This window comes from Rhizobacter sp. (assembly GCF_032229685.1).
Lineage (GTDB): Bacteria > Pseudomonadota > Gammaproteobacteria > Burkholderiales > Burkholderiaceae_C > LMDS01.
The window spans coordinates 453,172-508,422 of sequence record NZ_JAVTWP010000031.1 but is presented as its reverse complement, the minus strand read 5'-3'; the positions used below and the strand labels follow the sequence as shown (position 1 = coordinate 508,422).

At 68.5% G+C, this 55,251-nt stretch carries 52 protein-coding genes (2 of these 52 cut by a window edge); 22 read left to right on the top strand and 30 right to left on the bottom strand.

The features are described from left to right. On the bottom strand, positions 1-551 hold the 5' portion of the coding sequence (locus AC30PD_RS14095; RefSeq protein ID WP_489536269.1) for an alcohol dehydrogenase catalytic domain-containing protein. 478 nt of this gene lie to the left of the window's left edge; the window shows 551 of its 1,029 coding nt (coding positions 1-551); its start codon is at positions 549-551; the stop codon falls past the left edge of the window. A 127-nt stretch (positions 552-678) separates the two neighbouring features. Here AC30PD_RS14095 and fabG point away from each other — a divergent pair, with 127 nt between their 5' ends. After that, positions 679-1,437: a 3-oxoacyl-ACP reductase FabG gene (fabG, locus tag AC30PD_RS14090; protein ID WP_489536268.1), complete on the top strand. Its 759-nt coding sequence runs from the start codon at positions 679-681 to the stop codon at positions 1,435-1,437. 8 nt (positions 1,438-1,445) lie between these two features. Next, positions 1,446-3,575 (top strand): acetate--CoA ligase family protein, encoded by a 2,130-nt coding sequence (locus tag AC30PD_RS14085; RefSeq protein ID WP_489536267.1) that lies wholly within the window; start codon positions 1,446-1,448, stop codon positions 3,573-3,575. A gap of 4 nt (positions 3,576-3,579) precedes the next feature. Here AC30PD_RS14085 and AC30PD_RS14080 read toward each other — a convergent pair whose 3' ends face one another. Beyond that, on the bottom strand, positions 3,580-4,038 hold the full coding sequence (locus AC30PD_RS14080) for a MaoC family dehydratase (RefSeq protein WP_448169726.1): 459 nt from the start codon (positions 4,036-4,038) through the stop codon (positions 3,580-3,582). Between the two features lie 113 nt (positions 4,039-4,151). Here AC30PD_RS14080 and AC30PD_RS14075 point away from each other — a divergent pair, with 113 nt between their 5' ends. From AC30PD_RS14075 to AC30PD_RS14060, 4 genes are read left to right on the top strand one after another with little or no spacing between them, the layout of a single operon-like run. After that, positions 4,152-5,312 (top strand): acyl-CoA dehydrogenase family protein, encoded by a 1,161-nt coding sequence (locus AC30PD_RS14075; protein ID WP_489536266.1) that lies wholly within the window; start codon positions 4,152-4,154, stop codon positions 5,310-5,312. Beyond that, positions 5,309-6,376, top strand: coding sequence for an acyl-CoA dehydrogenase family protein (locus AC30PD_RS14070; RefSeq protein ID WP_489536265.1), 1,068 nt, complete (start codon positions 5,309-5,311; stop codon positions 6,374-6,376). Before AC30PD_RS14075 ends, AC30PD_RS14070 begins: the two co-directional genes overlap by 4 nt. 34 nt (positions 6,377-6,410) lie before the next feature. Further along, a complete protein-coding gene (locus tag AC30PD_RS14065; RefSeq protein WP_489536264.1) occupies positions 6,411-7,616 on the top strand; it encodes a CaiB/BaiF CoA transferase family protein in 1,206 nt (401 codons plus the stop codon). Positions 7,617-7,623: 7 nt separating this feature from the next. Beyond that, the gene (locus AC30PD_RS14060; protein ID WP_489536263.1) at positions 7,624-8,394 is read left to right on the top strand and encodes an SDR family NAD(P)-dependent oxidoreductase; all 771 of its coding nucleotides are present in this window, start codon (positions 7,624-7,626) and stop codon (positions 8,392-8,394) included. A 61-nt stretch (positions 8,395-8,455) separates the two neighbouring features. On the opposite strand, the gene AC30PD_RS14055 is transcribed toward AC30PD_RS14060, so the two are convergent. After that, entirely contained in the window at positions 8,456-9,238 is a 783-nt protein-coding gene (locus AC30PD_RS14055) for an enoyl-CoA hydratase/isomerase family protein (RefSeq protein WP_489536262.1), read from the bottom strand. A gap of 134 nt (positions 9,239-9,372) precedes the next feature. Here AC30PD_RS14055 and AC30PD_RS14050 point away from each other — a divergent pair, with 134 nt between their 5' ends. From AC30PD_RS14050 to ilvB, 4 genes are read left to right on the top strand one after another with little or no spacing between them, the layout of a single operon-like run. Further along, positions 9,373-10,341, top strand: a complete 969-nt coding sequence (locus tag AC30PD_RS14050) for a Bug family tripartite tricarboxylate transporter substrate binding protein (protein ID WP_489536261.1) — start codon at positions 9,373-9,375, stop codon at positions 10,339-10,341. A gap of 41 nt (positions 10,342-10,382) precedes the next feature. Continuing rightward, positions 10,383-10,808, top strand: a complete 426-nt coding sequence (locus AC30PD_RS14045; RefSeq protein WP_489536260.1) for an acyl-CoA thioesterase — start codon at positions 10,383-10,385, stop codon at positions 10,806-10,808. Beyond that, the gene (locus tag AC30PD_RS14040) at positions 10,805-11,710 is read left to right on the top strand and encodes an acyl-CoA thioesterase (protein WP_489536259.1); all 906 of its coding nucleotides are present in this window, start codon (positions 10,805-10,807) and stop codon (positions 11,708-11,710) included. The genes AC30PD_RS14045 and AC30PD_RS14040 overlap by 4 nt, the downstream gene beginning before the upstream one ends. A 55-nt stretch (positions 11,711-11,765) precedes the next feature. Beyond that, positions 11,766-13,502, top strand: coding sequence for a biosynthetic-type acetolactate synthase large subunit (ilvB, locus tag AC30PD_RS14035; protein WP_489536258.1), 1,737 nt, complete (start codon positions 11,766-11,768; stop codon positions 13,500-13,502). Positions 13,503-13,560: 58 nt separating this feature from the next. Here ilvB and AC30PD_RS14030 read toward each other — a convergent pair whose 3' ends face one another. Then, complete coding sequence (locus tag AC30PD_RS14030; RefSeq protein WP_489536257.1) at positions 13,561-14,337, bottom strand: IclR family transcriptional regulator; 777 nt, start codon at positions 14,335-14,337, stop codon at positions 13,561-13,563. A 96-nt stretch (positions 14,338-14,433) separates the two neighbouring features. On the opposite strand from AC30PD_RS14030, the gene AC30PD_RS14025 reads away from it, so the two are divergent. From AC30PD_RS14025 to AC30PD_RS14010, 4 genes are all read left to right on the top strand, one after another. Then, complete coding sequence (locus AC30PD_RS14025) at positions 14,434-16,002, top strand: acetate--CoA ligase (protein ID WP_489536256.1); 1,569 nt, start codon at positions 14,434-14,436, stop codon at positions 16,000-16,002. A gap of 26 nt (positions 16,003-16,028) precedes the next feature. After that, the gene (locus AC30PD_RS14020) at positions 16,029-17,168 is read left to right on the top strand and encodes an FAS1-like dehydratase domain-containing protein (RefSeq protein WP_489536255.1); all 1,140 of its coding nucleotides are present in this window, start codon (positions 16,029-16,031) and stop codon (positions 17,166-17,168) included. 80 nt (positions 17,169-17,248) lie between these two features. Beyond that, the gene (locus tag AC30PD_RS14015; protein ID WP_489536254.1) at positions 17,249-18,451 is read left to right on the top strand and encodes a CaiB/BaiF CoA transferase family protein; all 1,203 of its coding nucleotides are present in this window, start codon (positions 17,249-17,251) and stop codon (positions 18,449-18,451) included. Positions 18,452-18,492: 41 nt separating this feature from the next. Next, entirely contained in the window at positions 18,493-19,461 is a 969-nt protein-coding gene (locus AC30PD_RS14010; protein WP_489536253.1) for a Bug family tripartite tricarboxylate transporter substrate binding protein, read from the top strand. A 30-nt stretch (positions 19,462-19,491) separates the two neighbouring features. Here the strand turns inward: AC30PD_RS14010 and AC30PD_RS14005 are convergent, their stop codons facing one another. From AC30PD_RS14005 to AC30PD_RS13920, 18 genes are read right to left on the bottom strand one after another with little or no spacing between them, the layout of a single operon-like run. Further along, a complete protein-coding gene (locus AC30PD_RS14005) occupies positions 19,492-20,520 on the bottom strand; it encodes a TRAP transporter substrate-binding protein (RefSeq protein WP_489536252.1) in 1,029 nt (342 codons plus the stop codon). A gap of 36 nt (positions 20,521-20,556) precedes the next feature. Then, a complete protein-coding gene (locus AC30PD_RS14000) occupies positions 20,557-21,846 on the bottom strand; it encodes a TRAP transporter large permease (protein WP_448169742.1) in 1,290 nt (429 codons plus the stop codon). Continuing rightward, positions 21,843-22,439: a TRAP transporter small permease subunit gene (locus tag AC30PD_RS13995; RefSeq protein WP_489536251.1), complete on the bottom strand. Its 597-nt coding sequence runs from the start codon at positions 22,437-22,439 to the stop codon at positions 21,843-21,845. Before AC30PD_RS13995 ends, AC30PD_RS14000 begins: the two co-directional genes overlap by 4 nt. Before the next feature lie 16 nt (positions 22,440-22,455). Then, positions 22,456-23,628, bottom strand: a complete 1,173-nt coding sequence (locus AC30PD_RS13990; protein WP_489536250.1) for an acyl-CoA dehydrogenase family protein — start codon at positions 23,626-23,628, stop codon at positions 22,456-22,458. A gap of 15 nt (positions 23,629-23,643) precedes the next feature. After that, on the bottom strand, positions 23,644-24,414 hold the full coding sequence (locus tag AC30PD_RS13985) for an enoyl-CoA hydratase/isomerase family protein (RefSeq protein ID WP_489536249.1): 771 nt from the start codon (positions 24,412-24,414) through the stop codon (positions 23,644-23,646). A 45-nt stretch (positions 24,415-24,459) separates the two neighbouring features. Continuing rightward, entirely contained in the window at positions 24,460-25,632 is a 1,173-nt protein-coding gene (aliB, locus tag AC30PD_RS13980; RefSeq protein ID WP_489536248.1) for a cyclohexanecarboxyl-CoA dehydrogenase, read from the bottom strand. 45 nt (positions 25,633-25,677) lie between these two features. Beyond that, positions 25,678-26,832 (bottom strand): acyl-CoA dehydrogenase family protein, encoded by a 1,155-nt coding sequence (locus tag AC30PD_RS13975; protein WP_489536247.1) that lies wholly within the window; start codon positions 26,830-26,832, stop codon positions 25,678-25,680. Positions 26,833-26,839: 7 nt separating this feature from the next. Beyond that, positions 26,840-27,991, bottom strand: coding sequence for an acyl-CoA dehydrogenase family protein (locus AC30PD_RS13970; RefSeq protein ID WP_448169748.1), 1,152 nt, complete (start codon positions 27,989-27,991; stop codon positions 26,840-26,842). Between the two features lie 20 nt (positions 27,992-28,011). After that, entirely contained in the window at positions 28,012-28,800 is a 789-nt protein-coding gene (locus tag AC30PD_RS13965; protein ID WP_489536246.1) for an SDR family NAD(P)-dependent oxidoreductase, read from the bottom strand. A gap of 15 nt (positions 28,801-28,815) precedes the next feature. Continuing rightward, positions 28,816-30,309: an aldehyde dehydrogenase gene (locus AC30PD_RS13960; protein WP_489536245.1), complete on the bottom strand. Its 1,494-nt coding sequence runs from the start codon at positions 30,307-30,309 to the stop codon at positions 28,816-28,818. A gap of 33 nt (positions 30,310-30,342) precedes the next feature. Next, positions 30,343-30,831, bottom strand: coding sequence for a MaoC family dehydratase (locus tag AC30PD_RS13955; protein WP_448169751.1), 489 nt, complete (start codon positions 30,829-30,831; stop codon positions 30,343-30,345). 28 nt (positions 30,832-30,859) lie between these two features. Continuing rightward, positions 30,860-31,747: an SDR family oxidoreductase gene (locus AC30PD_RS13950; RefSeq protein ID WP_489536244.1), complete on the bottom strand. Its 888-nt coding sequence runs from the start codon at positions 31,745-31,747 to the stop codon at positions 30,860-30,862. Then, positions 31,744-32,202, bottom strand: coding sequence for a PaaI family thioesterase (locus AC30PD_RS13945; RefSeq protein WP_489536243.1), 459 nt, complete (start codon positions 32,200-32,202; stop codon positions 31,744-31,746). Before AC30PD_RS13945 ends, AC30PD_RS13950 begins: the two co-directional genes overlap by 4 nt. Continuing rightward, positions 32,199-32,690, bottom strand: coding sequence for a PaaI family thioesterase (locus AC30PD_RS13940; RefSeq protein ID WP_489536242.1), 492 nt, complete (start codon positions 32,688-32,690; stop codon positions 32,199-32,201). Before AC30PD_RS13940 ends, AC30PD_RS13945 begins: the two co-directional genes overlap by 4 nt. Before the next feature lie 35 nt (positions 32,691-32,725). Next, positions 32,726-33,871 carry an acyl-CoA dehydrogenase family protein gene (locus tag AC30PD_RS13935; RefSeq protein WP_489536241.1) on the bottom strand — a complete coding sequence of 382 codons (1,146 nt, stop codon included), beginning with the start codon at positions 33,869-33,871 and terminating at the stop codon, positions 32,726-32,728. Beyond that, on the bottom strand, positions 33,868-35,877 hold the full coding sequence (locus tag AC30PD_RS13930; RefSeq protein WP_489536240.1) for an acetyl/propionyl/methylcrotonyl-CoA carboxylase subunit alpha: 2,010 nt from the start codon (positions 35,875-35,877) through the stop codon (positions 33,868-33,870). The genes AC30PD_RS13935 and AC30PD_RS13930 overlap by 4 nt, the downstream gene beginning before the upstream one ends. 13 nt (positions 35,878-35,890) lie before the next feature. After that, positions 35,891-36,688 carry a crotonase/enoyl-CoA hydratase family protein gene (locus AC30PD_RS13925; protein ID WP_489536239.1) on the bottom strand — a complete coding sequence of 266 codons (798 nt, stop codon included), beginning with the start codon at positions 36,686-36,688 and terminating at the stop codon, positions 35,891-35,893. 10 nt (positions 36,689-36,698) lie between these two features. Then, positions 36,699-38,294: a carboxyl transferase domain-containing protein gene (locus AC30PD_RS13920; RefSeq protein ID WP_489536238.1), complete on the bottom strand. Its 1,596-nt coding sequence runs from the start codon at positions 38,292-38,294 to the stop codon at positions 36,699-36,701. A gap of 191 nt (positions 38,295-38,485) precedes the next feature. Here AC30PD_RS13920 and AC30PD_RS13915 point away from each other — a divergent pair, with 191 nt between their 5' ends. Beyond that, entirely contained in the window at positions 38,486-38,950 is a 465-nt protein-coding gene (locus AC30PD_RS13915; RefSeq protein WP_489536237.1) for a hypothetical protein, read from the top strand. A gap of 106 nt (positions 38,951-39,056) precedes the next feature. Continuing rightward, positions 39,057-39,878 carry a cytochrome P450 gene (locus AC30PD_RS13910; protein ID WP_489536236.1) on the top strand — a complete coding sequence of 274 codons (822 nt, stop codon included), beginning with the start codon at positions 39,057-39,059 and terminating at the stop codon, positions 39,876-39,878. On the opposite strand, the gene AC30PD_RS13905 is transcribed toward AC30PD_RS13910, so the two are convergent. From AC30PD_RS13905 to AC30PD_RS13880, 6 genes are read right to left on the bottom strand one after another with little or no spacing between them, the layout of a single operon-like run. Then, positions 39,762-41,021 (bottom strand): MFS transporter, encoded by a 1,260-nt coding sequence (locus AC30PD_RS13905; RefSeq protein WP_489536235.1) that lies wholly within the window; start codon positions 41,019-41,021, stop codon positions 39,762-39,764. The genes AC30PD_RS13910 and AC30PD_RS13905 overlap by 117 nt on opposite strands. A gap of 31 nt (positions 41,022-41,052) precedes the next feature. After that, positions 41,053-42,006, bottom strand: coding sequence for a hydroxymethylglutaryl-CoA lyase (locus AC30PD_RS13900; protein WP_448169762.1), 954 nt, complete (start codon positions 42,004-42,006; stop codon positions 41,053-41,055). A gap of 24 nt (positions 42,007-42,030) precedes the next feature. Continuing rightward, the gene (locus tag AC30PD_RS13895; protein ID WP_489536234.1) at positions 42,031-44,043 is read right to left on the bottom strand and encodes an acetyl/propionyl/methylcrotonyl-CoA carboxylase subunit alpha; all 2,013 of its coding nucleotides are present in this window, start codon (positions 44,041-44,043) and stop codon (positions 42,031-42,033) included. Between the two features lies 1 nt (position 44,044). Continuing rightward, the gene (locus tag AC30PD_RS13890) at positions 44,045-45,652 is read right to left on the bottom strand and encodes a carboxyl transferase domain-containing protein (protein WP_489536233.1); all 1,608 of its coding nucleotides are present in this window, start codon (positions 45,650-45,652) and stop codon (positions 44,045-44,047) included. Positions 45,653-45,671: 19 nt separating this feature from the next. Further along, entirely contained in the window at positions 45,672-46,457 is a 786-nt protein-coding gene (locus AC30PD_RS13885) for an enoyl-CoA hydratase/isomerase family protein (RefSeq protein WP_489536232.1), read from the bottom strand. After that, positions 46,454-47,620: an acyl-CoA dehydrogenase family protein gene (locus tag AC30PD_RS13880; RefSeq protein WP_489536231.1), complete on the bottom strand. Its 1,167-nt coding sequence runs from the start codon at positions 47,618-47,620 to the stop codon at positions 46,454-46,456. Before AC30PD_RS13880 ends, AC30PD_RS13885 begins: the two co-directional genes overlap by 4 nt. Before the next feature lie 210 nt (positions 47,621-47,830). Between AC30PD_RS13880 and AC30PD_RS13875 the strand changes: the two genes are divergently transcribed. The 6 genes from AC30PD_RS13875 to AC30PD_RS13850 are packed head-to-tail and all read left to right on the top strand — an operon-like array spanning position 47,831 to position 53,665. Further along, positions 47,831-48,460, top strand: a complete 630-nt coding sequence (locus tag AC30PD_RS13875) for a TetR/AcrR family transcriptional regulator (RefSeq protein ID WP_489536230.1) — start codon at positions 47,831-47,833, stop codon at positions 48,458-48,460. Next, positions 48,457-48,963: a MaoC family dehydratase gene (locus AC30PD_RS13870; protein WP_489536229.1), complete on the top strand. Its 507-nt coding sequence runs from the start codon at positions 48,457-48,459 to the stop codon at positions 48,961-48,963. Before AC30PD_RS13875 ends, AC30PD_RS13870 begins: the two co-directional genes overlap by 4 nt. 31 nt (positions 48,964-48,994) lie before the next feature. Further along, positions 48,995-50,668, top strand: coding sequence for an electron transfer flavoprotein-ubiquinone oxidoreductase (locus AC30PD_RS13865; RefSeq protein WP_489536228.1), 1,674 nt, complete (start codon positions 48,995-48,997; stop codon positions 50,666-50,668). Between the two features lie 5 nt (positions 50,669-50,673). Next, entirely contained in the window at positions 50,674-51,540 is an 867-nt protein-coding gene (locus tag AC30PD_RS13860) for an SDR family oxidoreductase (RefSeq protein WP_489536227.1), read from the top strand. Next, complete coding sequence (locus tag AC30PD_RS13855) at positions 51,537-52,421, top strand: SDR family oxidoreductase (protein WP_448169771.1); 885 nt, start codon at positions 51,537-51,539, stop codon at positions 52,419-52,421. Before AC30PD_RS13860 ends, AC30PD_RS13855 begins: the two co-directional genes overlap by 4 nt. Further along, on the top strand, positions 52,418-53,665 hold the full coding sequence (locus tag AC30PD_RS13850; RefSeq protein WP_489536226.1) for a CaiB/BaiF CoA transferase family protein: 1,248 nt from the start codon (positions 52,418-52,420) through the stop codon (positions 53,663-53,665). The genes AC30PD_RS13855 and AC30PD_RS13850 overlap by 4 nt, the downstream gene beginning before the upstream one ends. Before the next feature lie 3 nt (positions 53,666-53,668). Here the strand turns inward: AC30PD_RS13850 and AC30PD_RS13845 are convergent, their stop codons facing one another. Beyond that, positions 53,669-54,835, bottom strand: a complete 1,167-nt coding sequence (locus tag AC30PD_RS13845; protein WP_489536225.1) for a CaiB/BaiF CoA transferase family protein — start codon at positions 54,833-54,835, stop codon at positions 53,669-53,671. A 27-nt stretch (positions 54,836-54,862) separates the two neighbouring features. Next, on the bottom strand, positions 54,863-55,251 hold the 3' portion of the coding sequence (locus tag AC30PD_RS13840) for an NAD(P)H-dependent flavin oxidoreductase (protein ID WP_489536224.1). Its footprint extends 730 nt past the window's final position; only the last 389 of its 1,119 coding nucleotides appear in the window; its start codon lies beyond the right edge, outside the window — the gene reads right to left on this strand; the stop codon is at positions 54,863-54,865.

Genomic DNA, 55,251 nt, shown 5'->3' with positions numbered 1-55,251 from the left:
ACCGCATGGATGCCGACACCGCCGCTGGCGCCGGTGATCAGCACCGCTTCGCCCGGCTGCACCGCCGCCACCTTCTGCAGGCCGTGGTAGGCCGTGCCGAGCGCGCACGGCACGACGGCGGCCTGCTCGTAGCTCACACCCGCCGGGATGCGCACCAGCGCGCTCACCGGCACCGCAACGTACTCGGCGTAACCGCCCGGCACCGCTTCGCCGAACAGGCCGGCACCGTTCTCGCAGAGGTGGTCGCGGGCGCGCACGCATTGACGGCAGTGGCCGCAGTGGTCCTTCATCAGGATCGCCACCCGATCACCGGCGGCGAAGCCCGCGGCACGCGGACCGAGCGCGGCGACCTCCCCGGCCATCTCGTGACCGATGATGCCCGGCAGTGCGGTGCGCGGGAAATGCCCTTGGCGTGCCATCACGTCGTGGTAGCACACGCCGCTGGCGCGCAGGCGCACCAACACCTCGCCGTCTTTCGGCACCGGCACCGGCAGCTCGACCGCGGCGAACTGCTCCGGGCCGCCATAAGCTTGAAGGACGATTGCTTGCATGCTTCACCTCGGGTGGCTTACCGCTGGCGCGTGGCACGCGTCTGTGGCATCGTTTGAGTCTAACAAACGGCCGTTTGATTTACCATCAACGCCAAATTCCCCCAGACCCTCGACAGGAGCCCGCACCATGTTCAACGGCAAAGCACTCGACAACAAGGTCGCCATCGTCACCGGTGCCGGCCAAGGCATCGGCGCGGCGGTGGCGCGCGCCTATGGCGCCCAGGGCGCCAAGGTGGCCGTGGTCGACTGGAACCTGGAGACCGCCGAGCCGGTGGCGCAGGCGATCCGAAGCGCGGGCGGGCAGGCCGTCGCGCTGAAATGCGATGTGTCGGACCGCGCCGGCGTGGACGCGATGGTCGCGGCGACGGTGGCCAAGTTCGGCCCGATCGACGTGCTTGCCAATAACGCCGGCATCACACGCACCGCGATGCTGCACAAGATGACGCCGCACCAGTGGGACCAGGTGCTGGCGGTGCACCTGACCGGCAGCTTCAACTGCCTGCAGGCGGTGGTCGGCGGCATGATGGAGCGCAAGCGCGGCTGGATCATCAACACGATCTCCACCGCCGGCATCCTGGGCACCATCGGGCAGATCAACTACGGCTCGGCCAAGGCCGGCCTGATCGGCTTCACCAAGTCGGCGGCGCGCGAACTGGCCCGCTACAACATCGTCGTCAACTGCGTCGCGCCGGGCGCGGCGACGCCGATGACCGAGACCATCCGCACCGACGAGCGTTTCGCCGCGCGCACGCTCGAGCGCATTCCGCTCGGGCGCTGGGCCGAGCCGGAAGAGATCGCGCCGGTGTGGGTGTTCCTGGCTTCCGAAGGCGCGAGCTACGTCACCGGCCAGCTCATCGGTGCCGACGGCGGCATGTCGATCCACTGATGCCGGCCATGAGCAGCCCCGCCGAGGCCCCCCGCGCATCGCTGCACCCGCTGTTCCACCCGCGCGCGATCGCGGTCTACGGCGCCTCGTCGGACCCGACCAAGATCGGCGGGCGCCCGCTCGACTTCCTGAAGAACAGCGGCTTCGACGGGGCGCTCTACCCGATCAACCCGAAGGCGCCGCAGATCCAGGGGCTGGCGTCTTTCGCCAGCGTGTCGGCGGTGCCGGGGCCGGTCGACCTGGCGATCGTCGCGGTGCCCGCACCCGCCGTGCTGGCCGCGCTAGAAGACTGCGCCGCCAAGGGCGTCGGCGCCGCAGTGGTGCTCAGCTCGGGCTTTGCCGAGGTCGGCGGTCAGGGGGCCGAATGGCAACTCGGCATCAGCGCGCTCACGCGCCGCACCGGCATGCGCGTGGTCGGGCCGAATTGCATGGGCGTGATCAACGTGAAGCGCCGCCTCCTCGGCACCTTCACGCCCAGCGCCGCAGGCTTCGGCCTGGTGCCGGGGCGCATCAGCCTGGTCAGCCAGAGCGGTGCGTTCGGTGGCTACTGCCTGTCACTGATGCGCCAGCGCGCGCTCGGCCTGAACCTGTGGATCACCACCGGCAACCAGAGCGACGTCGACTTCGCCGACTGCGTCAGCCACTTCGCGCAGGACGACGACACGCAGGTCATCGTCGGCTACATCGAGGCCGCCACCGACAAGGCCCGGCTGATCGCCGCGCTCGATCTGGCGCGGCGCAACGGCAAGCGCATCGTCGTGATGAAGGTCGGCAGCTCGGAAGCAGGCGCGCAGGCAGCGGCTTCGCATACCGCGTCGCTGGCCGGGTCGGACCAGGTCTACGACGGCCTGTTCAAGCAGTACGGCGTGTACCGCGCGCGCAGCATCGACGAACTCTTCGATGTCGCCTACGCCTGCTCGTTGTCGACGCCGACGCCGCAGGGTCGCCGGCTCGGGCTGTTGACGGTGTCGGGCGGCGTCGGCGCGCTGATGGCCGACGTGGCCGCCGAATGCGGGCTCGACGTGGCACCGATGCCCGAGGACGCGCAGCGCCGGCTGAAGGAGATCCTGCCGTTCTGCGGCCCGCGCAACCCGGTCGACATGACGGCCCAGCTCGTCAACGACCTGACGCTGTTCGAGAAGAACTTCGTGCTCATGCTCGAGGAAGGGGGCTACGACCTGATCGTCGCCTTCCTGTCCAGCGTCGGCCAGGTGCTCGATCTGAGCCGCGCCCTGCTGGTGCAGCTGCAGAAGGTGCTGGCGCGCTTCCCCGACCGCACCGTGATCATGTCGATGCTCGCGTCGCCCGAAGTGCGCAAGGTCTACGAAGCCGCCGGCGTGATGCTGTTCGACGAGCCGACGCGTGCGGTGCGCGCCGCGAGTGCCTTGGTTTACTTCGCGCAGGAGGCCAAGCGCGCCCGGTCGCGCACCGCCCTGCCGCTGTTGCCGGCTGCGGCCCTGGCGCCGCCGGCCGGCGCCGTCAACGAAGTCCAGGCCAAGGCAGTGCTGGCCAGCGCCGGCATCCCGGTGGTGCGCGAACTCGTTGCCGCGACGGAAGACAGCGCCGCGCGTGCCGCCGAGACGCTGGGCTACCCGGTGGTGCTGAAGATCGCCTCGGCCGACATCGCGCACAAGAGCGAAATCGGCGGCGTGCTGATCGGCCTGCAGGACGAGGCCCAGGTGCGCGAAGGCTTCCGCACCCTGATGCAGCGCGCCGCAACACACGCCCCACAGGCCCGGCTCGAGGGCGTGGTCGTCGCGCGCCTGGCCGACAAGGGCGTGGAGACGATCCTGGGCGTGGTGCACGATCCGGTGTTCGGCGCGGTCGTGATGTTCGGCCTGGGCGGCGTGTTCGTCGAGGCTTTCAAGGACGTTGCCTTCCGCGTCGCGCCCTTCGGCGTCGACGAGGCGCGCGCGATGATCGACGAGGTCAAGGGCCGCATCCTGCTGACCGGACTGCGCGGGCAGCCGCCGTCGGATGAAGCGGCGCTGGCTGAAGCCATCGCGGCGCTGTCGGTCTACGCCGCGCGCCACGAGGCCGCGATCGAGAGCATCGACATCAACCCCTTCGTCGTGCTGCCGCAAGGCCAGGGCGGGCTCGCCCTGGATGCGCTGATCGTGCCGCGCGCGAACGGCTGACCCGTCAGACCAGGTCGTCGACCCGTCCGCGGCGCATCATCAGCTTCTCGCTGAACTCGAACACCTGCTCGGCGCGCTGGTTGAACACGCGCACCCGGCCGCTCATCACGCCGCGCTTGCCGTCCGACAGGTTCTTCTTGCCCTCGATCGTGATCTCGGCGCGCAGCGTGTCACCGGGCCGCACCGGCACCGTGAACTTGAAATCGGTCAGCTCGAGCGCGGCGATCGTGGCCGGGCCGAGGATCTCCTCCATCATCCCGGCGGCGATGCTGGCCGTCAGCAGGCCGGGGCAGATGCGACCGCCGAAGTCGGTGTGCTTCCTGGCGAACTCCTCGTTGATGAAGATCGGCAGCTTCAGGCCGGCCAGGCAGGTGAAGTTGACGATGTCGGTCTCGGTCACGGTGCGACCGTAACTCTTGAAGACATCGCCGGGGTTCAGATCGTCGAGCGAGCGGTTGGACATGGCATGCGCCTCGGTTGGGGTTGCGCCGGAGTGGCCAAACTAACAGTTGGCAGGATACTTCACTCGGTGCATGATGCGGGCGGCCCTCGGTGCCGCGCTTCCCCGGTATTCCCATGTTGTTCCTCAACCCCGATTTCGAACTCCCAAACATCGGCGCCGCGACCACGAGCCTGCGCGGCGCCGTGCGCGAATTCATCGCCGGCGAACTGGCCGCCGGCGGCTTCACGCCCCGGTGCGATTCCTGGACCGAAGGGCTGGCGCCCGATTTCAGCCGCCGCCTCGGCGCGCGTGGCTGGATCGGCTACCACTGGCCCACCCAGTACGGCGGTCGCGGCGGCAGCGCCTTCGACACCTTGACGATCAACGAGGAACTGCTCGCCGTCGGTGCCCCGGTCGGCGCGCACTGGATCGCGGCGCGCCAGAGCGCCCCGCTGCTGATGCGCTTCGGCAGCGAGGCGCAGCGCTTGGAATTCCTGCCACGCATCGCCGCCGGCACGACCTACTTCGCCATCGGCATGAGCGAGCCCGATGTCGGCTCCGACCTGGCTTCGGTGCGCAGCCGCGCCGAGCTGGCCGACGGCACGTGGGTGCTGAACGGCCGCAAGGTGTGGACCAGCGGCGCCCACCTGTGCCACTACGCCATCGTGCTGTGCCGCACCGCGCCGGCCGACCCCAAGGCGCGCCATGCCGGCCTGAGCCAGCTCATCGTCGACCTGAAGGCCCCGGGCGTGACCATCCGCCCGATCCGCATGCTCGACGGCAGCCACCATTTCAACGAGGTGATCTTCGACAATGTGCAGGTGCCGGCCGAGCGCTTGGTGGGCAACGCCGGCGACGGCTGGAAGCAGGTGAGCAGCGAACTGGCCTACGAACGCAGCGGCCCCGAGCGCTTCCTCAGCACGATGCCGCTGGTGGAACGCTGCCTGCAGCTCGTGCTGGCCGGCCCGGCGGCCGTGGGCGACATCGCCGCCGGCCGTCTGCTGGCACGGCTGATGACACTGCGCAACATGAGCCTGGGGGTCTGGGGCGCGCTCGGCGCCGGCCAGTCGCCTGCGATCGAGGCTGCGATGGTCAAGGACCTGGGCACGAACTTCGAGCGCGACGCGATCGAGATCGTGCGCGAGGCGATGACGGCCGACGCGCGCGTGGCCGGCGACGAAGCGCTCATGCAGCTGATGGCCGACGCGCTGCCGCTGTCTCCCACCTACAACCTGCGCGGCGGCACCAACGAAGTGCTGCGCAACATGATCGCGAAGAACCTGCAAGGAAAATGAGCGACCTCGCCCGCCCCTTGGCCGAAGCGGCCGAACGATTGTTCGCCCAGCGTTGCGGGACCGATGTGGTCGCCAGCGCCGAATCCGGCAGCTGGCCGCAGGCCCTGTGGTCGGCGCTCGAGGCGTTGACGCCCGCACAGCTGCTGGTGCCCGAAGAGCGCGGCGGTGCAGGCGGCGACTGGACCGACGCCTGCACGTTGCTCGAACGCGCCGGCGAATTCAACGTGCCGCTGCCGGTGGCCGAGACCGTGCTCGCCGGCTGGTTGCTCGACCGCGCCGGCCTGCCCGCCGTGGCCGGGCCGCTGAGCTTTGCCTGCGGCACGGTCGATCTGGCCGCAGCGCATCGACAAGGCCGCGTCGCGATCGAGGCGCGCAACGTGCCCTGGGCGGCACGCAGCGCGGGGCTCGTGCTGGTCGGGCTGGGCAACGACGCCGAGGCTTGGCTGCTGTACCTGCCGAACGATTCGTACACGACCGCCCCCGACCGCGCACCGGCCGGCGACCCGCGCGACCGGGTCTTGCGGCCCGACTCGCCACTCGACGCGGCCGGCGAGACGTGCCGGCCCCTGCCGGGGCTGCGCCACGCCGACGTGCTCGGCCGTGCCGCGCTGCTGCGCGCCGCGCAGATTGCCGGCGCCTGCCGCCGCGTGCTCGCGCTGACGCTGGCCTACACCGGCGAGCGCGTGCAGTTCGGCCGGGCCATCGGCCAATTCCAGGCGGTGCAACACCAGCTGGCGCAGCTCGCCGAAGAGACCGCGGCCGTGCGCGTCGCGGTTCAGGCGGCGGCACGCACCGGCGACGGTCCCTGGTCGCTGGCGGCGATGGCAGCCGCCAAGCTGCGCGCCGGCGAGGCCGCCGGCCTGTGCGCCCGGATCGCGCACCAGCTACACGGCGCGATGGGCGTCACGGCCGAACACCCTTTGCATCAAAGCACCCGCCGGATGCTGGCTTGGCGCGACGAGCACGGCGCCGAAGCCTACTGGGCGCGCGAACTGGTGCAGGCCTTGCGCGATGCCGGTGCGCCCGGCGCCTGGCAAGCCATCGTTGCCGCGACCAGCCGATGATGATGCGCACCCACGCTGCTGACAGGAGCCCGCCATGACACCGCTGCACGGCATCCGGGTGCTCGACCTGACCGGCTATCTGATGGGACCGTTCGCCACGCAGATCCTCGGCGACATGGGTGCCGACGTGATCAAGGTCGAACCCGTCGAAGGCGACTTGGTGCGCGCGATCGGCCCGACGCGCAGCCCCGGCATGGGCGGCATCTTCCAGCAGAACAACCGCAACAAGCGCAGCATCGTCCTCGACCTGAAGCAGCCCGCCGGGCGCGATGCCGTGCTCAGGCTGGCCAAGAACGCCGACATCTTCATCTACAACGTGAGGCCGGCGGCGATGGCGCGGCTCGGTCTGTCGTACGAAGCCGTGTCCGCCGCGAACCCGGCCATCGTCTACGTTGGAGCGGTCGGTTTCGGGCAAGACGGCCCGTACGCCGCGAAGCCCGCGCTCGACGACCTGATGCAGGGCATGTCGGCGATTCCGAGCCTCTTCGAGCGCGCCGGCGCCGAAGGGCCACGCTACATCCCGATGGCGATGGCCGACCGCTATTCCGGCATCTCGCTGGTCAACGCGGTGCTCGGCGCGCTGGTGCACAAGCTGCGCAGCGGCGAGGGCCAATCGATCGAGGTGCCGATGTTCGAGTCGCTGGTGCAGGGCGTGCTGGGCGACCACCTGATGGGCGCCAGCTTCGAGCCGCCGATCGGGCCGCCGGGCTACCCGCGCCACCTGAGCCACGACCGGCGCCCGTTCCGCACCTCGGACGGCTACCTCTGCACGTTCATCATCAACGACCGCCAATGGCGCACTGTGCTCGAAAGCATCGGCGAGCCCGAGCGCATGAACGATCCGCGCTTCGCGACGCTGCAGGCACGCACCGATCACTCGGCCGAGGTCTATGGCTTCCTCGAGGCGACCTTTCGCACCCGCAGCACGGCGCAGTGGCTGGAACTGCTGGAAAAGGCCGATGTTCCTGCCGGCCCGCTGCACACGCTCGAATCGCTGCTCGACGACGAGCACCTGAAGGCGGTCGGTTTCTTCGAGCACCACGAACACCCGACCGAGGGCACCGTGGTCAGCCTGCGGCCGCCGTCGCGCTGGTCGAAGACACCGCTGGCCATCGGCCGGCTGGCGCCGCGGCTCGGACAGCACAGCGGCGAGATCCTGCGCGAGGCCGGATTCACTCCCGCCGAGATCACCGCGATGGCTGCGGCGGGCGCCACCTCGCCCGACGCCGCCAGGAACTGAGAACGGCATGCAGGGCAAGGTCGCATTGATCACCGGCGGCACGCGCGGCATCGGCTACGCGGTGGCGCAGGCCCTGGCACGAGAAGGCGCGCAGGTGATCGTGACCGGACGCGACCCGGCGCACGGCGAAGAGGCCTTGGTCGGCCTGCGCGGCCTCGGCGCCGAGGCTGCGTTCGAGGTCGCCGAAGCCGGCGACCATGCCGCGATGAGCGGCGTCGTCGAGCGCACGGTTCAGCGCTTCGGCGGACTCGACATCCTCGTGAGCGCCGGCGCGGCCGGTGCGCTCGGCCCGACGCCGTTTGCCGAGATGACGGCCGCGCAGATCGAGGCTTCCTTCAGTGCACGGCTCTATCCGCGCATCTTTCCGGTCCACGCCGCGCTGCCCGCGCTGCGTGCCCGCGGGGCCGGCTCGGTGATCATGGTGACGACTGACGCGGCGCGCCATCCGACCCCGGGCGAGGCCATCATCGGCGCCACCGGCGCGGCCATCCTGTTGATGACGAAGGCGCTCGCACGCGAGTTCTCGCGCTGGCACATCCGCGTCAATGCGGTCGCGCTGACGCTGACCAGCGACACGCCGGCCTGGGACCGCATCTTCTCCAAGCCCGGTTTCGAGAACCGCCTGTTCTCGAAGGCGCTCGAGCGCTTCCCGCAGGGCCGCGCGCCGAACGCCGCCGAAGTTGCCGGCGTGGTCGCGTTCCTCGCGTCGGACGCCGCATCACAGGTCACCGGTCAGACCGTCAGCGTCAACGGTGGCCTGTCGTTCGGCGGATGGTGAGCCCGTGCGCGAAAGACGTGACTCGACCAAGCCAGGCACGATGATCGCGGCCGCGCTGCGATCAGACGCCGCGAAACTTCGGCTCGCGCTTCTCGAGCAAGGCCGCCACGCCTTCCTTCGCGTCGGCCATCTCGAGCGTGCGCGATTGCGCGAACGCCTCGAGTTCGCCGGCGCTGCGCGGATCCCAGTTCAGGCCACGGTACAGCGAGCGCTTCATCATCCGCACCGCCACCGGCGCGCACGCCGCGATCTCGGCGGCCAGTTCACGCGCCTTCGGCAGCACCTGATCGGGCTCGACGGCGTGGTTGGCGATGCCCATCTCGGCCGCCTGGGCGCCCGAGAACACGCGCCCCGTGAACAGCAGCTCGGCGGCGCGCGGCACGCTCGTGATGCGCGGCAGCAGGTAGCTGATCGCCATGCCGGAGTGGATGCCCAAGCGCGCGAAGTTCGCGCCGTAGCGTGCGTCGCGATTGGCGATTCGGATGTCGCACACCAGGCCCAGGCCAAAGCCGCCGCCGATCGCATGGCCGTTCATCGCCGCGATGACCGGCACCTGGACCTCGAGGATCGTCAGGAACGGCCGGTAGATGCCGAACGAGGCGTCATGCGGCTGCTCGTTGCCGCGGTCGAGGATGCCGCTGCGAAAGTCCGCCCCGGAACAAAAGCTCGTGCCGTTGCCGGTGATGATGACGCAGCGGATGTCGCGGTCGCCCTTGACGCGATCGATGACCTGCTGAAACGGCGCCAGCATCTCGGGCGACATCGCATTGCGATGATCGGGTCGGTTCAGCGTGATCTCGCAGACGAGATCGCGGGTGGTCACAAGGACGGCAGCTTCGGCCATGAACTCTCCTGTATCGAGGCCGGAACGGCCTCATTCGTTGCGGGCACTGCCGTGACGGCGGTGTTTTCGAGGCCCGCGCCGCGCACACAGCGCCGAACCTCTCTCACATCGATGCTAGTGCAAAGGAGCCATCCATGAAATCTCGCAAGTGCAGCTTCGCTCTCGCGGCTTTGTTCACGTTCGCGCCGCTGGCCTCGGTGCAGGCGCAGGCCTGGCCGTCCAAGCCAATCCAGATGATCATTCCTCAAGGGGCTGGCGGCAGCACCGATGCGATCGCCAGGCTGGTGGCGCAATCGCTCGGCGAGCGACTGGCCCAGACGGTGATCGCCGACAACCGTGCTGGCGCCGGCGGCACGTTGGGCGTCGTGGCCGCCGCGAGGGCGCCGGCCGACGGCCACTCGTTGCTCATCGGTTCGAACACGACGATGGCAGCAAATGCCTTTCTCTACGCAAACTTCCCGGTCGATCCGCTGAAGGATTTCGTGCCGCTGGCGCTCGCCGCCGACGCATCTTTCGTCTTCGTGGTACCGGCCAACTCTCCGTACAAAACGCTGAAGGAGTTCGTCTCCGCAGCCAAGGCGCGTCCAGGCAAGCTCAGCTACGGCTCCGGCACCAGTTCTGCCCAGTTGTGCACAGAGCTCCTCAAGGCCTCAGCGGGCATCGATGTGCTCAGAGTGCCCTACAAGTCATCGGCGCAATCGCTGACCGACCTGATGGGAGGCCAACTTGACCTGGTGTGCGAGCCCCTGTCCAGCAGTCAGCCGAATATCCGCGCCGGGCGCTTGCGTGCGCTGGCGCAGACCGGCATCCGTCGCTCGCCGCTGGAGCCCGAACTGGAGACCGCCGTCGAGGCAGGCGTCAAGGGCATGGAATACACCGCCTGGGTGGCCTTCTACGCGCCCGCAGGCGTGCCGAAGGACATCGCCGGCCAGCTCGGTCGCGAACTGCTCGCGATCCTGAAGGACCCGGCCATCGGCGCGAAGATCAGGGCCATCGGATTCGAGCCACGGCCGGCGGATGGGGAAGCGCTCCATGTGCTGCATCGGGCCGAGATGTCGTCGGTGGCCGCCACAGTCAAGGCGGCGGGCATCAAGCCCGAGTGAATGCCGCGTCGCCACCCACCGGCATTGCCAGGGAGAACCCATTGCTCGTCGAAACCTACTTGGGCCGCGTGTCGCCGCTGGAATGCGACCACCTCGGCCACATGAACGTGCAGTTCTACGTGGCCAAGGTCTCCGACGCCGCGTGGCACGTGATGACGTCGATCGGCATCACACCGGCCTTCATCCGCGAGCGGCGCCAGGCGCCGGCCGCCGTCAAACAAGAGATCGCCTACCTGAAGGAAGCGCTGGCCGGCGACCTGCTGCGCATGGAAAGCGGCGTGCTCGAAGCCAGCGAACGCAAGATCACCTTCTTTCACCGCCTGACCAAGATCGAGACCGGCCAAGTGGTGATGACGTCCAAGGTGTTCACCGTCAACATGGACCTCGACGCGCGCCGCTCGGCGCCGCTGGATGCGGCCGTGCTGGCCTGCGCGCGCGGGCGACTGCTGGCGGAGGACACGCTGTGAGCGCGCCGAGCTTCATCACCGGCCGCGGCGCGATCAACCCCTGGGAGTGCGACCAGTGGGGCCACCTGAACGTGCAGTTCTATCTGGCCAAGGCGAGCGATGCACAGGCCCATCTGGCGGCCCGTCTGGGCCTGCCGCCGTCACGCCTGCGCAGCGTCGAAGCCAGCCTGATGCCCGCCACCGACCGCGCGCTGTTCAAGCGCGAACTGCGCGCAGGCGACATCTATTTCATTCGTTCGGGCATTCGCGCGGTGGCGGCCGACGGCACGCTAGACATCGCCAGCCGGATGGTCAACCAGGAGACCGGCATCGAATCGGCCGCGTTCGAGACGCGCCTGCGCTGGGTCGCGCGGGACCGCACGACGCCCCTGCCCTGGCCCGACGACGTGGCCGCCGCCGCCGCCACGCTCGCGGGAGACCTGCCGGAACTGCAGCCACCAGCGCCGATGGCGAACCTGCCGCCAGCACAACGGCAGCTCGATCGCCTGCTGCTCACCTATCGCGGATCGGTCGAGGCCTGGGAGTGCGACTCCGGGGGCGTGGCACCGCCGCGCGCGCATATCGCGCGCTTCAACGACGCGATCACCCACCTGTTCCGGGCGATGAAGATCGACCGCGCCGAACTGTTCGCGAGCGGGCTCGGATCGGCGGCACTCGACTACGACATCTCGTACCACCGGCCGATGCGCGCCGGCGCGGCGGTCGAGATCCGCAGCGGCATGCTCGCGCTGAGCGACAAGGTCTATCACCTCGTTCACTACGTTCTTGATTCGGCCAGCGGCGAACTCATCACGACAATCGTCGTGGCTGCGTTGTTCTTCGACCTGGCCGCGCGCAAGTCGGTGGCGATACCGCTGGCGGTGCGCGCCGAAGCAAACCGGCTGATCGCCGAGAGCGGCTGATCCCATGGCTCCAGCGCCTTCGCGCCAAACCGTGGCCTGCCAGGACGCCGCTGCCATGCCGGTGCGCAATGGTGCCGACGCGATCATCGAGACCTTGCTTGAGCTCGGGGTGGACACGGTCTTCGGGTACCCCGGCGGCGCGGTGCTTCCGCTCTACGATGCGCTGCATGCCAGGCCTCTGTTGCGTCATGTGCTGGTGCGCCACGAGCAGGCGGCCGTGCATGCGGCACAAGGTTATGCACGCACGACCGGCCGGGTCGGCGTCGTGTTCGTCACGTCGGGCCCGGGCATGAGCAACACGACCACCGGCCTGCTGGACGCATTCTGCGACTCGGTGCCGGTGGTCTGCATCAGCGGCCAGGTGGCCACCACGGCGATCGGCACCGATGCGTTCCAGGAGTGCGACGCGCTGGGCATCTCGCGCACCGTCACAAAATGGAACGTGCAGGTGCGCAAGGTCGAGGCGCTGGTGCCGAGTCTGCGCAAGGCGTTCGCGATCGCCGCCGGCGCACGGCCGGGCCCGGTGCTGGTCGACGTGCCCAAGGACGTGCAGCTGCATCCGCTGCCCGCGGGGCCGGCGCACGCCGGCAGCGCGATTCGCGGGCGCGCCGTTTCGGCCCCCGTCGCGGGCGGGTTGCCTCTGGGGCGATTGCGCAACGCGGTCGATCTGATCACCAAGGCGGCGCGCCCGGTCGTCTACGGCGGAGGCGGGCTGATCAATTCCGGCACCGGTGCCTGCGCCGCATTCGCGGAACTGGTTCGGCGCACGTCGATGCCCTGCACGCTCACGTTGATGGGCCTGGGCGCCTTTCCCGCGTCGGACCCGCAATGGCTGGGCATGTTGGGCATGCACGGAACCCTGGAGGCCAACCTCGCGATGCACCACGCCGACCTCGTCGTTTGTGTCGGGGCGCGCTTCGACGACCGCGTGACCGGAACGCTGGACACCTTCTGCCCAAGCGCGAGCATCGTCCACATCGATGTCGATCCGACCTCGATCAACAAGGTCGTCAGGGCCACCGTGCCCTTGGTGGGCGACTGCGAGCGAATGCTGCGGGCGCTGCTCGACACGCTGGGCCCGCGTGATCTGGCGCCCGCGCGACTCGACGCCTGGTGGTCGCGCGTCGGCCGATGGCGTGCCGAACAATCGCTTGCGTACGTCGACACACCCGAAGCCATCGCCGCACCGGCCCTGATGGCACGGCTGCAGGCCGCCCTTCAAGGGCGCGACGCGATCGTCTCCACCGATGTCGGACAACATCAGATGTGGGCCGCGCAGCACCTTCGATTCGAGCGCCCCCACCGCTGGCTCACCTCCGGCGGCGCAGGCACCATGGGCTACGGGCTGCCCGCGGCCATCGGCGCCCAGATTGCCCATCCGGATCGGCTGGTGGTGTGCGTCAGCGGCGACGCCTCGATTCTGATGAACATCCAGGAACTGTCGACCGCGATTCAGCACCGAACGCCGGTCAAGATTGTGTTGTCGAACAACGGCTACATGGGCATGGTTCGGCAGTGGCAGGAGTTGATTCACGGCGCACGCTACAGCCACAGCTACACCGCGGCATTGCCGGACTTCGTCGCCTTGGCCAAGGCCTTCGGCTGGAGCGCTCGCCGCGTCGATCGCCGCGCGGAACTCGACGCCGCGATCGCCGAGTGTCTGGCGTGCGAAGGTCCGTTCCTTCTGGACGTGCACGTCACGGCCGACGAGAACTGCTTTCCGATGATCCCGGCCGGGAGAGGGCACCACGAGCTGCTGCTCGGCAAGGATCGGCCTTACGTCGCGCGGTAGGCACGCTGCGCTCGGGGCCTGTTGATGACTGCGCGACGAGCCGGCCCGCAAACGGGTGTCAATGCGCCAGCGCGCGCGCCGACGCCTGCATGTCCTTGGCCAGTTCGACCGCGGTCGCGTTGTCGATCTGATCGGCCAGGCCCACCGCGGCGATGCTGTGCGTCAGCGCGCGCATGCCGAGCATCGGCACCGCAACGATGACCACGCCGCCGATGTAGTCGCCGCGGTCGATGCTGTAACCCTGCTGGCGCACCTGCTCGATCTCGCGCCGCCACTGCGGCAGCGAGGGGGCGTTCTGCCAGCGCAATGAGCGAAATCGTCGTTCGATTTCCGTTCGCGGATGACCGCCGAACGCCGCGACGCAGCGCCCGGTGGCGCTGATCAGCGCCGGGAAGCGGCTGCCGATGTCGACCTGCAGACTCACCAGCGACTGGGCCCGTGACAACGCCACGACGATCATGTGCTCGAGGCCGACCAGCTCGATGCCGATCGCGGTCACGCCGTAGCCACTCGACAGGCGCCGCAGCTCGGGTTGCACGGTGGCCGAGAACCCGCTGTGGCCGACCGCCGCGCGCGCCAGCGGCAGCAGGCCGATCCCCAGCCCGTACTGCTTGGTCGCCGGGTCGACCTTGAGCAACTGCTCGGCGACGAGTGCACGCACGATGTGCAGGCAGGTGCTGGGCACCAGGCCGAGCGCGCGGGCAATCGCGTTGACGCCCATCGGTTCGGGCGTCTGCGCGAGCAGTCTCAACACCGCTGCCGCGCGCCTGACGGCCGGCACGGCGCGCTCGCGCGGTGTCTCGACAGGTGCGGTGGGTGCCGGTGTTTTCGCCATGAAGTCATTGTATTAGGACAATCACAAGTCTCATTTGACAATAACTAACGATTGTTAGATAGTGGCATTCTTCTCCCGCGATTTCCCACCCGAACGATGCCCAGGCTCACCGACACGCTGCGTTTCTCGGACGCTCAGGAACAGTTCTCGTCGGCACGGCTGTGGGAGCTGTTCGACGGCGACCGCGAGTGCTTGAATATCGCGCACGAATGCATCGACCGGCACGCCCGCACCGACGGCGGGCGCACCGCCGTCATCGTCGCCCACGCCGACGGGCGCGACGAATCGCTGAGCTTCACCGAGCTGGCACAGGCATCGTCGCGCTTCGCCCACCACTTCGAGGCGCTCGACGTGCAGCCCGGCGATCGTGTCGCGATCATGCTCGAGCCCTCGCTCGCGTTCTACGCCGCGCTGTTCGGGGCGATCAAGTGCGGCGCGATCGCGGTGCCGCTGTTCACGCTGTTCGGGCCCGACGGCATCCGCCTGCGGGTCGGTGATTGCGCACCACGGCTGCTCGTGACCAACGCCGAGAAGGCGCCGCAATGCGAAGGCCGGACTGGCGTGCAGGTGATCGTGGCGGACGCGGCGTTGTCGACGGCGTTGGCGGCCCTCCCGACACACTACGAGCCCCGGACCCGCGCCGACGACCTCGCGATCTTCCAGTACACCTCGGGCACGACGCGCGAACTGCCCGAAGCCGTCAAGCACAGCCACCGCGCCATCGTCACGCTGATGGTGGCGGCGCTCTATGGCATCGGGCTGCGCCCCGGCGACCGCTATTTCTGCCCGTCGTCGCCGGCTTGGGGACACGGCCTGTGGCACGGCACGCTGGCGCCGCTGGCGCTGGGCATCACGATCGGTGCCTACGCCGGCCGCTTCGATGCCGAGCGGCTGCTGCGCGCGCTGGCCGAACACCGCTTCACCAACCTCGCGGCCGCGGCCACGCACTACCGCATGATCCGGCGCTCGAACGCCGCGCCACGCTATCACTACGCGCTCGAGAAGCTGTCGTTCACCGGCGAACCGATGGACAGCGAGACCGCCACGTTCGTGCAGCAGACCTTCGGCCATCCCGCGTGCAGCATGTACGGCACGACCGAGATCGGCGTGGTGCTGGTCGGCTACCCCGGCGCGCCAGACTTCGTTTTCAAGCCGGGTTCGCTCGGCAAGGCCGTGCCGGGCGGCCGCGTCGAGGTGCAGGACGCGCAGGGGCAGCCCTGCCCGCCCGGCGTGACCGGCGAACTCAAGGTCTGGCGGCGCGACCACTGGATCGCCACCAAGGACCTGGGTCGCATCGACGACGACGGCTACTTCTTCCACGGCGGCCGCGCCGACGACACCATCATCTCGGCCGGCTGGACCATGAGCGCGGTCGAAATCGAGGACGCGATCCTGAAGCACCCCGATGTCAACGAGGCCGCCGCGATCGGTGTCGCCGACGAATTGCGCGGCCAGGTGGTCAAGGCCTTCGTCGTCTCTGCACGGGCTGGTGACGCGGTCTTCACGCAGGAGATCCAGGAGCTGGTGCGCAGCCGTCTCAGCCAGCACGAATACCCACGCCAGATGGCCTTCGTCGGCGAACTGCCCAAGACCGCCGCCGGCAAGGTCAACCGCAAGATCCTGCGCGAGCGCGAACTGCTCGCGAGCCGCCCCGCCACCGCCTGACCACTTTCGCCCAGACAGAGGACACCATGTCGAAGACCACCGAACGCGAGTTCCCGAAGATCACCGAACAAGGGCTGGACGACCTGCGCCGCCGCATCGGTGTCAAGATCGGCAGCACCGTCGAGCCCTGGTGCCACGAGGCCACGCGCGACAACATCCGCCACTACGCACACGGCATCGGCGACGACAACCCGCTGTGGTGCGACCCCGACTACGCCGCGAAGACGCAGTACGGCGGCATCGTCGCGCTGCCGAGCTTCCTGTACGCCACCGACCGCATCGTGTCGGGCTACGTCGGTGGCCTGCCCGGCGTGCACGCGATGTGGTCGGGGGCCGACTGGAGCTGGCACAAGCCGGTGCGCCGCAACGACGAGATCAGCACCGAGGTGAGGCTGAAAGACCTGACGGTGCACGAGACCCGCTTTGCCGGCCGCGCGGTGCAGCAGACCTACCACGTCGACTTCTTCAACCAGCAGGGTGATCCGATCGCCAGCGCCGACACCTGGTGCTTCCGCACCGAGCGCAATCACGCCCGCGAGAAGGGCACCAAGTACACCGAGGTCAAGGCCCGCCCGCCACGCCGCTACACCGAGGATGAACTCGCGCAGGCCTACCAGCTGTACCGCGACGAGCCGGTGCGCGGCGCCAGCAAGCGCTACTGGGAAGACGTGATTGAAGGCGAAGAGTTGCCGGTGATGTTCAAGGGCCCGATGACGGTGACCGGCTTCATCGCCTACGCGCAGGGCTGGGGCGGCCTGTACATCCGCGCCAACAAGCTGGCCTGGAAGCTGATCGACGCGCACCCGGGCCTGGGCATCGCGAACCGCTTCGGCATTCCAGACTGCCCCGAGCGCGTGCACTGGGAAGAAGAATTCGCGCTCGAGGTCGGCGCACCCGGCGCCTACGACTACGGCCCCGAGCGCAGCTCGTGGCTGACCCACCACCTGACCAACTGGATGGGCGACGACGGCTTCCTGCGCCGCGCCCACTGCAAGATCCGCCGCCACAACCCGGCCGGCGACATGCTGTTCATCAAGGGCAAGGTCAAGCGCAAGTTCGTCGAGGATGGCCGCGCGTTGGTCGAGATCGAGCAGGAAGCGCGCAATCAGGACGACGAGTTGTCGGTGCTGGGCGGTGGCGTCGTCGAACTGCCGCGCCGCGCCTGAAATGAAACCCCCACGCTCGCTTCGCTCGCTGCCCCCCGAGGGGGCGCTCAGTCCCTTCGGAACGGCCGGGCGGTACTGAGATGAGCACACCCTTGCCGAGCGCACTGGGCGGCCTGCGGGTTCTTGACCTGTCGCGCGTACTGGCCGGCCCGCTGTGCGCGCAGATGCTCGCCGACCACGGCGCCAGCGTCATCAAGGTCGAGCCGCCGGACGGCGACGAGGCACGCCGCTTCGGCCCGCCGCTGGACGAGCGCGGCGAGGTCGCGTACTTCGGCGCGCTGAACCGCGGCAAACGTTCGATCGCCGTCGACCTGTCGCGCCCGGCCGGCCGCGCCGTGCTCGAGAAGCTGCTGGCCGACGCCGATGTGCTGATCGAGAACTTTCTGCCCGGCACGATGGAAAAGTGGGGCTTGGGCTACGAGGACGTGCTGGCGGCGCGCTACCCGCGCCTCGTCCATTGCAGCGTCAGCGGCTTCGGCGCCGATGGGCCACTCGGCGGCCTGCCCGGCTATGACGCCGTGCTGCAGGCGATCTGCGGCCTGATGAGCGTCAACGGCACGCCCGACTCCGGCCCGCTGCGCCTGGGCGTGCCGGTGGTCGACTACCTGACCGGCTACAACGCGTTCAGCGGCGTGCTGCTGGCGCTGGCCGCGCGCGAGCGCAGCGGCCGCGGCCAGCGTGTCGAGGCGACGCTGTTCGACACCGGGCTGGCACTGCTGATCCCGCACGCGTCGAACTGGTTCTACTCGGGGCGCATTCCGCAGCGCATGGGCAGCTCGCATCCGAACATCGCACCCTACGACCGCTATGCCGCCGCCGACGGCGAGGTGTTTCTCGGTGTCGTCAACAACGGCCAGTTCAAGCGCTTTTGCGAGTGCGTGGCACGGCCCGATCTCGCCACCGACCTGCGCTTTGCCGACAGTTCGGCACGGCTGGAGAATCGCGACGCGCTGCGCACCGAGATCGAGCGCACGCTGCTCGGCTTCGAGGTCGCTCCGCTGTGTGCGGACCTGATGCGCCGCGGCGTGCCGGCAGGTCCGGTCAACGACGTGGCGCAGGCGCTCTCGCAGCCGCACGCGGCGCACCGCGCGATGGTGGTGGACGAGCACGGCCGGCGTTCGCTCGGCCTGCCGGTGAAGCTGTCGTCCACGCCCGGCCGACCGGGCGACCTGCCACCGCGCCTGAGCGAACACGCGGCCGCGATCCTGGCCGAACTCGGTTGCGACGCTGCGGCTGCCGAGGCCCTGCTCGCCAATGGCACGGTGATGCGCCCGTCGCCGTGACTTGTCGCGTGGCGACTCGAGAGACAAAAGGAGACAGTCCGATGAACCCCACTCGATGCGCGCGCCGCGTGCTTCTGATCGCCGCAGCGGTGCTGCCGCTGCTGGCTGCGGCCCAGTCATACCCGAACCGCAGTGTGCGCATCATCGTCCCCTACCCCGCCGGCCAGGGCACCGACGTGGCCACACGCCATTTCGCCGAGAAGCTCTCCAAGGCGCTGGGGCAGTCCTTCTACGTCGAGAACAAGGCCGGCGCGGGCGGCAACATCGGTGCCGACGCCGGCGCGAAGGCCGCGCCCGACGGCTACACGCTGACGATGGGCACGAACGCCACGCACGCTCAGAACCCGTTCCTCTACGGCGCGATGCCCTTCGATGCCGCGGCCGATTTCGAACCGGTCATCCTGACCGGCATGTTGCCGATGGTGATCGCTGCGAGCCCGTCGTTTCCGGCCTCGTCGGTCAGCGAACTGATCGCGGCGGCCAGGAAGCGCCCCGGCAAGGTCGACGTCGCGCTGCCCAGCACCAGCGCCCGCATCGTGCTTGAGCTGCTGCGCGAGCGGGCGGGGACACCGTTTTTCGGCGTGCCTTACAAGGGCTCGGCGGCGGCCATGACCGATGTGATAGGGGGCCAGTTGCCGCTGACGATCGACACCGTGACGGCCATGCGCCCGCAGGTCGAGGCAGGCCGGCTCAAAGCCATCGCCATCACCTCGCTGCAGGGCAGCGAGTTGATGCCGGGCATCAAGTCGGTCGCCGAGCAAGGCGTGGCAGGCTTCGAGATGACGGCGTGGAACGCGCTGTACGCGCCGCGCGGCACGCCGCCCGCGGTGATCGAGACCCTGAACGCCGAGATGGTGAAGATCCTGGCGCAGCCCGAGACGCGTCAGCGCCTGCTGCAGCTCGGCATCGAACCCGCTGGTGGCAGCCCGGAACGGCTGCGCAGCTTTGCCGACAACGAGCGCGCCAAATGGGGCCCGTTGATCAAGGCGGCGGGCATCAAGGTCGATTGAGTCAGCTGCGGCCGCGGCGCGCCGCCAGCGTCACTTCAAGCCGGCCTTGAAGGCATCGAGCACCTCGGTGCCAGCGCGACCACGCCGGTCGAGGTTGTCGGCCCAGTCCTTGGCAACCTCGTGCATCGCGTTCGACACCACGGCCTTGTCGGCCGCCGACAGCGTGACCAGCTGAACCCCGGCCTGCTTGACCTTGTCCATCTCGCCGGCCTCGTCACGCTCGACCTGCGCGCAGGTGCTTCGGGCGGTTTCTTCGCCCATCGCCGTGAGTTCCTTCTGAAGGGGCACGGGCAGGCTCTGCCAGCGCTTTTCGCTGATCACGTAGTTGGCCACGAAGGAACCGAAGTTCTCACCGACCGTTGCAGTCTTGGACAGCTTGTGGATGTCGTACGGCACCAGGCTGTTGAACGGGAACAGCACGCCTTCGATCGTGCCGCGCGAGAGCGCCTCGTAGACTTCGGGCGTGGGGATCAACACCGGTGTCGCCTTGATCTTCTTCAGCACCAGTTCCTTGGCCGACCCCGATGCGCGGATCTTCATGCCTTCCAGGTCCTTCAGCGACGCGAAGGGCTTGCGCGTGACCACCTGGTAAGGCGGCAGCACGATCGTGAACAGCAGGCGCACCCCGTTCGGCTCGAATTCCTTCTTCGACAGCAGGCCACCGAACTTGGCGAGGTTCCAGTAGGCGAGCGTGCCCTTGCACGAGCCGGTGAAGCTCAGCGGCAACTCCGCGACCACCGACAGCGGCATCTTGTCGGAGACGAATCCGGGCGCGACATAGGTGATGTCGAGCACGCCCGACTGGGTCAGCGACAGAAAGTCCTTGGCCTTGCCCATCTGTTCGGCCGGGTAATACTCGAACTCGACGCCCTTGCCGGCAGGGCTGGCCTTAAGCCGATCGATCATCGGCTGGATCATGTACCTCGGCAGGTAGTGGCCGACCGGGAAAGAGTCGGCAATCTTGAGCTTGATCGCTGTCTGCGCGCCCGCGCCAGCGGCGCCGCCGATGCACAGTACCGTGGCCAGGGTCGGCAGCAGGTGGCGGAGGGTTGTTGACATGTCGTTCCTTTGGTTGTCGAGACAGCGTGGCCTCAGCTATGGCGCCATCTGCGCCGGAAGCCACAGAATGATCGCCGGAAACGCCACCAGCACGACCAGCAGCAGCAAGTGGCTGAAGACATGCGGCCAGACCCCGGCAAACACCTCTTGCAGGGGCCGATTCGCGTAGCGAGAGACGACGAACACGTTCAACCCCACCGGGGGTGTCACCAGGCCGACCTCGGCAACGACGATGACGATCACGCCGAACCACACCGGATCGAAACCGAGCGACTTGACCAGCGGCAGGACCACCGGGATCGTCAGGATCAGGATCGCCACCTGGTCCATCACGCAGCCCAGCAGCAGGAAGCCGAACAGGATGAACGCCATCACGAGCCAGCGCGACACCTGCAACGCACCGACCCACTGCACGATGACCTGGGTGACCTGCGTCAGCGTGAAGAAGTAGCCGAAGATCTTCGCGCACACGACGATCATGATGATCATGCAGCTGGCTTGGCCGGCGTGGGTCAGCGCCTTCATCAGCGACGCACGGTTGACCTTGCCCTCCAGCGCTGCCAGCAAGAAGCCACCGAAGGCGCCGATGCCGGCTGCTTCGGTCGGTGTCGCAATGCCGGTGTAGATCACACCGGTGACGGCCATGAACAGCAGCAGCATCGGCCCGACGACCTTCAGCGACGCGAGCTTCTCGCGCAGCGTGTAGGCCTTGCCGCGCGGCGCGCAGGCCGGGTCGAGCGTGACCAGGACCCAGACCGTGGCGATGATTGTCAGCGTCACCAGGATGCCCGGGATCACGCCGCCGACCAGCAACTGGCCGATGCTGACGTCGGCGATGATGCCGTACAGCACCAGCGCAATGCTCGGCGGGATCAGCATCGCGAGGGTTCCGGAGATCGCCACGACCCCCGCAGCGAGCTTGGGGTCGTAACCCTGCTTGAGCATTGCCGGCAAAGTGGTCGAGGACAGGGTCGCGGCCGAGGCCGTGCTCGAGCCCGAGATCGCGCCGAAGCCGGCGCCGGCGATGGCGGTGGCCATCGCCAGCCCGCCCGGCACGCGGCCGACCCAGGCCGCGGCCGCCTTGAAGAGATTGTCGGCCACGCCGCTGAGGATCACGAACTCTGCCATCAGGATGAACATCGGCACCGAGATCAGTTCGTAGGTTGCAGCGGTCGACAGCGGCGTCGTCGCGAGCACGCCGGTCAGCGTCTGCACCCCGCCCACCAGATACAGGCCCAGGCTGCCGGCGACGGCGAGCGCAAACGCCACCGGCATGCCCGCGGCCAGCAGCACGAACAACAACAGCACGACGCCACTGGCGATCATGTGCCGAGGTCCTCGGTGCCCGAGATCGGCGGCAACGCAATCACCTCGCGCCCCGAGGCCAGCGTCGCGATGTAGCCGGCGGCGTCGAGGGCCAGCCGCAGCGCCAGCAGCCCGAAGCCCAGCGGCAGCAGGATGCTGACGGTCCAGCTCGGCGCCCCGATGCCGCTGGTGGAGACGGAGCCGACCTGGAACTCGCCCCAGGTGTGCTGCGCCGCGACGACCGCGCACAGGCCGAAGACCGGCGCAGCCAGCGCGCTGGTCGCGGCCTGCAGAACGTAGCGGGTGGTCCGGCCCATGCGGTTGTGCAGGATGTCGACCGCGACATGGCCGTGCGCCTTCAGTGTGTGGGACACCGCGAGGAAGAACAGCCCCGGCATCAGGTAGCTCGACACCATCTCGTACGACCAGGACAGCGGGGCGTTGAACAGGTAGCGCAGCGCCACATCGGCCACGACGAGCAGCATCAACAGCATCAGCATCACGCCGCCGATCGCCATCAGCGCGGCATCGAGGGCGTCAATCGCGGCGCGCAGCCGGGCGAAGCCCGAGGCGTCGGAGCCCGGACCGGGTGGCAATTGCCTGGGCTGGGTCATCGCCGTCGCTGCCGCGTCATGAGCGGCGCTGATCGAACGCGCGCCCGTAAACCATCGAAGCAATCGTGTTGCGCAGGATCTCGGTCGTGCCGCCGCCAAGCGCGAAGCCGCGCGAGTCGCGCACCATGCGCTCCAGCGGCAGCGCGCGCGTGAAGCCGGCGTGGCCGTGGATCTGCAGTGCCTCGTTGGTGACACGCTGCACCATCTCGTTGGCGTAGAGCTTGGCCATCGCCGCTTCGAGCGGGTCAGGGAAGCCGTCGACCAGGTTCGTCGCCGCGCGGTAGATCATCAGGCGCGCAGCGTGCAACTGCACCGCCATGTCGGCGATCTTCCACTGCAGACCCTGGAACTCGCAGATCGGCCGCCCGAACTGCTCGCGCTCCTGCGAATACTTCTTGGCGGCCTCGTAGGCCGCCTGCGCCACGCCCAGGCACATCGCGGCATTGCCGACGCGCTCGGGCCCGAACGAGCTCATCAGGCGCTTGAAACTGCGCGTCGAGTCGGGGTCGCCGGCGAGGATCACGTTTTGCATCGGCACGCGGCAATGGTCGAAGTAGAGCTCGACCTCGGGCATGCCGCGCCCGCCCATCTTGCGGTCCGGATGGCCGACCTCGAAGCCCTTCATGCCGCGCTCGACCACCAGCGCCCCGATGCCGCGCGGGCCCTGCGTCTTGCCCCAGCGCGCGAACACGAAGATGTGGCTGGCCAGGTGACCGCCGGTGCAGTAGGCCTTCTGGCCGTTGAGCACGATGTGGTCGCCGTCGGGCGTGGCCGAGGTGATCATGTCGGTCATGCCCGAGCCGGCGCCGGGCTCGCTGATGCCGATAGCGAAGCTGTAGTCGCCTTTTGCGCAGCCCGGCAGCCAGCGCTGCTTCTGCTCCTCGGACGCCAGCACCGCCAGCGCGCGCGACGGCCCGTTGAGCGCGATCTGCGCCACCAGCGCGGTGTTGAAGCACACCCGCGCCACTTCCTCAAGCAGGATGGTGCCCTGGATCACCGGCGCGCCCGAGCCGCCGTGGGCTTCCGGGATCACCATGCCGAGGTAGCCGAGCTTGGCGAGCAGGTCGCGGTTCTCGGTCGGGAATTCCTCCTTCTCGTCCCAGTACGCGGCCTTGGCGCTGAAGGCGCGCTCGGCGGTCTTGCGGATTTCCTGGCGGAAGGCTTCGAGGTCGGGGTCGAGCTGGAACATGGCGGTACTCCGGTGTCAATGGCCAACGAACTTGGGCTTGCGCTTTTCCATGAAGGCCGCGACGCCTTCCTTGCGGTCGTCGCTGTGCAGCACCAGGTTCTGGGCCTGGGCTTCGTAGTCGAGAAATGCCTCGAGGCTGGGCTGCATCGCGTTGCGGAACATGCGCTTGCCCACCGCGAGCGCGAAGGTGGCCGATTCGGCCAGCTCCTCGGCCAGCGCGACGGCGCGCGCGTCGAGCAAATCGTCGGCCACGACCTCGTTGACCATGCCGAGCTGTCGCCCCTCTTCGGCCGGCACCATGCGCGCCGACATCATCAGCTCGCGCGCCCGCAGCACGCCGATGTACTGCGTCAGGAAGTAGGCCGCGGCGCCGTCGGGCGCCAAGCCGATCTTCTTGAACACCAGGCTGAACTTGGCGTTGTCGGACGCGAGGATCAGGTCACAGGCCAGTGCCAGACTCCAGCCAACGCCCACGGTCGCGCCACGCACCACAGCGATCACCGGCTTGTCGAGATTGGCCAGGCCGGTGATCACGCGGTGCGCGCGCTGGACGCGCTGCCGGCCGCTCAGCACGTCCAGGCTCTGCATCGTGCCGACGTCGGCACCGGCGCAGAACGCGCGCCCCTCGCCGCGCAGCAGCACGGCGCGGACCGCGCCGTCCTTCTGCAAGCTCAGGGTCGCGTCGGAGAGCTGCTCCATCATCTCCGGCGTCAGCGCGTTGAGGCGCTCGGGCCGATCCAGCACGAGATGCGCGACCGCGCCGTGGCGCTCGATTCGAACCGTCATGAAATTCTCCAGTTGGCGTGGCAGGCCCCGAAGCCCGGGATCAGATCACTTGTTGCTGCCCTGCGCGTACTGCACCGCGATGCGGCCGACGCGCTCGCGCGCGATCACGAGTTTCATGATCTGCGCAGTGCCGTCGCCGATCTGCAGGCCCAGCGTGTCGCGCATGCGTTGCTGGTGCGGCAGGTCGGTGGTGTAGCCGTAGTGGCCGTGGGTCAGCAGGCACTGCGTGATGACCTCGTAGCTGATCTTGGGCACCCACCACTTGCACATCGCGGCCTCGGCGGTGTGCGGCAGGTTCGCGTCGCGCAGCCACAGCGTGCGGTAGCACAGCGCGCGCGCCGCGGTCAGCAGCGTATCGGCCTCGGCCAGCGGGAAGGTCACGCCCTGGTACTGGGCCAGCGGCGCGCCGAAGGCCTTGCGCTCCTTGATGTACTCCCAGGACTCGTTCAACGAGGCCTGCGCCGCGCCCAGGCACTGCAGGCCGATCAGCGCGCGGCTGTAGTCGAAGCCGTTCATGATCTGGAAGAACGCGCGGTTCTCCTCGCCCATGCGGTGGTTGGCCGGAATCTTCACGTTGTCGAAGAACACCGAGCCGCGACCGACGATCTTCGTGCCCACGTCGTTGAAACGCGCGCGGCTGACGCCTGGCGCGTTCATCGGGACGACGAACGCGCTGATGCCCTTGGCCACGTCCTCGACCTTGCCGGTGCGGGCGAAGGACACGATCACGTCGGCCTGCTCACAGAAGCTGATCGAGGTCTTCTCGCCGTTGATGAGGTAGTGGTCGCCCTTGCGCTCGGCACGCAGGGTCAGGTTGGCGGCGTCGGAGCCGCCGCGCGGTTCGGTCAGGCCCAAAGCCACAAGAGCCTCGCCCGCCGCGAGCTTGGGCACCCATTCGTTCGCCACGTCCGGCTCGGCGTACTTGCACAGGATCTGGCCCATCAGCCAGCTCACCAACTGCACGTAGCTCATGTTGAAGTCGCCCGCGGCGATCTCCTCGATGATCACGCCCGAGGTGACGCAGTCCACCCCCATGCCGCCGAATTCCTCGGGCAGCGCCGCGCTGATCAGGCCCAGGCTGCCCATCTCCTTCAGGATGGTCCGGTCGATGGTGTTCGTCTTCTCGCGCTTCATGTAGTCGGGCGCCAGCCGTTCCTTCGCGAAACGCGCCGCCATGTCGCGCATCGCCACTTGTTCGGTGTTCAGTGAAAAGTCCATTCAGAGTCTCCTCAATTCATCGGGTGAAGGGGTTCAAGCTGCCGGTCACGAATTCGGAAAGATGTGACCGGCGATCACATTCTTCTGCGTCTGCGTCGTGCCGCCGGTCAGCGTGAGCATGCGCACGTCGCGCACCATGCGCTCCAGCGGCAGCGAGCCGAAGTAGCCGTAGCCGCCGAACATCTGCTGGCATTGCACGGTCACGCGCTGCGCCATTTCGGTGGCGAAGACCTTGGCGATCGAGCACAGCTGCGGGTCGGGCTTGCCGGCGTCGATCAACGCCAGCGCCTTGTAGCAAAGGCAGCGCGCGGCCTCGATCTCGATCAGCGAATCGGCCATCATCCAGCGCAGGCCCTGCATCTCGCTCAACTTCTGGCCGAACTGCTCGCGCACCGTCATGTACTCGCGCGCCAGGTCGAACGCGCCCTCGGCCACGCCGAGCGCCATCACGCCCATGCCGACGCGGGTGCCGTTGTAGATCGTCAGCGGCCTGACGAAACCGCGCGAGTTCTGCGGGTCGCCCAGGGTCACGACGTTGCTCGCCGGCACGCGCACGTTGTCGAAGAACAGCTCGTTCTCGGCCGCGCCGCGCACGCCCATCTTGCCCTCGAGCTTGCGCACCGTCAGCCCCGGCCGATCGCGCTCGACGACGATCGTGCCGATGCCCTTGGCACCGCTCGACGGCCCGAAGCGCGCGTACACCAGGTGCATGTCGGCGCGGTCGCCGAAGGTCGTGAAGATCTTGCTGCCGTTGATCAGGTATTCGTCGCCGTCGCGCACGGCCGCCGTGCGGATCGCGGTGCCGTCGGAGCCGGCCTGCGGTTCGGTCCAGGCGATGCTGCATTCGAACTCGCCGGTGACGAAGCGCGGCACCAGCCGGCGCCTGAGTTCGTCGGGGCCGTGGTTGGCGATGATGCGCGGCGAGACGTTCTGGTCGTGCACGATCATCGCGGTCAGCAGGTCGACCTTGGCGAGTTCCTCGATCACCAGGTAGGTGCTGACCAGCCCGGCGCCGGCGCCACCGAACTCCTTGTCGACGCTCAGGCCGAGGTAGCCGAGCTCGGCCAGGCGGTGTTTGTTCTCTTCCGGGAACGCTTCTTCACGGTCCCAGCGTGCGGCCTTGTCGCGAAACTCCTGCTGCGCCAGCTTGCGCGCGGCATCCCGCAGCATCACCTGTTCTTCGGTCAGATCGAAATCCATGCGGGCCTCATTTGGTCTTCAGGCCCATCAGGCCGGCGATCAGGTTGCGCTGCATCTGCGAGGTGCCGGCGGTGATAGTGGTGGCACGTGCATCGCGGTAGTGGCGCTGCATGTCGAATTCCATGATGTAGCCGTAGCCGCCCATGATCTGCATGCCCTGGTTGGCGATGTTGGCGTAGGCCTCGGAGCCGAACAGCTTGGCCTGCGAGATCGCCATCAGCGCATCCTCGCCGCGCGCCAGCTGCCAGGCGGCCCGCCACATCATCAGCCGGCTCGCCTCGACCGCGGTCTGCATGTCGGCGAGCATGTGGGCGATGGCCTGGAAGGTGCCGATCGGCTTGCCGAACTGCTTGCGCTCCTTGGCGTAGGCCAGGGCCAGGTCGACCGCCGCTTGCGCGCCGCCGACATAGCCCGCCGCCGTCATCAAGCGTTCGAGCTGCAGACCGGACAGCATGTAGCCCCAGCCCTTGTCCGGCTCGCCCACCAAGCGGTCGGCGGGCACGCGGACGTCGTCGAAGAACACCTCGTAGGTGCCCAGCGAACGCCGGCCCAGCGTGTCGAGCTTGCGCAGCGTGATGCCCGGCGTGTCCTTGTCGACCAGGAACAGCGACAGCGCCTGCTGGTGCGGCCCTTCGGGTTGCGTGCGGGCATACAGGTTGATGACGTTCCTGTCGGCGCCCGCGCCGGTCGAGAACACCTTCTGGCCGTTGATGACCCACATGTCGCCGTCGCGGCGCGCGCTGGTGCGCATCGCGCCGGCATCCGAGCCGGCGCCGGGTTCAGTCATCGAGATCGACATGCGGATCTCGCCGTCGAGCAGCTTGGGCAGCCAGTGCGCGCGCTGCGCCTCGGTGCCGTTGTGCAGGATGTTCAGGCCGTTGAAGACGCAGGTGCCGTAGGCGCCGAGGAAGTCGTAGCTCTTGCGGCCGAGCTCTTCGGCGATCACGGCGAAGTCGATCACGCTGCCGCCCAGGCCGCCCACCGACTCCGGGAACGGCATGCGCAGCAGGCCCATCTCGACGAAGGCGTCGTACAGCTCGTAGGGGTAGCGCGGCTCGGCGTCGCAGCGCCGGATGTATTCCGGCGTGGCGACGCGGTTCAGCATCGCGCGCACGCTGTCGCGCAACAGGTTCTGCTCTTCGGTGAAGCTGAAGTCCATGGGGTGAAGTCCTTGCCGCGTCAGCGCGCCACGAACGGCGGCAGACCGGTCTGCGCCGTCAGGCCGCCGTCGGCCACCAGCGCGGCGCCGGTGATGAATGAAGCCTCTTCCGAGGCGAGGAACAGGACGGTGCTGGCGATCTCGTCGGCCTCGCCCATGCGGCCCAGCGGATGCACGGCCGCCATCGCACGGCGCACCTCGTCGGCGCGCGCGCCGGCCAGCACCTGCGTCACGCGGGTGTCGATGCCACCCGGGCAGACGCAGTTGACGCGGATGCCGTCTTGCGCGCACTCGAGCGCCGCCGACCGCGTGAGGTTGATGACACCGGCCTTGGCGGCGTTGTAGGCCGACATGCCGTAGTCGCCCGCCGTGCCGGAAATCGACGCGGTGTTGACTACCGCGCCTTTGCCCTGGCGCCGCATGACCGGCAGGCAGTACTTGAGGCCCAGGAACACGCTCGTCAGGGTCACGGCCAGGATCCGGTTCCAGGTGTCGAGCGAATAGTCGGCCAGCAGCGCCGGCTCGCCGAAGCCGGCGTTGTTGACGAGCACGTCGATGCGGCCGTAGCGGTCGAGCGCGAGTTGCACGGTCGCCTGCACCGCGTCCGGGTCGGCGGCGTCCATCTTGATCCACACCGCGTCACCACCCTGCGCGACGATGCCGGCCGCCGTCTCCTCGGCCCGCTTGCCGCTGAGGTCGGCGACGACGACGCGCGCGCCTTCGCGCGCGAAGCGCAGCGCGGTCGCGGCGCCGATGCCGGCGCCTGCCGCGGTGACGATCGCCGTGCGTGCCTCGAATCTGCCGGTCATGGCGTCAGCGCACCCTCAGCCGAGCTGGATCCAGGTCGTCTTCAGCTCGGTGTACTTGTCGATCGCGTGCAGCGACTTGTCGCGGCCGAAGCCCGACTGCCGGTAGCCGCCGAACGGTGTCGTGATGTCGCCGCCGTTGTAGCAATTGACCCAGACCGAGCCGGCGCGGATCGACTTCGCCATCTTGTGGGCGGTGTTGATGTTCGAGGTCCAGATCGCCGACCCCAAGCCGTAGATCGTGTCGTTGGCGATGCGCACAGCGTCGTCCTGGTCGCGGAAGGTCAGCGTGGCCAGCACCGGGCCGAAGATCTCCTCGCGTGCGATCGTCATGTCGCCGGCGACGCCGTCGAAGATGGTCGGCTCGATGTAGAAGCCCCCGGTCTGCGTCAGCACCTGCTTGCCGCCGAGCGCGAGTCTGGCACCCTGCTGGCTGCCCTTGGCGATGTAGCCGCAGATCCGCTCGGTCTGCTCGTGGCTGACGATCGCGCCGGCGCGCGACTTCGGATCGAGCGGGTCGCCGGGCTGCATCTTGCGGGCCCAGCCGATCACCTTCTCGAGCACCTCGTCCTTGATCGACTCCTGCACCACCAGGCGCGAGCCGGCGGCGCACACCTCGCCCTGGTTGTAGAAGATGCCGAACGCCGCGTTGCGAGCGGCGGTGTCGATGTCGGGGGCGTCGGCGAAGATGATGTTGGGCGACTTGCCGCCGCATTCGAGGCTGACGCGCTTCATGTTCGACTGCGCCGCGTAGGCCATGAACATCTTGCCGATCTCGCCCGACCCGGTGAAGGTCAGCGCGTCGACGTCAGGGTGCAGGCCGAGCGCCTTGCCGGCCGTCGGCCCGAAGCCGGGCACGACATTGATCACGCCGGGCGGAATGCCGGCTTCGAGCGCGAGCTCGGCGAGGCGGATCGCGGTCAGCGGCGATTGTTCGGCCGGCTTGATCACGACGGTGTTGCCGGCCACGAGCGCGGGGCCGATCTTCCAGCACGCCAGCATCAGCGGAAAGTTCCACGGCAGCACCACGCCCACCACGCCCATCGGCTCGCGTGTCACCATCGCGACCACGTCGTGACCGGTCGGCGCCACCTGGTCGTAGAGCTTGTCCGCCGCCTCGGCGTACCAGGCGATGGCCTCGATCGCCATCGGGATGTCGATCAGGTGCGCGTCGCGGATCGGCTTGCCGACGTCGAGCGTTTCGAGCAGCGCCAGTTCCTCGGCGTGTTTGCGCATCACCTCGGCGAGCGCGAGCATGAGCCGCTTGCGTTCGCGCGGCGCCAGCCGCGACCAGCGTCCGTCCTCGAACGCGGTACGCGCCGCCTTGACGGCGCGGTCCACGTCGGGCGCATCGCACGACGCGACGCTGACAATCGTGCGGCCGTCGATCGGGCTGATGCAGTCGAAGCTCGCACCCGACGCGGCCGCAACGAACTTGCCGTCGATGAAGGCCTGGTGGCGAATCGACAGCGTCGCTGCCTTCTGGGTCCAGAAGTCCCTGGTCTGTGTCATGGCCGCGTCCTCATGGGGTGAATGGCCGGCCGGTCAATGCTCGACCGCGCCCTTGGGCAGGAAGGTGATGGTCTCGGTGAACTCGACCAGCACCTCGCCGTGCTGGTTGATGACGCGGTGGCGCAGGTCCATCAGCGTGTAGCCGCGCGAGCTCGGCGGGCGCAGCCAGGCCTCGCCCTCGACGTGCACGGTGTCGCCCGGGAACAGTGCGGCCTTGACGCGCGCATCGACGCCGGTCATGCCGCCGAACGGGCCATGCTCGCGCCCTTCGAGCACCTTGTCGATGATGCCGGCCACGGTCGGCGCCAGCAGGCCCATGCCGACCGAGATGATCATCGGCCCGGGCGCGAAGCGGTTGCGGTGCTTACCCGACATGTGGGTCTTGATGTACTCCATGTCGATGAAGAAGGGCTCGTGCAGGCCGACGACGTTGACGAAGGTGACGATGTCGGTCTCGGTGATCGTGCGGTTGTGGGTCTTGAAGGGCACCGGCTTTGCGCCGGCGGGTGGGTCCATGGCCATCGTGGTCTCCTGTTGAAAGTAGGGTTCTTTACTCTGCGCCCGGCTTCAGGCAGTCGGGCATCTTGGCGAGCGGGAAACCCTCGTAGGGCACGGAACGGCTGTGCTCGTCGAGCTTCCAGGTCTGGCGCGCGTTGGGCACGCCGCCGTCGACGCGAATGAAGGAACCGGTGATGTAAGCCGCGCCTTCGGACAGCAGGTAGACGATGGCCGAAGAAACCTCGGCCTCGGTGCCGTAACGTTGCAGCGGCGCGGTCTTCATCAGACTGCGGAACTTGGCCTTCATCTCCGGGCCGTAGGTGTCGAAACCGCTGCTGGCCACGAAGCCCGGTGCCACCGCATTGACGCGCACGCCCGCCTGCCCCCACTCGCAGGCCGCGGTTTCGGTGAACGACAACATGCCGGCACGCGCCGCGCCGCTGTGCGCCATCGTCGGCATGCCCATCCACATGTCGGCGATGATGTTGACGATGGCGCCGCCATGGGTTTCCATCCACTGCGTGTAGGCCTCGCGCGAGACCAGGAAGCCGCCATGCAGGTTGTTACGCACGACCGCGTCCCAACCCTTGAGCGTGATGTCGCGCACCGGCTGCGGGTACTGGCCGCCGGCGTTGTTGACCAGCCCGTCGATGCGGCCATGCGCAGCGAGCACATCGGTGATCATCTGCTTCACACCCGGCTCGTCGCGGATGTCGCAGGAATGGATGCTGACTTTCGCGCCCGGCGCCGCAGCTTCGATCTCGGCCTGCACATCCTGCAGCTTCTCGATCTTGCGGCCCACCAAGGCCAAAGCGGCACCCAGGCTGGCGAGTTCATGCGCGGTGCAGCGGCCGATGCCGCTGCCGCCGCCGGTGACGATGACGGTCTGTCCGGCGAACAGGCCGGCGCGGTAGATGGAGCGATAGGCGGTCGTGGTCATGGGTTTCCTTCGGCGGATGGCGCCGGCTTGAGCATGAAGTTGCCGTGGCCGACGGCGATGGGCTTGTCGGGGCTGGACTGCCAGGCCTCGATGCGCAGGTGCGCGACGCGCTGGCCCTGCTTGACCATGAAGACGTTGGCGTAGACGTCCTCGGGTCGACCGGAGCGCAGGTACTCGAAGGTGAAGTTGATCGTCTTGGGCAGGTCCGTGCTGTCCATGTGCCACAGCAGGTAGAACATGCCGGCGCACTCGAGGAAGCCGCCGGTCGCGCCGCCATGCAGTGCAGGCAACACGGGATTGCCGATGAGCTTCGGGACAAACGGCATGCAGGCCGTGAACTGGTCGCCCTTGATGTCTAGGCGCATGCCGAGGAAGCACGCGTAGGGCACGAGTTCCACGATCGGAGTCCAGTTCCGGCTCGCACGTGCTGCGGTGACGATGGCATTCACGTTCATGGCCGGTTCGCCTGCAGTGCCGACAGCGCATCATCGAGCGCAATCACTGGGCCCCCGGTGAACATGAAGATTGCCGACGAGGTGGCGATCGGATCGTCCGGCGTGTCGTGGTAGGCGCAGCCCCGGACAAACGCCAGTTCGTGGCCCAGCTTGTAGCAGACCGCTCCACCGAAGATCTCGCGCCCCGGGGTGGCCGCTTTCAAATAGTCGATCCGCAGATCGAGCGTTGCCATCGGGCGCAGCTTGTCCAGCCGCACGAAGATCGCCAGCCCGTAACAGCTGTCGAGCAGGGCGGTGATGACACCGCCATGGACGACGCCCGTCTCCGGATTGCCGACCAGACGCGCATCGGGCAGCACCTTGATGACGCACCACTCCGGCTCGACCTTGTGCAGCCGCAGGCCGAGCTCGCGGCTGTAGGCCGAGATCGAGGTGATCTTCTCCCACATGTGCATCCGCTTGTCACGGCCCGAATCTTCGTTCGACATCGACAATCCTTCCATTCATGCGCGCGACGCGCGCCCTACATCCGCTTGGCCACTTCCTCGAGCATGACTTCGGTGGCGCCGCCACCGATGGCCTCGACGCGCGCGTCGCGAACCATGCGGGCGATCGTCGTCTCGTGCATGTAGCCGAAGCCACCGTGGAACTGCTGGCAGTCGTACAGCACCTTGTTGACGAGTTCGCCGCACAAGGCCTTGACCATCGAGACCTCCTTGACGCAGTCCTTGCCCTGCGCATCGAGCCAGGCGGCGTGGTAGACGAGCGCGCGGCCGGCCTCGACCTGCGCCGCGCGCATCGCCAGGCGCTGGCGGATCGCCTGCTTGTCCCACAGCGTCGCGCCGAAGGCCTTGCGGTCGCGCACGTAGTCCACCGTCATCTCGATCGCCCGCGCCGCTTCGCCCATCGCCTGTGCACCGATCACCATGCGTTCGTTCTGGAAGTTGCGCATGATCTGGTAGAAGCCCTTGTTCTCGCCGCCCAGCAGGTTCGCCGCCGGGATGCGGCAGTTCTCGAACACCAGCTCGGCGGTGTCGCTGCACAGCCAGCCGCTTTTCTTCAGCGAGCGCCCGACGCGGAACCCCGGCGTGCCCTTTTCGACAATGAAGATCGAGATGCCGCGCGAGCCCTTGGCGGTGGGATCGGTCTTGGCGCCGACGAAGTACAGGTCGCCGTGCACGCCGTTGGTGATGAACATCTTGCTGCCGTTGATGACCCAGTGGTCGCCGTCGCGTACCGCGCGGGTGCGGATGCCGGCCACGTCGGAGCCGGCGTCGGGTTCGGTCACCGCCACCGCGCAGACCTTCTCGCCGCGGATCAGCGACGGCAGGTAACGCTGCAGCTGCTCTGGCGAGCCGAAGTTGGCCAGGTGCGGCGAGGCCATGTCGGTGTGCACCGTCACCGTGACCGCGTAGCCGCCGAAGGTGGAGCGACCGAGCTCTTCGGCCAGGATCGCGCTGTACACGGTGTCCAGGCCCGAGCCGCCGTAGGTCTCGGGGTAGCGGATGCCGAGGTAACCGAGCTCGCCCATCTGGCGCATCACCTCGCGCGGCACCATGCCGGCCTCTTCCCAGGGGGCGGCACGCGGCACGATTTTCTGGCCGATGTAGCGGCGCAGATTGTCGCGAAACTGACGGTGCTCTTCAGTGAAATAGATCGGCTCGTTCATGCTTTCTCCTCGGGTTCGATCACCACCAGCACATCGCCGCCGCGCACCGAATCACCCTCGCGACAACGCAGTTCGGTCACGCGCCCGTCGGCCGGCGCCGCCAGCGTGTGCAGCATCTTCATCGCCTCCAGCATCACCAGCGTGTCGCCGGCGCGCACGCTCGCGCCGACGCTGACGGGCACGGACGTCACCAGCCCCGGCATCGGCGCACGCAGGCTGTTGCCGGCATCGGCCCCGGCCGCGTCGCCACCGGCGAGCGCGTGGCGGATGCGGTCCACGCGGGTCCAGGTGTGGGTGCCTTGCGGGCCGCACAGCCACACCCGCTCGGCGCCGGCTTCGTGTACACGCAGAAAGCGGTGGCTCGCGCTGCGGCCGGCGTGTTCGACATCCAGCCGTTCGCCGTCGAGCCGGCCTGCGAAGCTGAAGCTGCGCTCGGCCACCTGCACCTGCCACGTGTTGCCGCGGGCCTGCACCAGCGCCTCGTGCAGCGTGCGCGACGGGTCCTCGAGCAGCACGCGCACGCCCGCCGGCGCGGCATCGCCGGTCACGCGCCAGGCGCCCAGTGCCTGCCACGGCGAGGCCGTGGCAGGCGCGTGGGCGACCAGCGCGCATCCCAACGCAGCCGTGGCCAGGGCCAGGGCCGTGTCGCCACGCGGGCGCCAGCCTTCGGGGAAGCTGCGCTCGATGTAGTGGGTGCTGAGCATCTGCCCGAAGGCTGGCGCCCGCAGCAGATCGGCCAGGAAGCCGAGGTTGCAGCGCACGCCCAACAGCTGATACTGGTCGAGCGCGGTGGCCAGACGCCGCGCGGCCTGCTCGCGGGTGTCGGCGCAGGCGATCACCTTGGCAAGCATCGAGTCGTAGTAGGGCGTGACGCGGCTTCCGGCGCGCACGCCGCTGTCGACGCGCACGCCCTCGCCGCCGGGCTCGGCGTAGCCGACGATCGCGCCGATCTCGGGCGCGAAGCCGGCACCCGGATCTTCGGCGCAGACCCGCGCCTCGATCGCCCAGCCGCGCCGGCCAAGGTCCTTCTGCTCGAACGCGAGCGGTTCGCCGGCCGCGACGCGCAACTGCCATTCGACCAGGTCGATGCCCACCGTGGCCTCGGTGACCGGGTGCTCGACCTGCAGCCGGGTGTTCATCTCCAGGAAGAAGGTGTCGCCGCTGCCCGCGTCGTGGATGAATTCGATCGTGCCGGTGCTGTCGTAGCCGATCGCGCGCCCGACCGCCAGCGCATGCCGGTACAGCGTTTCGCGTTGCGCGTCCTGCAGATGGGCCGCGGGCGCCTCTTCGATCACCTTCTGGTGGTTGCGCTGGATCGAGCACTCGCGTTCGAACAGATGCACCAGGTGGCCGTGCTTGTCGCCGAGCAACTGCACTTCGAGGTGGCGCGGCTCGGCCAGATAGCGTTCGAGCAGCACGCGGTCGTCGCCGAACGAGGCCTTCGCCTCGCGCCGCACGGTGTCGAGCGCCGCGGCGAATTCGCCCGCGGCGCGCACCACCCGCATGCCCTTGCCGCCGCCGCCGGCCGAAGCTTTGATCAGCACCGGAAAGCCGATTCGCGCGGCGGCTTCGCTCAGCACCGCGCTCGCTTGGTCGTCACCGTGGTAGCCGGGCACGACCGGCACGCCGTGCTCGACCGCAATGCGCTTGGATTCGATCTTCGAGCCCATGCGCCGGATAGCATCGCGCGACGGCCCGACGAAGGCGATGCCGGCCGCCTCGCAGGCCTCGATCAGCGCCAGGCTCTCGGACAGGAAGCCGTAACCCGGGTGCACCGCCTGCGCGCCGGTGGCGCGCGCCGCGGCGACGATGGCGCCCGCATCGAGGTAGCTGCGCGCGGCCTCGGGCGGGCCGATGCGCACCGCCGTGTCGCAGCTCGCCACGTGCAACGCTTCGCGGTCGGCATCGGAATACACGGCCACGGTGTGCAAGCCCATGCGCCGCGCGGTGCGGGCGATGCGGCAGGCGATCTCGCCGCGGTTGGCAATCAGCAGGGTGTCGAACATGTTGCCCTGCGGGTCACTTCGCGCGCCAGGCAGGCTGCCGCTTGGCGAAGAAAGCCGTGATGCCTTCACGCCCCTCCTCGGTTTCCCAGGCATCGGCGAGCTTGTCGGCGGTGTAGATCATGCTGGTGGACAGATCGTGCTGGTCGACGTAGGCGATCAGCTTCTTCGTCGCGGCCACCGCGCCGGGGGCGCATTGCAGCAGGTCGGCGAGCTCGCGCTCGACCGCCGCGTCGAGCTGGTCGTCGGGCACGACCTCGGAGATCAGGCCGAGCCGCTGCGCCTCTGCGGCCTTCATGCGCCTGGCGGTCAGGAAAGTGCGGCGCGCGTTGGCCTCGCCCATGCGCGCCACGACATACGGTGCGATGTTGGCCGGCAGCAGGCCCAGGCGCACTTCGGTCAGGCAGTACACGCCGCTGTCGACCGCGACCGAAACATCGCACACCGAGATCATGCCCACGCCGCCGCCATAGGCCGGGCCGTTGATGCGCCCGATCAGCGGCATCGGCAACTCGTTGAGTGCACGGAACATGGTCGCCAGCTCGGCACTGTCGGCGACCCGCTCGGTGCGCGTCTTCTTCATGTTCTGCTGCATCCAGCCGAGGTCGCCGCCGGCGCAGAAGGTCTGGCCGGCGCCGGTGAGCACCACGGCGCGCACCCCGCTCGCCTTGGCCAGCCAACCGGCGGCATCGCGCAGCTCGGCGATCAGCGTCGCGTTGAGCGCGTTGTGGGTGTCGGGCCGGTTCAGCGTGAGCCGGGCCACGCCGCGCTCGTCGATGTCGAGCAGCAGGGTCTGGAAGGTCGGGGGGGTCATGGTGCGGCTCTCACATGCGGTACACGGGGGTGGCGGTCTTGGGCAGCACGCGACGCGTGGCCAGCGCCAGCGCCAGCCCGAGCACGCTGCGCGACTGCGAGGGCGCGATCAGGCCGTCGTCCCACAGCCGCGAGGTGGCGTAGTACGGGTCGGACTGGCGGCCGTATTGCTCGCGCACGGCGCGCTCGGTCTCGGCCATGCGCGCCTCGTCGGCCGGACCGCGCAGGTTGGAGCGGGCCAGCTCGAGCATCACGTTGCTGGCGATGTCGGCGCTCATGGTCGCCACCGAGGCACTCGGCCAGGCGAACAGGAACTCGGGCTCGAAGCCGCGCCCGCACATGCCGTAGTTGCCGGCGCCGTAGGAGCCGCCGACGATCAGGGTGAGCTTGGGCACGCGCGCGTTCGACACCGCGTAGACCATGTTGGCGCTGTGCTTGGCGATGCCGCCGCGCTCGGCCTCGGTGCCGACCATGAAGCCGGCGATGTTCTGCAGGAACAGCAGCGGCACGCCGCGCTGGTTGGCCAGTTCGATGAAGTGCGTGCCCTTCAGCGCCGCTTCGGCCAGCAGCGCGCCGTTGTTGGCCAGGATGCCCACCGGCTGGCCGTGGATCGCGCCGAAGCCGGTCACCAGCGTGGTGCCCCAGTCAGGCTTGAACTCGTGCAGCTCGCTGCCGTCGACCAGGCGGGCGATGATCTCGCGCGCGTCGTAGGGCTGCTTGGGGTCGGCGGGGACGATGGCGTCGAGCTCGGCCGGGTCGTACAGCGGCGGGCGCGGCGTCAGCGGCGGCGCGGGCAGCGGTGCCGGCGGCAGGCTGGCGACGATCTCGCGCAGCCGCGCCAGTGCCTGCGGCTCGTTCTCGGCCAAGTGGTCGTTGACGCCGGACACGCGGGTGTGCATCTCCGCGCCTCCCAGGGTCTCGCCGTCCACGGTTTCGTTGATCGCGATCTTCACGATCGACGGCCCGCCGAGGTGGATGCGGGCGTTGCCGCGCACCATCACCACTTCGTCCGACAGCGCCGGGATGTAGGCCCCGCCCGCGGTGCAGCCGCCGAACACGGCCGAGATCTGCGGCACGCCGTCCTGCGACATGCGGCATTGCTGGAAGAAGTTGTTGCCGAAGTGGTCGCGGTCGGGGAAAACGCGGTCCTGCTCGGGCAGGAAGGCGCCGCCGCAGTCCACTAGGTAGAGCACCGGCAGACGCAGCCTCCAGGCGATCTCCTGCGCGCGGCGGTGCTTCTTGACCGTCTCGTGGAAGAACGAGCCGCCCTTCACCGTGGCGTCGTTGGCGATGAACATGCACGGCTGTCCGGCGACGATGCCGATGCCGGTGACGATGCCGGCCGCCGGCACCTCGTTGCCGTACTGGCCCCACGCGGCCAGGGGCGAGAGCTCGAGGAAGGCGGTCGCGTCGTCGAGCACGAAGTCGATGCGCTCGCGCACCAGCAGCTTGCCGCGGTCGCGGTGGCGCTGGATGTGCGCGTCGCGTCCGCCCGTGGCCGCTCGCGCGAGCCGCTCGCGCAGCAACTCGAGTTGCTGTTGGCTGTGAGTTGCGGCCGCGGCGGCGCCACCCGAGCGCAGATCAGCGCGGCTGGTCATCACGGCCATGGGGCGTGTCCTTTCGAGCCGGCCGTTGAAGCCGCTTGCAAACGCCAGGTACTTTTCATTTCACCTCCGACCCACGGGGGCGTCGATGCGTGCGGGCGCACGGCTCGACGCACTAGCATCCATATTCTGCCACCAAACATACGTTAGTTAGCTCGATTGGTTTTCCCGGGACACGATCGCAGAATCGGCGCATGGTCAACCCCGCGCTCGACTTCCGACCCGACACGCGCGAGTTCTTCGCCGACCCTTACCCAATCTACCGCCGCCTGCGCGAGGAAGACCCGGTGCACTGGAGCCCGCGGCTGCGCGCTTGGGTGCTGACCCGCTACGACGACGTGAAGAAAGTGCTGCTCGACCGCGAGGTGTCGGTGGTGCGCATGCGTCCGCACTTCGCGGCCCTGCCCGGCCCCGAGGCGGCGCGCGTGGCCGAGATCCTGAAATCCCTCGCAACCTGGATGGTGTTCCGCGACCCGCCGCATCACACCCACCTGCGGCGCTTGACGAGCAAGGTGCTCACCGCGCAGTCGATGCAGGCCATGCGCCCGACCGTGACGGCGCTGACCGAGCTGCTGCTGACCGAGATCGGCGAGCGTGAGCACATCGACTTCGTCGCCGACTTCGCCGGCCCGCTGCCGGCCCGCTGCCGGCGCTGGTGATCATGGCGATGCTGGGAATCCCGCGCGACCGGCTGTTGACGGTCAAGCGCCTGTCGGACGAGATCGCGATGCTGGTCGGTGCCTCGCACATGTCGGTGCCTCGCACATGTCGGCGCAGAAGTACGCGATCGCCGAGCGCGCGACCCAGGAGATGGCAGCCTACCTGCGCGAGCTCATCCAGGCGCGCCGGACGGAGCCGGGCACCGACCTGCTGTCGCAGCTGGTGCATGTCGAAGACGCCGGCGAACGCCTGACCGACGACGAACTGGTCGCGACCTGCATGTTGCTCGTCTTCGCGGGTCACGAGACCACCACCAACCACCTCGCCAACGGCCTGCTCGCGCTGCTCGCCTTCCCCGGCGAGCAGGCGGCGCTGCGCGCCGACCCCGGCCTGGCCCCGAGCGCGGTCGAGGAGTTGCTGCGCTATGACGGCCCGAGCGGCGTGCAGTCGCGCACCGTGCTGGTCGAGCAGCAGCTGCGCGGCAAGACGCTCGCGGTCGGCGACCGGGTCTATGTGATGCTGAGCGCGGCCAACCGCAACCCCGAGGCCTACCCCGACCCGGACCGGCTCGATCTGCAGCGCGACGGCGTGCCGCAGCTTTCATTCGGCTTCGGCATGCACATCTGTCTGGGCTTTCCGCTCGCACGGCTCGAGGGCCAGACGCGCTGCCCGCCGTGCTCGCGCGCTGGCGGCGCATCGAGCTGGCGGTGCCAGAAGCGCAGCTCGAGTGGCAGGAGTCGATGGTGTTCCGCGGCGTGCGATGCATGCCGCTCAAGGTCGCGCGCTGAGCCGCGCCGTCGCGAACGCGCCTCAGGTGCGCGTCACGGTATCGCCCTTGACGCGAGACAGAGGCCACAGGGCCGAGAAGGTGACCAGCGCGGTTACCCCAAAGGCAGCCCCGAAACTCGCGCCGGCGGCGACCACTAGGCTGAAGATCGCCGGCCCCACCACATAGGCCAGCAGCAGCAGCAAGGTGGCGCCGGTCATGGTCTCGTTCAGCGTTTCGGGCGGTGCCAGGCGCGCGACCTCGGCGAACTGCACGCCGTTCCAGCTGGCCACCGTCAAACCGGCCAGCACCGCCAGCGCGACCACGCTCCAGGTCGGCCACGCCGGCGTGCAGAACGCCAGCGCGAGCGTGGTCAGACCCGACCCGATCACCGCCCAGCGCAGCACGCGCGGCCCGTCGCCCAGCCGATCCGAGATGAAGCCGGCCAGCGGCCGGCCGAGCGCGCTGACCAGCTGCATCAGCGCGAACAGCGCACCGGCGGCCGTCAGCGTCCAGTGCAGCTCGACCACGAGGTAGGTGACGAGGAACGCGAACCACACGCTCTGCCCCGCGCCCAGGCAGCCGCCCGCCAGGCCCATGCGGCGCAAGGCCGGCATCGCCACCAGCACCGCGATCGGCTGACGCAGGTTGTTCGGCGAGAGGAACATGCGCCAGTTCAGCTGCAGCGTGGTCTCGCGCGCGGCGTCGACACGGGCCCGCAACGGCTGCACCGCGAAGAGCGTCAGCGCGCCCAACGCGGCGGCGATGGTCACGGCCACGCCGATGCCGAACGTCTGCGACGCCCAGGGCATCAGCAGCCCGGCGATCACGCCGCCCAGCGGCACGCCGGCCTGCTTGACCGAGAACAGAAGGTTGCGATGCCGCAGCGGCGCGAAGCGCTGCAGCACGTCCATGCCGGCCGACGACGGCGGCCCGATCGACAAGCCGATCAGCAAGCTGCCAACCACGAGCGCAATGGACTCCGGCACCGCGCTCAGCAACGCGCCGAGCACGCCCAACGCCAGGCCGACCTGGAGGTTGCGCATCGAACCCAGGCGCCGCAGCAGCGGCATGCCCAGCAGCAGCGCGACGACCGAGCCGCCGGTGATCATCGACGAGAGGTAACCCACGCTCTCGACCGGCCAGCCGATGCGCGGTGCGAGCGTCGGCGCCAGCGTCGGCGCAATGCGCGACAGGAAAGAAACGGCCGTCTGCACCGCCAGCATCGCCAGCAGCGGGCCGACCCAGTCTTCGTCGCGGCCGGTCTGCAAGCCGGGCGGGTCTTTGGGGCCGGCCGCCGTCATCCAGTGGCCGGCGGCACGTGCGCGGGCAAGGTCACCCGCGCATCGCGGCCAGCGTGCCGCTGTGCATCAGGTGGCCGTTCAGCGGCCGGCCGATGATGCGTTCCGCCAGACGCGAGGCCTCGACCAGCTTCTCCAGGTCGATGCCGGTCGGGATGCCGAGCTCCTCGCACATGAACGCCATGTCCTCGGTGCAGACGTTGCCGGCCGCCGAGCCGGTCTTGTGCTCGGCGAAAGGGCAGCCGCCCAGGCCGGCGACCGAGCTGTCGAACAGCTCCACGCCCATCTGCAACGCGGCGTAGACGTTGGCGCCGCCGAGCCCGCGCGTGTCATGCAGGTGCAGCCCGATGCGCGCATGCGGCACGATCTCGCGCACCGCGCCGATGCGGCGCTTGATCTCTTCGGGGTTGGCCCAGCCCATCGTGTCGGCCAGGTAAAAGGCCGGGAACGGGATGCGCCGGTCGGCGCACACCTCGGCCAGCCAGCGCACGATGTCGGTGATCGCCGACACGGGCACCGGGCCGCCGAGGTTGCAGCCGAAGGACGTGACCACATAGGCCTGCTCGAGCGGGATGTCGAGCGCGATGTAGCGGTCGATCCAGCCGAGCTGCCGCTCGCGGTTCTCGGCCACGCTGCAGTTGTTGTTGCGCTGCGAGAACGGCTCGGTCACGTAGAACACGATCTTGCCATCAAGATCGACCTGCTCGCAGGCGCGGGCCCGCTCGAAGCCGTTGTCGTTCAGCCAGAGTGCGGTGTAGCGCGTGCCCGGCCGCTTCTTCAGCCGGGCGAACAGTTCGGGCGAATCGGCCATTTGCGGCACCGCGCGCGGGCTCACGAACGATGCGCACTGCACCTGCTTCAGGCCGGCTGCGGCGAGCGCGTCGATGAGTTCCAGGCGGTCGGCCAGCGGGTAGGTCGCCTTCTCCATCTGGAAGCCCTCGCGCGGCCCTTCTTCGTGGAATTCGACCTGTTTCGGGAATGACGTCATCGGGTTGCTCCTTCGCATTGCGAATTATTCGACTGGCGCCACCTCGGCCAGCACCTGGTGGCGCTCGACCATGTCGCCGACCTTGCAGCGCAGAGCCGCCACGCTGCCGTCGAACGGGGCGGTGACGTGCAGCTCCATTTTCATCGACTCGAGCACGATCACCGTCTGGCCGATCTTCACCGCATCGCCGACCGCGGCCTTGACGGCCACGACCTTGCCCATCATCGGCGCGCCGAGCTGCCCGCCCGCAGCCTCATCGGCGAGCGCACCGCCGAGGTACGGCGTGCAGTCGAACACGCTGCGCCCGAGCGGGCTCGACAGCTCAATGCTGCGGGCATCTCCGACGAGCGCGAGTTCGAGGGTGCGGCCGCCGAAGTGCAGCAGCCGGTGGCCGCTGGGCAACACGGCCAGCGATGCGCGCTCGGGTGCATCGCCGAGCACGAGCTCGATGCTGCCGTCGGCCTGCGGCGCGCCGAAGCGCACCGGCCATTCGGCCGTGCCGCTCTTCAGCACCAGGTTCGGCAACGGCGCCGCGGCGGACGCACCGTTGGCCAGGCGCCAGCCGGTGAAACCCTGGGCCTGGCTCCAGCAGCCGAGCTCCGGGGTCGCGGCGCGCTGCGTGGCGAGCCAGTGCAGCGCGGCCGCGGCCACGTGCTCGGCCGGCACGACAGGCGCCGCTCGCGCAGCCACACCATCGGCCGCGAACGACTCGTCGATCAGGCGGGTGTGGAAGCTCGCGGCGATCGTTTGCGGCCAGTGCAGCAGCTCATGCAGGAACTGCAGGTTGGTCGTCAAGCCGATCACCGTGCTGTCACGCAAACCCGCGGCCAGCGCGCGGCGCGCGGCCTCGCGGTTCGGGCCGCGCGACACCAGCTTGGCAATCATCGAGTCGTAGTACGGCGAGATCTCGTCGCCGCTTTCCACGCCCGACTCGATGCGCACCGCGGCGCGCGTGAAGTCGACGCGGTCCAGCCGCCCGGTCGTCGGCAGGAAGCCGGCTTCGGCATCCTCGGCACAGAGCCGCGCCTCGAAGGCATGACCGTCGCAGCGCACGTCGGCCTGCGCAAGCGGCAGGCGGCCGGTGTCGGCAATGCGCAGCTGCAGTTCGACCAGGTCGAGCCCCGTCACTTCCTCGGTGACCGGGTGTTCGACCTGCAGGCGCGGGTTGACCTCGAGGAAAAAGTAGTCGTCTCCGGTGACGACGAACTCGACCGTGCCGAGCCCGCGATAGCTCACCCCGCCGGCGAGCTTGACCGCATCGGCCAGCAGGCGCTCGCGCAACGCCGCCGGCAGGCCGGCGCTCGGCGCCTCCTCGATCACCTTCTGGTGCCGCCGCTGCAGCGTGCATTCGCGCTCGAACAGGTGGATCGCATGACCCTGGCCATCGCCCGCGACCTGCACCTCGATGTGGCGCACGCGCGGCAGGTAGCGCTCGACGATCAGCTCGCCGTTGCCGAAGGCTTTCTCGGCCTCGCGCATCGCGCTTTCGACGCGTGCGTCCAGGCCGTCCAGCGTCTCGACCACCGCCATCCCGCGGCCACCGCCGCCGGCGACGGCCTTCAGCAACACCGGCAGTGGCATGCCGCGCACCGCGTTCATCACCTCGGCGGCGTCGTTCATGCCGCCTTCGCTGCCCGCGATCACCGGCACGCCCAGGCGCGCGGCCTCGCGCTTGGCCTGCGCCTTGCCGCCCAGGCGTTCCATCGTCTCGGCCGTGGGGCCGATGAAGATCAGCCCGGCGGCGTCGAGCGCGCGCACGAAGTCCGGGTTCTCGGAGACGAAGCCGAAACCGGGGTGCACCGCGTCGGCGCCGACGCGCTGCGCCGCCGCGACGATGGCATCGATGCGCAGGTAGCTGTCGGACGGTGCCGCGCCGCCGAGTTCGACCGACTCGCCGATCTCGCGCACATGGCGCGCATGCCGGTCGACGCTCGAATGCACGGTCGCGACCTTCAGACCGAGGCGCCGGCAGGTGCGCGCGATGCGGCAGGCGATCTCGCCGCGGTTGGCAATCAGGACTTTGTGGATGCGTTGCATGTCAGAAGCGGAAGATGCCGAACGGGGTCGGCTTGGGCGCGGTGCGCGACGCGAGGTCGAGCATCAGGCCCATCACGTCGCGCGTCTCGACCGGGTCGATGATGCCGTCGGCCCACAGGTTGGACGAGAAGTTGTCGGCCGGCTGAAAGTCTTCGTAGACCTTGCGCACCGGCGCCTTGAAGGCTTCTTCTTCCTCGGGCGTCCACTCACGGCCTTCGGTCTTGTTGATCTGTCGCCGCACCAGCGCCATCACGGTGGCCGCCTGGTCGGGGCCCATGATCGCGGCGCGCGCGTTCGGCCACGCGAACATCGCCGTCGGGTTGAACGGCCGGCCGCACATCGCGAGGTAGCCTGCGCCGTACGACGCGCCGATGATGATCGTGTACTTGGGCACGTTGGCCGACGCCATCGCGGTGATCATCTTCGCGCCGGCCTTGGCGATGCCCGACTGTTCGGCGGCGCGCCCGACCATGAAGCCGGTGACGTCGGCCATGAACAGCAATGGAATGTCGCGCTGGCAGCACAGGTCGATGAAGTGCGCCGCCTTCATCGCGCTTTCGGGGAACAGCACGCCCTGGTTGGCGAGGATGCCGATCTCGTGGCCGTGGATGCGCGCGAAACCGGTCAGCAGCGTGTCGCCGTACAGCGGCTTGAATTCCTGGAAGCGGCTGTCGTCGACGAAGCGGGCGAGGATCTCGCGCGTGTCGGTCGGAATCTTGGGGTCGCGGCTGATCAGGCCGTGGATCTCGCGCGGGTCGAAGCGCGGTGGCAGGCTGGGTTGCTTGGTCCAGCGCGGCTTCGGCGGCTCGCCGAGTTCACGCACGATCTCGCGCGTGAGCGCCAGCGCGTGGCGGTCGTCGTGGGCGATGTGGTCGGTGACTCCGCTCAGGCTGCAGTGCATCTGTGCGCCGCCGAGCGATTCGGCATCGACCGTTTCGCCGGTCGCGGCGAAGGTCAGCTCGGGCCCGCCGAGGTACATGAAGCCCTGTTCCTTGACGATCACGATCTCGTCGCACAGCGCCGGGATGTAGGCACCACCCGCGGTGCAGGGCCCCAGCACCACGGCGATCTGGTGGATGCCCTCGGCCGACATGCGCACCTGGTTGTTGAAGATGCTGCCGAACTGGCCGACGTCGGGAAAGATGTTGGCCATGTCGGGCAGGAAGGCGCCACCGCTGTCGACCAGCGTGATGCACGGCAGCCGATGCGCCCAGGCGATCTGCTGCGCCCGCACGTGCTTCTTGCACGTCATGCCGTAGTAGGTGCCGCCCTTCACGGTGGCGTCGTTGGCGATGACCATGCAAGGGCGGCCGTTGATCAGGCCGATGCCGGTGATGATGCTCGCACCCGGCGGCACGCCGTCGTACTGGCCCTCGCCGGCGAGCATGCCGAACTCGAGGAACGGCGAGCCCGGATCGAGCAGCACCTCGACGCGGTCGCGCGGCAGGATCTTGTTGCGCGCCAGGTGTTTCTCGCGTGCCTTCGGCGGCCCGCCAGCGAGCGCCTTGCGGCGGCGCTCGTGCAGCCGGGCGATCAATGCTTCGTAGGCGGCGCGATTGAGCTGGAACTCTGGGTCGGCGCTTGATGCGCGGGAGGAAAGTATCGTCATCCTTGGGCCCGAACCGTGGTCACTTGAACACCGGCGGACGCCGCGCCGCGAACGCCGCCAGGCCCTCGCTCACGTCGTCGTTCATCAGCTCGGTGGCCATCACATCCTGCTCGAGTGTGAGTCCATCGGCGAGCGTCTTGTCCATGCCTTGCCGCGCCAGGCGCTTCATGACCGCCAGGCCGGCGCGGCTGCGCGTGGTGAGCTGCGTGCAATATGCCAGCGCGGCTTCGCCGAGCTTGTCGGGCTCGACGACGTAGTTGACCAGGCCCCATTGCAGCGCCGTGGGGGCGTCGATCCAGCGTGCGCTGAAGAACATGTCCAGGCCACGGCGCAGCCCGACGATGCGCGGGAAGCGCTGCGAGCCGCCCCAGCCGGGCACCAGCCCATACTGCGCATGCTGGTCGCCGATGCGGAAGTCGGTCGACGCGAAGATCACGTCGCAGGCCATCATCAGCTCGCTGCCGCCCGCCAGCGCCAGACCCTGGCAGGCCGCCACCACGGGCAGCGGGCTGGCTTCCAGGCGTTGCAGCACCTTGTGCCCGTAACGGATGAAGTGGTCGATCTTGGCCGGGTCGCTGCGCAGGCCCTTGACCTCGTCGAGGTCGGCGCCGGTACAGAAGTGCTTGCCCTGGGCGCGCACGAGCACGGCGCGCACGCCCGAGCCGGGCTTCTCGAAGTCGTTCATCGCCGCCTCGATGCCCGCATGCACGGCGAGCGACAGGCAGTTGAACTTGTCCGGCCGCGCCAGTTCGATGATGCCGACGGCGCCTTCGCGGCCGACGACGAGTGGCGAAGCGGCGCTCATTTCTTGTTCTCTGCCGCGTACTGCACCGCCACGCGACCGGCGCGCTCACGCGCGACGATGAGTTTCATAACCTGCGCGGTGCCGTCGCCGATCTCGAGGCCCATCACGTCGCGCAGGCGCTGCTGGTGCGGCAGATCCTTCGACCAGCCGTAGTGGCCGAAGGTCAGGATGCACTGGTGGATGGCGTCGAACGATGTCTTCGGGCCCATCCACTTGACCATCGCCGACTCGGCCGTGTGCGGCTGGCCGTTGTCGCGCAGCGCCAAGCCGTGGTAGCAGAGCTGGCGGCAGGCCGCGAGCAGCGTCTCGAACTCGACGATCGGGAACGACACGCCCTGGTACTGCACGATCGGCGCACCCATCGCCTGGCGTTCCTTCATGTACTCCCAAGTCTCGTCGATCGACGCCTGGGCCGCGCCGATGCACTGCAGCGCGATCAGGATGCGGCTGAAGTCGAACCCCTGCATGACCTGCGTGAAGCCCTTGCCCTCGGCGCCCATCATGTTCTCGGCCGGCACCCGTACGTCGTCGAAAAACACCGAGCCGCGGCCGATGATCTTGCTGCCGACGTCGTTGAAGCGGGTGCGCTGGATGCCGGGCAGGTCCATCGGCACCAGGAAGGCGGTGATGCCGCGCGCCCCGGAATCGGGCTTGCCGGTGCGGGTGAACAGCACGATCGCGTCGCACTGGTCGGAAAAACTGATCGAGGTCTTCTCGCCCGAGATGATGAAGTCGTTGCCGTCGCGGCGCGCCTTGACTTGGAGGTTGGCGGCGTCGGAGCCGCCACGCGGTTCGGTCAGGCCCAGGCCGATGATCGCTTCGCCGGCCACCAGCCGGCTGTTCCAGTGGCGCGCCAGTTCGGGGTTGGCGTTGGCATGCACGATCGCACCCATCAGTGAGCCGAGCAACTGGATATAGCTGACGTTGAAATCGCCGTAGGCCATTTCTTCGGTGATCATCCCGGAGGTGACACCGCTGAGGCCGAGGCCGCCGTATTCTTCGGGCAGGTCAACGCCGATCAGTCCCAGCGAGCCAATTTCCTTCATCAGCGCGCGATCGAAGCCCTGCTCGGCCTCGCGCTTCTGGTAACCCGGCTTGAGCTTCTCGCGCGCGAAGCGGCGCGCCACGTCGCGCAATGCGATCTGGTCGTCGTTGAACAGCATGTCCGGTCTCCTAGTCGATCCTGGGATTGGGCGCCAGGGACACTTCGGCGATCCGCCGCCGCGCCCCAGTGCCAACGTAACGCTTGCCTGCGTTGGCAAGGCAGCGCTATGATAGCATCAAACATACGTTAGTTAGAAACTGTCAGGCGAATCCAAACAGTGGCTCTGCTGTACCATTTTTGACCGCTCAACCTAACTGACAACCACACCATGTCCACCAAGACCCGCGAGAAACCGGCTGCCGTCGAAGCAGACACCGCTACGCGCGAACGCATCCTGCTCGAGGCCGCCCGGCTGTTTCGCCATCACGGCTATGCCGCCACCACCTTGCGCGAAGTGGCCGACGCGTCGGGCATCAAGGCCGGCAGCATCTACTACCACTTCGAGTCCAAGGAACAGATCCTCGGCGAGGTGCTGGACAAAGGCATTCAGGTCGTTGCCGATGCGGTGCGCCAGCGGGTCGATGCGCTGCCTGAGAGCGCGACCGCACGCCAACGGGTCGCGGCGGCGATCGAGGGTCACTTGTGGGGCCTGCTTCACCACGGCGATTTCACCTCGGCGAACATCCGCATCTACGGACAGATTCCGACCGCCGCCAAGAACAGCCATCGCAAGATTCGCCGCAGCTATGCGGACTATTGGGATCGACTCCTGGAAGACGCGCTGAAAGGCGGCGAGCTTCGCCGGGACACCAGCACCGCAGTGATCCGGCTGTTCGTGATTGGCGCCCTGAACTGGACGGTCGAGTGGTACAACCCGCAGAAAGGTTCGTTCCCGGACTTCGTCAAGCAGGTCACCGCGATCGTTTTCGACGGCACCTTCGAGAACAGCGCGGCATGAGCGTCAAACCAGGTTGGGAAGGGCGTTTCTTCGAAGATTTCGAGGTCGGCGACGAGTACCGTCACCCGCTCGGGCGCACGCTCACGCAGCAAGACAACATCTGGTTCACGCTGCTGACGCAGAACGTCGCGGCGGTGCATTTCGACGAACACTACGCGTCGCACACCGAATTCGCGCGCCCGCTGGTCAACTCATGCCTGACCCTGGCGCTCGTCACAGGCCAGTCGGTCATCGATGTCTCGTACAACGTGTTCGCCAACCTCGGCTGGGACGAGGTCCGCCTGCCCAAGCCGGTGTTCGAGGGCGACACGATCTACTCGCGCTCGGCGGTACGCGACAAGCGCGAATCCAGGTCGCGCCCCACCATGGGTGTGGTCACCGTCGCCACCGAAGGCTTCAACCAGGACGGCGTGGTGGTGTGCACCTTCAATCGCACCTTGATGGTCTACAAGCGCGGCATGGGGCCGAGTCGCGCGCCGCCCGTCCCGAAGACGCCGATTTGAGATCCACCGCGCCTGCGCGCGCCATGCCCACGTGAACTCCCAGGAACTGATCGAACGCTTCGGCCCGCGCGAAGCCATGGAATACGACGTCGTGATCGTCGGCGCCGGCCCGGCCGGTCTGGCGACGGCGATCCGGCTCAAGCAGCTCGATGCCGGGCTGTCGGTGGTCGTGATCGAGAAGGGTTCCGAGCCGGGCGCGCACATCCTGTCGGGCGCGGTGATGGACCCACGCGCGCTCGGCGAACTCATTCCCGACTGGAAGGCACAGGGTGCGCCGCTCACGCAGCCGGTGACCGGCGACGACGTGCTGTTCCTGTCCGAGACCGGCACCACGCGCACGCCCGACTGGCTGGTGCCGCGCAACCTGCACAACGACGGCTGCTACGTCATCTCGCTCGGCAACGTGGTGCGCTGGCTGGCGCAGCAGGCCGAGGCGGTGGGCGTGGATATCTTCCCCGGCTTCGCCGCCGCCGAAGTGCTGTACGACGAACAGGGCAGCGTTCGCGGCGTCGCGTCCGGCAACATGGGGGTCGGCAAGGACGGCGAGCCCACCGGGTCGTTCCAGCTCGGCATGGAGCTGGTCGGCAAGTACACGGTGTTTGCCGAAGGCGCGCGCGGCCACCTGGGCAAGCAGCTGATCGCGCGCTACCGGCTTGACCAAGGCAGGGACCCGCAGAGTTTTGCCATCGGCATCAAGGAGTTGTGGGAGGTCGATCCCGCCCGCGCCAAACCGGGGCTGGTGGTGCACACCGCCGGTTGGCCCATGGTCGATCAGACCTTCGGCGGCGGCTTCCTCTACCACCTGGCCGGCAACCAGGTGACGCTGGGCTTCGTTGTCGGGCTCGACTACCAGAACCCGTTCATGAGCCCGTTCGACGAGATGCAGCGCTGGAAGACACACCCCGCGATCCGTGCGCATATCGAAGGCGGCAAGCGCCTGGGCTATGGCGCGCGTGCGATCAACAATGGCACGCCGCAGGCGCTGCCCAAGACCGTGTTCCCGGGCGGCGCGCTGGTCGGCTGCGACGCCGGCTACCTGAACGCGGCGCGCATCAAGGGCAGTCACGCGGCAATCAAGAGCGGCATGCTGTGCGCCGAGGCGATCGCGCCGGCCCTGGCCGCCGGACGCCAGCGCGACGAACTGCTGGCCTACCCCGCCGCTTTCGAGAAGAGCTGGCTGAACGAGGAACTGCAGCAGACCCGCAACTTCAAGCTCTGGTTCAAGAAGGGCAAGCTGGTCGGCAACCTGATGACCGGCATCGAGCAGTGGCTGCTGCCCAGGCTCGGCATCGCCAGCCCGCCATGGACCCTGCACGGCACCAAGCGCGACCACGAGAGCCTGCTGCCCGCCGACCGGTCCACGCCCATCGCCTACCCCAAGCCCGACGGCAAGCTCAGCTTCGACCGCCTGTCTTCGGTCTTCGTCAGCAACACCAACCACGAAGAGAACCAGCCTGCGCACTTGACGCTGAAGGATGCGGCGGTGCCGGTGGCGCTGAACCTGTCGAAGTACGCGGGCCCGGAAAGTCGCTACTGCCCCGCCGGCGTCTACGAGTTCGTGAAGGACGACGACCAGACCGAGCGGCTGCAGATCAACGCGCAGAACTGCGTGCATTGCAAGACCTGCGACATCAAGGACCCGTCGCAGAACATCGTCTGGGTCACGCCCGAAGGCGGCGGCGGCCCCAACTACGCCGGAATGTGAACCCCATGAATGAACCGCAATTCGGCTGGAACGATGCCGCGCTCTCGGAAGCGCCGCGCGTCTTCGAGGCCGGCCTGTTCGACGGCCAGGTCGTGATGGTCTCCGGCGCCGGCAGCGGCATCGGCAAGGCCATCGCCTTCCTCTACGCGCGGCTGGGCGCCAAGCTCGTCATCTGTGGCCGCGACCGCGCCAAGCTCGACGCCTGCGAACCCTGGCTGCGCAAGCTCGGCAGCCCCGACGTGCTGGTGCAGCAGGCCAACATTCGCCAGCCCGAAGACGTCGAGAAGCTGCTGGACGCCACCTACGCACACTTCGGGCGCCTGGACGTGCAGGTCAACAACGCCGGGGGCCAGTTCCCGAAGGCCGCGCTCGACATCAGCCCCAACGGCTGGAAGGCGGTGGTCGACAACAACCTGAACGGCACCTGGTACATGATGCACGCCGCCGCGAAGCGCTGGCGCGACACCGGCACGCCGGGCAACATCGTCAACATCGTGCTGACCTTCCAGCGCGGCTTCCCCGGCGTGGCCCACTCCTGCGCCGCGCGGGCCGCCGTGACCTACCTGTCGAAGACGGTCGCGGTCGAATGGGCAGCGCACGACATCCGCGTCAACTGCGTCGCTCCGGGCGTGATCGAGAGCACCGGCTTCAAGCAGTACTCCGCCGAAGCGCGCGAGCAGTTCCCGCGCGGCAACCCGATGCTTCGCCAGGGCGACGTGCAGGACATCGCGCACGCGGTGATCTACCTCACCGGGCCCAGCGGCAAGTTCATCACCGGCGAGCTGCTCAACGTCGATGGCGGTGGCGTGCTGTGGGGCGAACTCTGGACGATCCCCAAGCCCGCCTACTTCACGCAGGAGCAGGCGGCATGACCGCGCCCGTCCAACAGCCGAAGTTCGGCCCTGGCGACGAGGCCCTGTCGCAGCTGCCCACGGTGTACCGCGACGACTTGTACGCCGGCAAGGTCGTGCTGGTGTCCGGCGCCGGCAGCGGCATCGGCAAGGCCATCGCCTTCCTGTTCGCACGCCTGGGTGCCACGCTGGCGATCTGCGGCCGCAAGCTCGACGCGCTTGAAGACTGCGCCGAGAAGCTGCGCGCGCTGTCGGGCCGGGAGGTCTTCGTGCACCCGATGACGATCCGCGATCCGGGCCAGGTCGAAGGCCTGCTCGACGCGGTGTTCGAGCGTTTCGGCAGCATCGATGTGCTGGTCAACAATGCCGGCGGGCAGTTCGCCGCGCACGCGATGGACTTCACCGACAAAGGCTGGAACGCCGTCATCGACACCAACCTCAACGGCACCTGGTACATGATGCAGGGCACGGCGAAGCGCTGGGTCAAGCAAGGCAAGCGCGACGGCAGCATCGTCACCATCACCGCCGCCGTGGACCGCGGCCTGCCAGGCATGGCGCACACCGCAGCCTCGCGTGCCGGCGTGATCGCGTTGTCGCAGACGCTCGCCGTCGAATGGGCCGAGCACGGCATCCGCGTCAACTGCATCGGCGCCGGCGCGATCGAGAGCAACGGCTTCAACAACTATAAGGAAGAAAACGTCGGCGGCCTCTTCCGCACCAACCCCATGCTCAGGGCCGGCGACGTGCAGGACATCGCCGAGGCGGTGGTCTACCTCACGGCATCCTCGGGCAAGTACATCACCGGCGAGACCGTCAACATCGACGGCGGCATGGTGCTGTGGGGCGACTTCTGGCCCGCCGGCATGCCCGACTACTTCAAACCACCCGCTTCGAACCCATGACCTCCGCACAGGACAAGACTACCGCCAACACCGGGCCGCTGGCCGGCATCAAGATCGTCGACCTCACCACCGTGGTGATGGGCCCGTTTGCGTCGCAGATCCTCGCCGACCTGGGCGCCGACGTCATCAAGGTCGAATCGCCCGACGGCGACACCGTGCGCAACATCGGGCCCAGCCGCAGCAAGGGGATGGGGCCGATGTACCTGGCGCTGAACCGCAACAAGCGCAGCATCGCGCTCGACCTGCGCAAGCCCGAGGCGCTGGCAGCGCTGAAGCGCCTGATCGCCGGCGCCGACGTGCTGCTGTTCAACATCCGGCCCAGTTCGATGGGGCGCCTGGGGCTGGGCTATGACGACGTCGCCACGATCAACCCGCGCATCATCTACTGCGGCGCCTACGGCTTCGGCGAAGGCGGACGCTACGCCGGCAAGCCCGCGCTAGACGACCTGATCCAGGGCGCCGTGGCGCTGCCCTCGCTGGTCGGGCGCGTCACCGGCGAGCCGCGCTACCTGCCCACCAACATCTGTGATCGCACCACCGGCCTCACCGCCGTGTACTCCGTCACCTCCGCACTCTACGCACGCGAACGCACGGGCCGTGGCCAGGCGATCGAAGTGCCGATGTTCGAGACCATGACCCAGTTCGTGCTGTCCGACCACATGTACGGCCAGACCTTCGATCCTTCCCTGGCCGACGCCGGCTACGTGCGTCTGCTCGCCAAGGACCGTCGCCCCTGCAAGACCCGTGATGGCTACATCTGCGTGCTGATCTACATCGACAAGCACTGGAAGAATTTCTGCGAGATGCTGGGCCGCGAGGAGATGCTGAGCGACCCGCGCTTCCTGCGCATGGCCGACCGCACGCGCAACGTCGACGCGCTCTACGCCTTCGTGACCGAAACCATGCTCACCCGCACCACCGCCGAGTGGATGGACGCACTCGCGAAGGCCGACATCCCGGTGACGCCGATGCACACGCCGGCCACGCTGATGGACGACCCGCACCTGGCCGACGTCGGCTTCTTCGACTGGATCGATCACCCCAGCGAAGGACGCATCCGCACGATGAACGTCCCGGGCACCTGGTCCGGCACGCCGCCATCGATCCGCCGCCATGCACCGCTGCTCGGCGAGAACACGCGCGAGTTGCTGGCCGAGGCCGGCTATGCGCCGGCCGACATCGATCGCATGCTGGCCAGCGGTGCGGCCGGTGCCACAGCCGTGCCGGCCCGGGCAGAGCCCTGACGTTCAGCCCCCGCGCGCACCACCCGCGCGAACGACGCCACTGCGCACCAGCGCTTCCAGTTCCGGCGCCGGCACGCCCCAGCGCCGCACCTGTTCGAGCGCCCCATCGTCAGCGCTGTGCGGAGCGCGCGGTAGCGCCGATGGCGTGGCGCTGAAACGCGGCGCCGGCGCCGGCTGAACCACACCGCCGATCTCGACGAAGGTCGCGCGCGCGTGATTGTGCAGATGCTTCGGCGCGTCCAGAGGCGCGAGCACCGGCGCGAAGCAGGCGTCGCTGCCCTCGAGCAGTTCGCACCATTGCGCGCGCGTGCGGGTCTCGAAGATCGCGGCCAGGCGGGCCTTGCTCTCGCCCCAGCGAGCCACGTCGTCGAAGTCGAAGGCGTCGGCGCTCAGGCCCAGGCGCTTCAACAGGACCTCGCGGAACTTCAGTTCGATCGGCGCCACCGACACGTACTCACCGTCGGCGCAGCGAAACACCTCGTAGTGCGGCGCCCCCGAATCCAGCAGGTTGGTGCCGCGTGGCCCGGTGTGCATGCTGCTGCCGAGCATGCCGTACAGCGAGGTCATCAGCATCGCCGCGCCGTCGACCATCGCCGCATCGACAACCTGCCCGGCGCCGCCGCGCTGCGTGTTCCACAGCGCCGCGAGCATGCCAAACGCGAGCAGCAGGCCGCCGCCGCCGAAATCGCCGACCAGGTTCAGCGGCGGCGTCGGCGGCGCACCGGCGCGACCGATCGCATGCAGCGCCCCCGACAGGGCGATGTAGTTCAGGTCGTGCCCCGCGGCCAGCGCGAGCGGCCCGGTCTGGCCGAAGCCGGTGACGCGCCCGTAGACAAGTTTGGGTTGTTGCGCCACGCAAGGCTCGGGGCCCAGGCCGAGCCGCTCCATCGTCTGCGGCCGAAAGCCCTCGATCAGCGCGTCGCTGCAGGCGACGAGCCGGCGCGCGAACTCGACCCCCTCGGCCGCTTTCAGGTCGACCGCGATCGAGCGTTTGCCGCGGTTCAGCAGGTCGAATTTCGGCGCCCGCTCGATGCCCAGGCCGCTGGGCGCAAGCCGGTCCACCCTCAGCACCTCGGCGCCCAGGTCGGCCAGCAACATGCCGCACATCGGGCCCGGCCCGATGCCGGCGAACTCCACCACCTTCATGCCGCACAGCGGTCCCTGGCTCATTGTCTGTTCTCCTTTTACGATGGAATATCAACCTAGCAAGCGATCCAGCCGTTCCTTGGCCTCGGCCAACTCGCCGAGCATGTCTTGCACGACCTGCCGCACCGAGGTCTCCTCGCGCATGTCGGCAACGATCTGCCCGACGGGGTAGGTCAGGAACTCCTTGGCACGCACCCGCTCGACCCGCGTGCGGCCCTGCCCCCACCACAGGATTGCCTGCAGCGGCGCGGGCAGCGGATCGGGCGCGCCGGGCGCGTCCCAGGCATCGGTGAAGGCGCTGCGCAGTGTGCGGCAGGGCTTGCCGGTGACGCTGCGCGTCAGCACCGCATCGTCGGGGCCGGCTTCGAACATGCGGGCCTTGATCTCGGGCGTGACCTCGCTCTGCACCGTCTTCAGCCAGACCGAGCCGCACCACGCGC

Excerpts from the sequence above, each read along its gene's own strand:
- fabG (WP_489536268.1), top strand. The coding sequence starts at position 679 with ATGTTCAACGGCAAAGCACTCGACAACAAGGTCGCCATCGTCACCGGT.
- AC30PD_RS14055 (WP_489536262.1), bottom strand. The coding sequence starts at position 9,238 with ATGGCCGAAGCTGCCGTCCTTGTGACCACCCGCGATCTCGTCTGCGAG.
- AC30PD_RS14050 (WP_489536261.1), top strand. The coding sequence starts at position 9,373 with ATGAAATCTCGCAAGTGCAGCTTCGCTCTCGCGGCTTTGTTCACGTTC.
- AC30PD_RS13845 (WP_489536225.1), bottom strand. The coding sequence starts at position 54,835 with ATGAGCCAGGGACCGCTGTGCGGCATGAAGGTGGTGGAGTTCGCCGGC.
- AC30PD_RS13895 (WP_489536234.1), bottom strand. The coding sequence starts at position 44,043 with ATGCAACGCATCCACAAAGTCCTGATTGCCAACCGCGGCGAGATCGCC.
- AC30PD_RS14030 (WP_489536257.1), bottom strand. The coding sequence starts at position 14,337 with ATGGCGAAAACACCGGCACCCACCGCACCTGTCGAGACACCGCGCGAG.
- AC30PD_RS13900 (WP_448169762.1), bottom strand. The coding sequence starts at position 42,006 with ATGACGTCATTCCCGAAACAGGTCGAATTCCACGAAGAAGGGCCGCGC.
- AC30PD_RS13940 (WP_489536242.1), bottom strand. The coding sequence starts at position 32,690 with ATGTCGAACGAAGATTCGGGCCGTGACAAGCGGATGCACATGTGGGAG.
- AC30PD_RS14010 (WP_489536253.1), top strand. The coding sequence starts at position 18,493 with ATGAACCCCACTCGATGCGCGCGCCGCGTGCTTCTGATCGCCGCAGCG.
- AC30PD_RS14015 (WP_489536254.1), top strand. The coding sequence starts at position 17,249 with ATGAGCACACCCTTGCCGAGCGCACTGGGCGGCCTGCGGGTTCTTGAC.
- AC30PD_RS14005 (WP_489536252.1), bottom strand. The coding sequence starts at position 20,520 with ATGTCAACAACCCTCCGCCACCTGCTGCCGACCCTGGCCACGGTACTG.
- AC30PD_RS13990 (WP_489536250.1), bottom strand. The coding sequence starts at position 23,628 with ATGTTCCAGCTCGACCCCGACCTCGAAGCCTTCCGCCAGGAAATCCGC.
- AC30PD_RS13965 (WP_489536246.1), bottom strand. The coding sequence starts at position 28,800 with ATGACCGGCAGATTCGAGGCACGCACGGCGATCGTCACCGCGGCAGGC.
- AC30PD_RS14075 (WP_489536266.1), top strand. The coding sequence starts at position 4,152 with ATGTTGTTCCTCAACCCCGATTTCGAACTCCCAAACATCGGCGCCGCG.
- AC30PD_RS13855 (WP_448169771.1), top strand. The coding sequence starts at position 51,537 with ATGACCGCGCCCGTCCAACAGCCGAAGTTCGGCCCTGGCGACGAGGCC.
- AC30PD_RS13995 (WP_489536251.1), bottom strand. The coding sequence starts at position 22,439 with ATGACCCAGCCCAGGCAATTGCCACCCGGTCCGGGCTCCGACGCCTCG.
- AC30PD_RS13860 (WP_489536227.1), top strand. The coding sequence starts at position 50,674 with ATGAATGAACCGCAATTCGGCTGGAACGATGCCGCGCTCTCGGAAGCG.
- AC30PD_RS13850 (WP_489536226.1), top strand. The coding sequence starts at position 52,418 with ATGACCTCCGCACAGGACAAGACTACCGCCAACACCGGGCCGCTGGCC.
- AC30PD_RS13945 (WP_489536243.1), bottom strand. The coding sequence starts at position 32,202 with ATGAACGTGAATGCCATCGTCACCGCAGCACGTGCGAGCCGGAACTGG.
- aliB (WP_489536248.1), bottom strand. The coding sequence starts at position 25,632 with ATGGACTTTTCACTGAACACCGAACAAGTGGCGATGCGCGACATGGCG.
- AC30PD_RS14065 (WP_489536264.1), top strand. The coding sequence starts at position 6,411 with ATGACACCGCTGCACGGCATCCGGGTGCTCGACCTGACCGGCTATCTG.
- AC30PD_RS14085 (WP_489536267.1), top strand. The coding sequence starts at position 1,446 with ATGAGCAGCCCCGCCGAGGCCCCCCGCGCATCGCTGCACCCGCTGTTC.
- AC30PD_RS14060 (WP_489536263.1), top strand. The coding sequence starts at position 7,624 with ATGCAGGGCAAGGTCGCATTGATCACCGGCGGCACGCGCGGCATCGGC.
- AC30PD_RS13950 (WP_489536244.1), bottom strand. The coding sequence starts at position 31,747 with ATGACCACGACCGCCTATCGCTCCATCTACCGCGCCGGCCTGTTCGCC.
- AC30PD_RS14080 (WP_448169726.1), bottom strand. The coding sequence starts at position 4,038 with ATGTCCAACCGCTCGCTCGACGATCTGAACCCCGGCGATGTCTTCAAG.
- AC30PD_RS14070 (WP_489536265.1), top strand. The coding sequence starts at position 5,309 with ATGAGCGACCTCGCCCGCCCCTTGGCCGAAGCGGCCGAACGATTGTTC.
- AC30PD_RS14020 (WP_489536255.1), top strand. The coding sequence starts at position 16,029 with ATGTCGAAGACCACCGAACGCGAGTTCCCGAAGATCACCGAACAAGGG.
- AC30PD_RS13920 (WP_489536238.1), bottom strand. The coding sequence starts at position 38,294 with ATGGCCGTGATGACCAGCCGCGCTGATCTGCGCTCGGGTGGCGCCGCC.
- AC30PD_RS13970 (WP_448169748.1), bottom strand. The coding sequence starts at position 27,991 with ATGGACTTCAGCTTCACCGAAGAGCAGAACCTGTTGCGCGACAGCGTG.
- AC30PD_RS13875 (WP_489536230.1), top strand. The coding sequence starts at position 47,831 with ATGTCCACCAAGACCCGCGAGAAACCGGCTGCCGTCGAAGCAGACACC.
- AC30PD_RS13870 (WP_489536229.1), top strand. The coding sequence starts at position 48,457 with ATGAGCGTCAAACCAGGTTGGGAAGGGCGTTTCTTCGAAGATTTCGAG.
- AC30PD_RS13955 (WP_448169751.1), bottom strand. The coding sequence starts at position 30,831 with ATGGCCATGGACCCACCCGCCGGCGCAAAGCCGGTGCCCTTCAAGACC.
- ilvB (WP_489536258.1), top strand. The coding sequence starts at position 11,766 with ATGCCGGTGCGCAATGGTGCCGACGCGATCATCGAGACCTTGCTTGAG.
- AC30PD_RS14000 (WP_448169742.1), bottom strand. The coding sequence starts at position 21,846 with ATGATCGCCAGTGGCGTCGTGCTGTTGTTGTTCGTGCTGCTGGCCGCG.
- AC30PD_RS13880 (WP_489536231.1), bottom strand. The coding sequence starts at position 47,620 with ATGCTGTTCAACGACGACCAGATCGCATTGCGCGACGTGGCGCGCCGC.
- AC30PD_RS13960 (WP_489536245.1), bottom strand. The coding sequence starts at position 30,309 with ATGACACAGACCAGGGACTTCTGGACCCAGAAGGCAGCGACGCTGTCG.
- AC30PD_RS13910 (WP_489536236.1), top strand. The coding sequence starts at position 39,057 with ATGTCGGCGCAGAAGTACGCGATCGCCGAGCGCGCGACCCAGGAGATG.
- AC30PD_RS13890 (WP_489536233.1), bottom strand. The coding sequence starts at position 45,652 with ATGACGATACTTTCCTCCCGCGCATCAAGCGCCGACCCAGAGTTCCAG.
- AC30PD_RS13975 (WP_489536247.1), bottom strand. The coding sequence starts at position 26,832 with ATGGATTTCGATCTGACCGAAGAACAGGTGATGCTGCGGGATGCCGCG.
- AC30PD_RS13935 (WP_489536241.1), bottom strand. The coding sequence starts at position 33,871 with ATGAACGAGCCGATCTATTTCACTGAAGAGCACCGTCAGTTTCGCGAC.
- AC30PD_RS13885 (WP_489536232.1), bottom strand. The coding sequence starts at position 46,457 with ATGAGCGCCGCTTCGCCACTCGTCGTCGGCCGCGAAGGCGCCGTCGGC.
- AC30PD_RS13925 (WP_489536239.1), bottom strand. The coding sequence starts at position 36,688 with ATGACCCCCCCGACCTTCCAGACCCTGCTGCTCGACATCGACGAGCGC.
- AC30PD_RS13930 (WP_489536240.1), bottom strand. The coding sequence starts at position 35,877 with ATGTTCGACACCCTGCTGATTGCCAACCGCGGCGAGATCGCCTGCCGC.
- AC30PD_RS14025 (WP_489536256.1), top strand. The coding sequence starts at position 14,434 with ATGCCCAGGCTCACCGACACGCTGCGTTTCTCGGACGCTCAGGAACAG.
- AC30PD_RS13985 (WP_489536249.1), bottom strand. The coding sequence starts at position 24,414 with ATGACGGTTCGAATCGAGCGCCACGGCGCGGTCGCGCATCTCGTGCTG.
- AC30PD_RS13905 (WP_489536235.1), bottom strand. The coding sequence starts at position 41,021 with ATGACGGCGGCCGGCCCCAAAGACCCGCCCGGCTTGCAGACCGGCCGC.
- AC30PD_RS13915 (WP_489536237.1), top strand. The coding sequence starts at position 38,486 with ATGGTCAACCCCGCGCTCGACTTCCGACCCGACACGCGCGAGTTCTTC.